This is a genomic window from Methylobacterium sp. Gmos1 (genome assembly GCF_053764715.1).
Genome location: NZ_JBSNCC010000008.1, coordinates 1 through 56,514 on the forward strand (window position 1 = coordinate 1; position 56,514 = coordinate 56,514).

The window sequence follows — 56,514 nt, forward strand, 5'->3', positions numbered from 1 at the left end:
GTCAGAGCGGGGTGTCTCAAACCCGATCCCATCTCGAACTCGGCCGTTAACCGCCCCAGCGCCTATGGTACTGTGTCTCAAGACACGGGAGAGTCGGTCACCGCCAGACCTGCCAAGCACGTCACACGTTCCCTCCTCGCGACAACACCCTGGCGCGGGGTGGAGCAGCCCGGTAGCTCGTCAGGCTCATAACCTGAAGGTCACAGGTTCAAATCCTGTCCCCGCAACCAACGATCAAAAACCCCGTGAGGCGCGAGCCTCGCGGGGTTTTTGCGTTGTACCAAATCTCGTGGTGACGGTCGATGTGCGAAGTTGCGGTGAACCGCGACGAGGTGGTGTGCGCCTGACCGGCATGAAGGCCGCACACCGCCCCGGCATCCGATCCTCGACCACCTGACGGCGGCAGCGAACACCGATCGCGGTCGCCCCAGCGCTGGAGCAAACCCGGGATCTGCAGGCATGGGGCGAAGTCGGCTCGCGGGTTCGTTGGCGGACGGGAACGCCTTCGTTCTGCGTGACCTCCGACGCATGGGTTGGCGTGACGGACGTATGGACTGGCGCCCCTAGCGCGAGGAGATCCGACCCGCGCGGCCTATCGGCGAATTTCCGCCGACGCGGCGGATCGATCGGCTGTTTCCCGCCGGAGCGGGTGCCGCCGATCCGCTCCAAGCATCGGATGATAAAGGCTTTTTTTATTTTTCGTTCCTGGCCTCGCGCTTGCCATGGCCTTCCCGCGGCCCGTCGACGCCGTCTGCAGGAAGCCGAAGGCTCCCGGACGGTCGGACCGGGCGATCGCACCCGCATTCCGCGGGGCGATTCGGAGCTTGAGGGAGAACGTCCATGAACACGGCTGCACCCGCGGTCGGGGGGCTTCCGGCCACGGTCGAGACGACCGATCGCCAGAAGATCAAGGCCATCGTCGCCGCCTCGTCCGGCAACCTCGTCGAGTGGTACGACTTCTACGCCTACGCCTTCACGTCGATCTACTTCGCCTCCGCCTTCTTCCCGAGCAGCAGCCCCACAGGCCAGCTGCTGGCCACCGCCGGCATCTTCGCCGTCGGCTTCTTCATGCGACCCCTCGGCGGATGGATCTTCGGCCGCATCGCCGACCGGCGCGGCCGCAAGTCCTCCATGGTCTTCTCCGTCCTCCTGATGTGTGCCGGCTCCCTGATGATCGGCCTCCTGCCGACCTACGAGACCATCGGCGTGCTCGCCCCCGTGCTCCTCCTCGTCGCCCGCCTCGCGCAAGGCCTCTCGGTCGGCGGCGAGTACGGCACCGCGGCCACCTACATGAGCGAGATCGCCGGCAAGGGCCGCCGCGGCTTCCTCTCATCGTTCCAGTACGTCACCCTCATCGGCGGCCAGCTGCTCGCCGTGCTCATCGTGTTCGCCCTCCAGCACATGCTCACCGGCGAGGAGATGCGCGCCTGGGGCTGGCGTATCCCCTTCCTCATCGGCGCCGCCGCCGCCATCGTCGCCATGATGCTGCGCGGCTCGCTCAAGGAGTCGGCCTCGCACGCCGCCATGACGAGCAAGGAGGCCGGCTCGCTGCGCGCCCTGATGCAGCACAAGCGGGCGCTCCTGATCACGCTCGCCTTCACCATGGGCGGCTCGCTCTACTTCTACACCATGACCACCTACATGCAGAAGTTCCTGGTCAACACCGTCAAGCTCGACCTCAAGACGGTCTCGACCGTGATGACCCTGGCGCTCGTGGTGTTCATGCTGCTCCAGCCGGTCTTCGGCGCGCTGTCGGACAGGATCGGGCGGCGCAACAACATGATCGCCTTCAGCGGGCTGGCGATGCTCGGCGCGGTGCCGCTGCTCTCCTCGCTGTCGCTGGTGACGAGCCCCTGGACCGCCTTCGCGCTGATCCTCACGGGCCTGGTGATCGGCTCGTTCTACACCTCGATCAGCGGCGTGGTGAAGGCCGAGCTGTTCCCCGCCGAGGTCCGCGCGCTCGGCGTCGGCCTGCCCTACGCCATCGCCAACGCCCTGTTCGGCGGCACGGCGGAATACGTCGCGCTCTCGTTCAAGACCTACGGCAACGAGAGCCTGTTCTTCTGGTACGTGGCCGCCATGGCCGCGGTCGCCTTCGCGGCCTCGCTGTGGATGCCCGACACCCGCAGGAACGGGTACCTCGACGGCAACGGCCGCATGAGCGGCTGACCACAGGCGAGCGTCCCCGGCCGGCGGCTTGCGGAGATCGTCGGCCCGGGGCAAGGCGTCCGGCATGAGCCGAGCCCGCCCATGAGCCTAGCCCGCCCATGAGCCTAGCCCCTTGCGCCGACCTCCCCGCGCTGCGGCGCCTGTGGGCATGGCTCGGCGGGGCCGGCGCCTGGCGGTGGGCGCTGGCAGCGGCGACGCTGGCGCTCATGCTCGCCGCCTTCCTGCTGACCCTGGAGGCTGGCCACGACCAGGCGCGGCGCGCGGCGCGCCAGCGCCTGGTGATTGCCGAGGCGGTGCTGCGCGCCGCGATCGACCGGTACCAGTACCTGCCGGCGGTGCTCGCCCTCGACACGCAGGTGCGGGATCTCCTCGCCGCACCCGCCGCACCCGGCGCCGTCAACGCCAAGTTCGAGGCGATCGCGCAGGCCTCCGGCGTCGCGGCGATCTACCTGATGGACGAGCAGGGCCTGACGCGCAGCGCCAGCAACTGGAACCAGCCGCTCAGCTTCGTCGGCTCGTCCTACGCCTACCGGCCCTACTTCCACGACGCCCTCGCGACCGGTGCCGCGCGCTACTTCGGGGTCGGCACCACCACCCAGCAGCCGGGCCTGTTCATCAGCAAGGCCGTGGTCACGCCGAGCGGGGCGGCCGCCGGCCTCGTCGTGGTCAAGGTCGACCTGGAGCCTCTGGAAGGTGAGTGGCGCCGAGCCGGCGAGCAGATCCTGGTGTCGGACGCCGCCGGCGTGGTCTTCCTGGCGAGCGAGCCCGGCTGGAAGTACCGCCCGTTCCGGCCCCTGGCGACGGCCGACCGGCAGCGGATCCAGGCCGCGCAGCAATACGGCGACAGCGACCTGCGCCCCCTCCTGGAGGACGGCCGGATCGAGCCCGGCCGACCGATCCGCCTCCCGGCTCCACGAGCCCGCGCGCGGGCTCGTGGAGCCGATCGCGATGCCGGATCTGGGCTGGACGCTGTGGTACGTCGCGCCGACCGGACCGGCCTTTCGCCAGGCGCTCCTGGTGGCGTCCGCCGCCGGGATCACCGGCCTGGCCCTCGCCCTTGCCCTCGTCGCGGCAGGGCAGCGGCGGGCGCGGCTCATGAGCGAGCAGGCGATGCGGCTCGCCCTGGAGCGGCGGGTGGCGGAACGGACCCACGATCTGAGCGGCGCCAATGCGCGCCTGCGCGCCGAGATCGCCGAGCGCGAGCGCGCCACCGCCGCCCTGCGGGCGACCCAGGACGAGCTGATCCATGCCGGCCGGCTCGCCGCGCTCGGCCAGATCTCGACGGCGATCAACCACGAGATCAACCAGCCGCTCGCGGCGCTGCGGACCTTCCTCGCCCGCACCGCGGTCTTCCTGGAGCGCGGCGACGAGGCGACGGTGCGCCGCAACCTCCAGCGCATGACCGAGGTGACGCAGCGCATCGCCAAGATCATCCGCCACCTCAAGGACTTCGCCCGCAAGACCGGGCCCGGTCGCGGCGAGCCGGTGCGCCTCGCCGCGACCGCCGAGGCAGCCCTCGACCTCCTGCGGGTCCTGCTGCGGGCGGAGAACGTCGCGGTGGCTTGCGCGATCCCGCCTGACGCGATGGTGCGGGCCGAGCCGGTGCGCCTCGAGCAGGTGCTCCTCAACCTGCTGGTCAATGCCCTCGACGCGATGCGCGACGCCCCCGAGCGGCGGCTCGCATTGACGGCGGTACCGGAACCGGCATCCTGCTGGCGGCTCACCGTCGCCGACAGCGGGAGCGGGATTTCTCCGGAGCACATGCCGCAGATCTTCGATCCCTTCTTCACCACCAAGGGCGCCGGCGAGGGCCTGGGGCTCGGCCTGTCCCTGTCGTCGCTGATCGTGCGCGACCTCGGGGGCAGCCTGTCGGCCGAGAACGGTACCCGCGGCGCCGTGCTGATCCTCGTCCTGCCGGCCGCGGAAGCGTGAGGTGCACTGACATGGCGGCACGGGTGGACCGCATTCTGTTCGTCGACGACGACGAGACGGTGCGCGAGGCGCTGCACCAGTGGCTGACGCTTGCGGACTACGCCGTCTCGACCTTCGAGGCGCCGGAGGAGGCGCTGGCCGAGATCGACGCGCGCTTTCCCGGCATCCTCGTCACCGACATGCGCATGCCGCGGATCGACGGCCTTCAGGTGCTGGAGCGGGCGCTGAGACGCGATCCCGACCTCCCGGTCCTGCTCGTCACCGGCCACGGCGACGTGCCGATGGCGGTCGAGGCGATGCGGCGGGGCGCCTACGACTTCATCGAGAAGCCCTTCGTCCCCGAGCGCCTGGTCGAGGCGATCGGGCGCGCCTGCGAGAAGCGCCAGCTCACACTGCGGCTGCGCCGGCTCGACGCGGGCCCGGACGCGCACGCCATCGAGAGCCGGCTGATCGGCACCTCGCGGGCGATGGAGACCCTGCGGCGCGAGGTGCTCGACCTCGCCACGACCCCGGTCAACGTGGTGATCAACGGCGAGACTGGCTCCGGCAAGGAGCTGGTGGCGCAGTGCCTGCACGCCTTCTCGGGCCGGCGCGACGGCCGCTTCGTCGCCGTCAATTGCGGCGCGATCCCCGACACGATGGTGGAGAGCGAGCTGTTCGGCTACGAGGCCGGCGCCTTCACGGGCGCGCTCAAGCGCCGGATCGGCAAGCTCGAATACGCCCATCGCGGCACGCTGTTCCTCGACGAGATCGAGGCGATGCCGCTCTTGGGCCAAGTGAAGCTCCTGCGCGTGCTCCAGGAGCACCGGGTCGAGCGGCTCGGCGCGAACGAGGCGGTGGCCGCCGACCTGCGCACGCTCTGCGCCAGCAAGGTCGACCTGCGCGGGCAGGCCGAGGCCGGGCTGTTCCGGGCCGACCTCTACTACCGCCTCGGCGTCGCGGAGCTGCACATCCCTCCCCTGCGCGAGCGGCGGGAGGACATCCCGCTGCTGTTCGAGCATTTCGCCGCCCAGGCCGCCGAGGCGCATGGCCGCGCGATGCGGCCGTTGAGTGCCCGGCACGTCCAGGATCTCGTCACGCAGCCCTGGCCCGGCAACGTGCGCGAGTTGCGCAACGCGGCCGAGCGCTACGCCTTCGGCCTCGACCGGCTCGGCGCCGCCCCGGACCCCGTCGAGGCCGGGCCGCAGCCGCTGGCCCTGCGCGTCGAGGCCTATGAGCGGGGCCTGATCGAGCAGGCGTTGCAGCAGGCGCAGGGCAACATCGCCGAGACGATGCGCCTCCTCGACCTGCCGCGCCGCACCCTCAACGAGAAGATGCAGCGCTACGGGCTCAGCCGCGGGGATTTCGTCGGGTAGGGAATTTTCGCAAGGGGCGGCAAGATCGACCTGTTGGGTCGGCGAGGGATGGCGTGCTTTGGTCCGCAGCGGCATCCCCCGCCGTGATCCACGATCTGACGATCACTCGCGAGCCACTCCCCCTTTCCCGGACGACTGGAGCGAAGTGGAGGGAGATCCGGGAAAGGGGGTGGCTTGCGGAGGAGTGTTCGTTCGCCACCCCGTGGATCCACCGCCGTCGCTGCCCCCTCACACGCTCAGGTGCCGCAGGATCCGCCCCCGCGCCTCGCCGTCGACGTTGGCCGCGTCGTCGATCTCGCCGAGCTTGAGCGCGGCCCAGCGGTTCGCGACCCGGAGCGCGAAGTCGAGGTTCTGCTCGACGATCAGGAGGGTGGTGCCGTAGGCGATCCGCTCGGCCGCGAGGGCGGCGGCGATGCGGTCGATGACCGAGGGCTGGAGGCCTTCGGAGATCTCGTCGATGAGGAGCAGGCGCGGGCGCAGCATCAGGGCGCGGGCGAGGATCAGCATCTTCTGCTCGCCGCCCGACAGCGTGCCGGCCCGCTGCGCCAGCCGCTCCCTCAGGAACGGGAAATGGCCGAAGACCCGCTCCAGCGCCTCCGGCAGGAGCCGGTCCGAGGCCAGCGCCAAGCGCAGGTTGTCGCGGATCGAGAGATCCTGGAACAGGGGCTGCTCCTGGGGCGCATAGCCGACGCCGAGGGCGACGAGCTTTGCCGGACTGAGCCCGGCGGTCGCATGCCCGTCGATCGCGACCGAGCCCGACCGGAGCGATACCATCCCGAGGATCGTCTTGAGGAGCGTCGTCTTGCCCATGCCGTTCTTGCCCAGCAGCGCGACGCTCTCGCCCGGCCGGATCGCGAGCGATACGCTCTTCACGATCGAGACGGCGCCGTAGCCGCTCGATACGCCGTCGAGGACGAGGCTCGCGCCCCTCAACGCTGACGCCGCCCCGGCCGTCGCCGCGTCGCTCATGACGTCACTCATGACCGCCTCCCGCGTAGATGGTCCGTACCAGCGCCGAGCCGACGACCTCCTCGACCGTGCCGTCGAGGACCAGCCGGCCCTGGTGCAGCACGACGATGCGCGAGGAGATCTCGCGCACGAAGTCGAGGTCGTGCTCGACCAGCACCACGGCGATCCCGAGATCGTGAGCGAGACCCTTGAGCACCGTGCCGATCGTGGTGCGCTCGGCCTTGGTCAGGCCGGCGGTGGGCTCGTCGAGGAGGACGAGGCGCGGCTCCAGGGCCACCACCATGGCGAGTTCGAGCGCCTGCTTCTGGCCGTGCGAGAGCAGGCGGGCGGGCTCGGCGAGGTGCGCGTCGAGCCCGGTCATGCGCAGGATGTCGAGCACCGCCTGCGGCAGGGCCAGGGTCCCGGCTCGGGCGAGCGGGCTCAATGGCGATCGCGAGGCGCGGGCGAGCCGCAGGCAATCGGCGACGATCAAGCTCTCGAACACGCTCGCGACCTGGAACTTGCGACCGACGCCGAGGGCGACGATGCGGTTCGGGGTCAGGCCGGTGGTCGGGACGCCGTCGACCGCGATGGCACCGCGGAACGGCTCGGTGCCGTCGCTGAGGCAGCGCATCAGCGTCGTCTTGCCGGCGCCGTTCGGTCCGACGAGGCTGACGAGCTCGCCCGCCCGGATGGTGAGATCGATGCTCTCCAGCACCGTCAGGCTGCCGTAGGACTTGGCGAGGCCCTGGATGGCGAGGAGCGGCGTCTCGCTGCGCGCCGCCGCGCGCGAGGGCTCGGCCTGAAGCCGCGGCGCGAAGGCCCGGCGCCGCCCGGCCGGCAGCGCGCCGAAGGCGCGGCGGGCGAGCTCGGCGAGGCCGCCCGGCAGAAGGATGATGATCGCGACGAAGGCGGTGCCGAGGAGGAGCTGCCAGAGGAAGGGCAGGTCGCCCGAGAGGTTCGCCGCCAGGTAGTCGATCGCGATCGTGCCGAGCACCGGCCCGATCAGCGTGCCGCGCCCGCCGAGCGCCACCCAGATCACCAGCTCGGTGCCGAACAGGAAACCGGCATTCTCCGGCGCCACGACGCCCGAGGCGTTGGCGAAGACGAAGCCGGCGAGGCCCGCGACGCCGGCCAGCACCGCGGTGAGGCCGATTTGCCAGCGCCGGGGATTGAGGCCGAGATAGGCGCAGCGCGCCTCGTTGTCGCGCAACGCCACCAGCATGCGCCCGGCATCCGAGCGCACCAGGATCCAGGCCGCGAGCGTCACGGCGACGAGGAGGAGGGCGGCGAGCCGGAAGAAGCCCTCGATCTCGAGCGGCAGCACGTCGAAGCCGACGAGGCCGCTGCTGGAGCCGGTGCGCTCAGCCCCGGAATAGATGCCCTGCACCACCACGATCGGCACGACGAGGGAGATCACCGAGGCGTAGAGCGCCGTCGAGCGGTGATAGAAGGACAGCCAGCCCACCGCGAGGCCGAGCAGCACCGGTGCGGCGACCGCGAGCAGCACCGCGAGCGCCATCCAGTGCGGCGCCCCGCCCTGCGCCGAGAGCAGCATCGCGGTCGCGTAGGCGCCGATGCCGAAGAACGCGGCCTGGCCGAAGGTCAGGATGCCGGCAAATCCCCACAGCAGGTCGACCGTGACGGCGAGCACCGCGTAGATCATCGAGCGGGTCAGCACGTTGACCGCGAAGGTATCGAGGGCGAGCGGGGCTGCCCACAACGCGCCGGCGGCGAGGAGCGCGACGACGAGCGGGGCGGACCGGGCGAGGCGGGGACGCTCGCCGGGAAGTGCGGACGGGGTGGCCGCGACGGTCTCAGGCACGCGAGAATCCTTTCGGGCTGATGCGCAGCACGAGAGCGGCCAGCACCGCGACCGCGATGCTGCCGAGCACCGGGCTGACGAAGGTGCTGACGAGCACCTGCGCCGCACCGAAGACGAGGCAGGCGGCGGCGAGCGCCAGGAACGAGGCGTCGGCCACCATCACCAGCATGAAGGCACCGATCAGCCAGCCGACGCCCATGGTGGGATCGACGCTGGTCAGCGGCGTGAGGAGCACCCCCGCGAGCGCCGCGAGCCCGGCCCCGATCATGAAGACGACGAGGCGCACCCGGGCGGTGTCGAGGCCGAGGCCCCGCGCCAGGGTCTCGTTCATGATGACGGCGCGCGCCGAGAGCCCCAGCCGCGTGCGCTCGATGACGAGCGCGAAGCCCGCCCCGATGACGAGCGCGGCCAGCAGCGCGACGAGGCGGTAGGCGGAATAACCGGTGCCGAAGACGTCGACGGTGCCGGATACGAGGTTCGGGGTGAGTTGGACGTCGCGCCCGAAGGCGAGGGTGATGAGCTGGCCGACGACGATGCCGAGGCCCCAGGTCGCCAGGATCGCGTCGAGGGGCCGGCGGTAGAGCGGGCGGATGATGAACAATTCGGCCAGGCCCCCGAGGGCGGCGCCGACCGCGAAGGCGAGCGGCAGCGCGGCCCAGGGGTTCAGCCCGAGCTTGGCCGTCACGACGGCGCAGTAGGCGCCGATGGTGAGCCAGGCGCCGTGGGCGAAGTTGATGATCTTCAGGACGCCGAAGACCGCGAGGAGCCCGATCGCGACCACGAACAGGATCGCGGCGGTGGTCAGGATGTCGAGGAGGAGGAGCATCGGGCTTGTCCGGGTTGGGACGCGCGGCGATCAGCCGGGCACTGGTCGCGTCGGCGGTGTCGGTCTGGAGCCTCCGGCCGGATTCACACCCTCCATCGTCATCCCGGGGCCGCGAAAGCGGAACCCGGGATCCATCACCGCCGACGATGCAGGACGACGCTGAACCCGATCTGCCTCATCTTGAAGGTCAGCGGTTATGGATCCCGGGTTCTCGCCTTTCGGCGAGCCCCGGGATGACGCCGGGAGTTGTCGATGTGGGTGCAAGATCAATCGGCTCAGTCGATCGATCAGGCTCTCAGTCCAGCTTCGGGCATTGCTCGCCCGGATCGACGTCCTTGAAGGTTCCGACGACCTTGACCGCACCGTCCTTCTGGACCTGGCCGAGATACATCGTCAGCGGCGCGTGGTGCTGCTTGCTCATGCCGATCGTGCCGCGCGGGCCGGTGGCGGTGACGGTCGGCAGGGCCGCCAGCACCTTGGCGGTCTCGGTGCCGCCGGCCTTCTCGACCGCGGCCTTGTAGAGGTAGATCGCCTCGTATTCCGGCACCGAGAGATCGTTGGGCGTGCGCAGGGACGAGCCGAACTTCTTCTCCATCGCCGCGAGGAACGCCTTGTTCTGCGGGCTGTCGATGCCGGTGACGTAGGAGGCCGAGAGGTAGATCCCTTCCGCGTCCGCCCCCATGCTCTTCGCCGTGCCCTCGTCGACCGCGAGGTTGGCGTAGGGCAGCGACACGCCCGCGCCGCGCAGCTGCTTCGTCAGCGTCACGTTCGGGGCGCCACCGGCGGTCGAGGTGACGAGCGCGTCGGGCTTGGCCTCCTTCAGCTTGGAGATGATCGCGGTCCAGTCGCTGCCGTCCATCGGCAGGTATTCCTCGCCGACCACCTTGCCCCCGGTCTTCTCGATATAGCTGCGGGTGAAGGCGAGCATGCCGCGGCCGAAGGCGTAATCGCTGCCGATCAGGAAGTAGCTCTTGGCGCCCTTGTCCTTGAAGGCGTCGATCACCGGCGGCACCTGCTGCTCGGGCACCCAGCCGTTGACGAACAGGTTCTTGTTGCAGGACCGGCCCTCGTAGAACGAGGTGTAGATGTAGGGCACGCGGCCCTTGGTGACGGCGGGCAGGCCGGCATTGCGGGCCGCACTCGTCTCCATCGCGATGATGACGTCGACCTTCTTCTGGTAGATCAGCGAATCGAACGCCTTCTGGGCGCCGGCGGCGCCCGAGGCGTCGTCCGCGACCTCGAGGGCGAGCTTGCGGCCGAGCACGCCGCCGGCGGCGTTGATCTCGTCCACCGCCAATTCCGCCGCCTGCACGACGGAAGGAGCGACGACGCTGTTGGCCCCCGACAGGCCGACGGGCACGCCGATGACGATGGGCTTTTCCGCCGCGAGGACCGGGGCGGCGGTGAGCATGAGCGCGGCGGTGAGCGAACGGTTCTGCATGGTGCGGGCTCCTTTCGGATGGGGGACGTCAGGCGTAGAGGTCGGTGCGGCGGTCGCCGAGGACGGAGTTGAACTCGTTGAGGTCCTTGGCGCCCGCCTCGGCAAGGTCGATCACCGCCGAGACGGTCTCAGGCGCCTCGCGGCTCGCCGGGCCGGCGAGGGTCCAGCCCTTCGGGCCGATGATCAGGCTCTGGCCCTCGAAGGGCTGGCCGCGCTCGACGCCGACCCGGTCGGCGCAGGCGATGAAGATCCCGTTGGAATGGGCCGCGGCCCGGTGCAGGGTGTTGGCCATCGCGGCCTCGCCCGCGGGCTGGTTCGGCATCGGCACCCAGTTCGTCGGGATGCAGACGATCTCGGCGCCGCCGAGCGCCAGCTGCCGGAAGGTCTCGGGGAACCAGCCGTCGTAGCAGATCGCGATGCCGACCTTGCCGAGCGCCGTCTCGAAGACCGGGAAGCCGAGGTCGCCCTTGCGGAAGAACAGGTTCTCCCGGTGCCAGAGATGCGCCTTGCGGTAGGTGCCGATGTAGCCGTCGGGCCCGACGATGAGCGCCGAATTGTAGAGCGCGTCCCCTCCCCTCTCGGCGATCCCCGCCACGATGTGGATGCCGAGCTCGGCGGCGAGCGCCTCCCAGGCGCGGGTGGTCGGGCCGCCGGGCACCGCCTCCGCCAGGGCGGCGGCCTCCTCCGGCGTCTCGAACACGTAGCCGGTGCTGGCGAGCTCCGGCAGCACGACGAGCCGGCTGCCCTCCCGGGCCGCGGCGCGGACGAGATCGGCGGCGCGTTCGAGGTTCTTGTCCACCGCGCCGAATTCGGGCTCGAACTGGATGCAGGAGACCCTGAGTGATGGGCGAGCGGGATCGTTCGCTTGGATCATGGTCGCTCCAAAACGCAAAAAGCCCCTGGGCGCGGAAAGACTTTCCGCAGACCAGAGGCTTCGAAGCCGGGATGTGGTGCAGCACGCGGCTGCCGGGCAACCTTGCCCTTGTCCCTACGATACGCAAGCGAGGGGCGGCCGCAAGACCATAAATCGGGCAGGCACTGCCCGGATCAGGTCTTCTCCGCCAACGCGATGCGCAAGCCCAGCCCGCTCATCGCCTCGTGCGCCGCCACCACGCTCTCGGCGACGCTCGCCATCGGCATCCGGGCGGCGGTGGCGCGGTCGCGCAGCAGGCGGTAGGCCGCGTCCTCGTCGATGCGGTTGAGATCGACGAGCAGGCGCACCGCCCGCTCGACGCTGCGGCGCCCCTTCATGGTCTCCTCGAGCCGGACGATCTTGCTCGCGAGCCGGCCCTCGTAGCCGCGCCGGTAGCGGGCGAGGGCGAACTGCGTCAGCACCCCGCGCGGCCGCAGCGGCTTCGTGAGGACGCCGTGGGCGTTGACGTCGACGATGGCCTTCAGCGAGGTCGGGCTCTCGTAGGCGACGATGGCGACGACCGCCGGCTGGGTCTCCTCGATGGCCGGCAGCAGGTGGCGGAACTCGCCGTCGTCGAGCTGGATGAACAGCGTGTCGATGTCCGGCGGCAAGGCCGTGGGCGGCGGCCAGGCGAGCGCGACCTCGCAGCCGAGGCGGCGCAGCTGGTCGACGAGCGAGGCGCCCTCCTCGTCGCGCGGATGGACCACCAGCGCCCGGGCGTGGCGCAGGTCGTCGAGGATCTTGCGGGCCGGCGCGCTCATCGGCCGAGCCCATCTTCGAGGGCGTTCAGCTCGAAGCGCGTCCAGGCGAGGTAGGGGTCGGGCCGTACCGGCCGGCGCGCGCGCCAGACCACGTCGAACTGGCCGTCGGCGCGCGCGACCCCGATGCCCGGCGTGAGCCAGATGTGGCGGGTCTCGCCGTCGAAGGCGAGCTCGCCCTCCGGCGCGAGGTAGCGGCTGCGCAACGCCGCCGCGCTCAGGCGCTCGGCGTCGAGGCTGCGGCTCTCCGCGAGCGCGCGGGCAAAGAGGTGGACCTGGGCGTAGGCCGTCTCCGACCACATGCTGGTCGGCCGCTCCGGCCCGAACCGGGCCTGGAAGGCGGCGACGAAGCGTCGGTTCTCGTCGCCTTCCAGGCTGCCGAAATAGGACGAGGCCAGCACGTGGCCGGCGCAGGCCTCGGGGCCGATCGCGCGGATCTGCCCTTCGGCCATGGTCAGGCTCGCGATCGGGCAGCGGGCGCGGTCGATCCCGGCCGCCGCGTAGGCGCGGTAGAGCCGCTCCGCGCCCCGGCCGACCACGGTGGAGAACACCGCGTCGGGCGACGCGCTCCGGATCTGCGCGACCATGCGCCCGTGCGCGTCCTCGTCGGCATCGAGGGGCGCGTAGACCTCGCCCAGGATCGTGCCGCCCTTGCTCTCGATCAGGTCGCGCATCACCCGGTTCGACTCGCGCGGATAGATGTAGTCCGAGCCGACGATGAAGATCCGCGGGCCGTATTCCTGCAACAGGAAGTCGGCCAGCGCGAAGACGTTCTGGTTCAGGGTGGCGCCGGTATAGACGACGTTCTCGGAATACTCGAACCCCTCGTAGATCGACGGGTACCAGAGCAGTCCGTTGTGGCGCTCCATGGTGGAGAGAACCGCCTTGCGGCTGGCCGAGAGCGAGCAGCCGAACACCACCTCGACACCGTCCTCGGCGAGCAGCCGCCGGGCAAGATCGCGATAGGCGTCCCGGTCGCCGGCCGGATCGTAGCAGACCGGCTCGATCGCGCGTCCGAGCACGCCGCCGGCCCGGTTGATCTCCTCGATCGCCAGCGCGGTGCCGAGGAAGTGCTCGGTCTCGGTGATACCGCTCACCCCGCTGCGGGAGAAAAGCACCCCGACGCGCCACGTCGCCTTGGCCGTGTCCACCATCCGTCGATCCGCTGCCCTGCGCCGGAACGATGTCCTAGCCGAGGGACGGTGCGCGTGGGAAGTGAGCGCCGGCTTGGCCTCGGCGGCAGCGCGCCCCGGCGCCCGTACATCGGACCGTCGCGGATCGCCGCGCGGTGGCGCTCGCGCACGCGGCGGCTTGAAAGCCCCCTCCCCTGCTCCCAGCCGCGTTCGGGCGGCGTGTCCTCGGTGTTCGAGCCGGTATCGAGGTTGCCGTCCCGGTCGGCCGAGACGGCGGCTACCAGCTTTTCGTCGATGTCAGGCCGACGAAGTAGTCTGACAACTGTCTTGTTCTGAATTTGAACGCCATAGGGACATTATCACGAGATATACGCTATATTTTTTGAGATTTTGCAAATAAACAGACGGAAAAGCAGGATATTGTGCGAGTGAGGGAGACGCCCCAAGCTGGGTGCACGCGTAGGGCCCGGTTCAGGCCGTTGCTACGTGCTGTCCGAGGCGCGCTCGTCGAACGGCCGCCGACGACCCTCGGCGTCTCGGTCCTCGCGCTCTGCCCCCTGATCGGGATGTTCCTCGGCGACCTGCGTCAGGAGAAGGCGAGTGGCGGCGGGGTCGGCATCGCCATGATGGGGCTGATCGCAGCCCGGATCCGGCGGGTGCGCCGATGGTGACGGGCGGTCCGCCACCGTTCGGCCCCCTGCCCTGCCGCCCGGCAGGCGCCGGATGCGATCATCGCCGGGATCCGGGCGATCGCACCCAGCGTTGCGGCGGAGCGCAAAGCCCGGTCGTCGGCTCTCCCGCACGCGACCTCGTCCTGAAGCGCGATCTGTCCGAACACGGATAGCGTGCGGGATCTCCGAAAGGCGCGAAACCGGGCTGCATCACCGCTGATGGTGCCGAACGAAGCGGACCGGACTCCGTTCCATCCTGAACCGCCACCGGACATAGCTCCCGGGCTCCACTTTCGCGGCCCAGGATAAGCAGGAGGGCATCAATCCGCCGAGCGGCTTACCCGGAGGCCGGATCAGCCCCTGCCTTGCCGATACGCCGCGAGCAGCTCCGGCAGGCGCCCGGCGATGTAATCGGCGAAGCCCGGCTCCGCCTTCTCGTCGAGCGTCACGCGCATGCCGTCGGCGCTGCGCTCGATGCGCGCGAATCTCACGCCCCTGGCATCCTTGACCGTCTCCGCCCGGGGCTTGGCCCTGCGCGGCGACGGGGCGGCGAGCGCGGCGAGGATCACCGCGAAGCGCTCGTCCGAGGCCTTGCCCGCGAGCCCCGGGTCGGAAAGGGCGGCCTCGACCTGCGCCGGGGTCGCGGTCTTGATCCGGTCGGCGAGCGTCAGCCAGCGCGGGCGCCCGACCTTCGGCGCCGGCCCGATCGCGGCGAGCACCGGCGCGGGGATCGCCTCGGCCACCGCCAGGTAGTTGGCGAGGTCCGGCCGGTGCACGCCCATCGCCCGGAGGATCACATCGCGAGGAATGCCGGCCTGCTCCATGTTGCGGGCGAAATGGGCCCGCTCGATGTAGGACAGGTCTTCCCGGGCCAGGTTCTCCGAGCCTTGCGCGACGACGAGCTCGGCGTCGCTGAGCTCGCGCACCACGGCGCGGACCGGCTTGCCGAGGGCCTTGGCGGCCCGCGTCCGGCGGCGCCCGTAGGCGATCTCGTAGCGGCCGCCCTCGCGGGGATGGCGTCGCACCAGGATCGGCGTATGCTGTCCCTCCTCGCCGATCTGCGCGACGAAGGCGTCGAAGGCCCGGTCGGTCACGTCGGGCACCCGGTCGGCGATGGACGAGGGCAGGCACAGGTCGGGATCGAGCTCGACCACCGCGCCGTCGGCCTCCGCCGGCGCGGGCCGGGACGCGGCCCACATCGCGGCCATCGAGCGGGCCGCCGCCGGGCGCTTCTCCGGGACGGGAGCGGGCGGCGTAGCACCTGCTACAGGGGCGTAACCCCCTGATATCTCTGACGAGGGCTGGTGCGCGGCGTCGGCCTGGACCGGCGTGCCCATGATGGCACTGAGGCGCTTCTTCTGGTTCATGTCCGGCCCCAGGCGCGGGTGATGAGCGATTCGATCTCCCCGTTGACGGCATCGAGCGCGTCGAGGGCCCGGCGGTAGGTCGATCCCGTGACCTCGTCGCGCCGCAGCGGCGTCTCGTAGACGGTCTGGCCGCGCAGGCCGGAATTCGAGATCGCCGCCGATTGCAGCATCGCCTTCGTCAGGACGCGCTCGCCGAACAGGCCGCGCAGCATCGCCACCACCTCGGTCTGGGGGGTGTCCTGGGGCTCGAAGCGGGTGACGAGGTAGCGGAACCAGTCGTGCGTCGGGGCTGCGCCCTGCTCGCGCACCGGCTCCATGATCTCGTCCATCATGGTCAGGAACTGGCGCATGCTCGACACGTCGAGCATCTGCGGGTGGATCGTGATGAGGAGCGCGGTCGCCGCGCACAAGGCCGCGATCGTCAGGTAGCCGAGGCGCGGCGGGCAATCGATCACCACGACGTCGTAGCGGTCCGCCACCTCGGTCAGGGCGAGGCCCATCCGGGCGAAGAACGGCGGCTCCGGGTCGTTGGCCTTGCGCCGCGCGGAGTGCATCGGCGCCTCGAACTCGAACACCTCCAGCTCCAGGTCGGCCGCGACCAGGTCGAGGCCGGTGAAGTAGGTCTGTCGGATCACCGCGTCGAACGGGCGGCGCTGGTCGCCGTAGCGGATCGCGTCGTAGATAGTGGGGTAGGGCTCGCGCTCGTTCTCGGGCCGGACCCCGAGGAGCGTGGAGAGGCTGGCCTGGGGATCGAGGTCGATGGCGAGCACCCGGTAGCCGCGCAGGACCAGCGACTGGGCGAGGTGGGCCGAGGTCGTCGTCTTGCCCGAGCCGCCCTTGAAGTTCACGCAGGCGATGACCTGAAGGTGCTCGCCCTTGGCGGGATCGCGGTGCGGGACGTAGCGCCGGCCGACACGGTCGATCTCGTCGAGATGGGCGCGCAGGGCGTGGATGTCGGCCAGCGTGAACAGCCGGCGTCCGCCCGGCGCGACCTCAGGCTCGGAGACCAGGAGGGACGGGGGCAGCTGCCGAATCCGGCTGTCGGTCACCCCGAGGATGCGGGCGGCCTCGCCCGAGGTGTAGCGGCGCAGCGTCTTGGCCTCCGAGGGCGAGAAGACCACGGAGGCGATCTCGCGCAGCTTGGCGCCGAGGATCTGGGCATCGTGCCCCGCGATCTGGCTCGGCGCCAGCGACCCGCCCGGCTGGACGTACTGATTCATCGACCCTGCCTCGTTCACGGTGAAACGGCGACATTCACCATAACACCGCAAGCGAGAAGACGGGACCGTTTTGGCGTGCCGCGCCGGGCCGGGCGCAAGCCCCGCGCAAGCTTCGACGCGAGGCGCCGCGGAGGTCCGGACGCGATCGCCCCGGGGATCACCGGTCGGGCGCCAGGGCCCGCGACACGATTCCGGGGGAAGGCCGGAACGAGGCCGGGTCGGGACGGGGCGGGACGGATGCGCGAGGCGATACCGTGCTATGGTAGCGCTTGAGGAACTGGTGTGCCGATGGCCAAGCTGCATCTCAAGACGCGCGAGGAGTTCGCCCAACTCTCGCTGCACGAGAAGAACGAGTACCTGCAAGGCATCGCCCAGCAGGTCGCGCATCTGCGCGGCGATGCGTTCATCCCCCTGTCGAAGGACGGGCTCAGCCGCATCCGCCGCTTCTACAGCCGGCGCTCGTTCGCGGACCTGAAGCTCGCGGAGTTCGAGGAGGGGGAGCCGCTCCGCAAGTCCCTCACGATCCTGGCCGAGGCGATCCGCTCCGAGGAGGTCGCCAAGATCATCGAGCACGAGGTGCCGCGCCAGCCGCGCGCGCTCGTCCGCCCGCCGCCGATCGACGACGCCCAGATGGCGTTCTTCGTGCCGACCGTCCACGACGCCCCGATCAAGGACGACATGAACCTGATGGACATCGCCCCCTTCGCGCTTTCGAAGACGACGGGGGAGGGGGTGATCCGCTACGAGCTGAAGGACTCGGTCATCACGGTGGAGGGCGGCGCCGAGGTCGGGCTCGCCACCGCCTACGACTACGACATCGTCATCAACATGATCTCGCACCTGGCCGACCAGACGCGCCAGTACCGCATCGACGACGCGAAGGGGTTGCGGCCGTCGCTGCCGCCCCGGACCTACCGGCCTGCCGCGTCAGAGATCCTGAAGTTCTGCCGGCGCGAGCTCGGCGGCAAGCAGTACGAGGATCTGGAGCGCGCCCTCGACCGGCTCCAGGCGACGCGGATCAAGATCACCAACCTGGCGAGCGACCGGGCCAAGACCCGCCGGCGCGAGACCGAGGCGTTCCCGCTGATCGGCCGCTACAAGGTGGTGTCGCGCACCAGCGCCGACCGCATCGACCAGGTCGAGATCGACATCCCGGACTGGGTCTACGAGGGCGTGGTCAAGCCGGACGGCAAGCCGTCGATCCTGACGCTGAACCCGGACTACTTCCTGATCACCCGGCCGATCGCCAAGTTCCTGTACCGGCTGGCGCGCAAGGCCGCGGGGCAGACCGAGGCGCGCTACGGCATGACCGAGCTGCACAAGCGCAGCGGCTCGAAGCTGCCCAAGCACAAGTTCCGCCAGGCGATCAAGGAGATCGTCGAGGCGGCGGTGCCCCTGCCGGATTACGACCTCAGCATCATCGACGGCGAGCGCGAGCCGGTGCTGCGCATGGTGAACCGCACCCATGACAAATCCGCCGTACATGGGTCCGCCGATCCGTGACAAAACCGGGCGGGCGCGGGGGAGGGGAGGGGGCTGCCAAAACCCCCGTATTTCGGTCCGCCCGGTTCTGCCAAAAACCGGCTCGGCCAAAAACCGGCTCAACCAAGAGCCGGCTCGGCCCGACAGCCGGAGCCCGAATCGGCCGGAGCGGATTTTGCCAAGCGCCGTACATCGGTCCGGCCTCCGCGTGACAAAAACCGGGCCTGTGGGCAGCTGTGGATAAGTCGGAATCCGGCGTACATCGCTCCCAAGCGCGCCGTACATCATTCTGTCAGCGGCGTAGATCGATCCGGCAGCGCCGTACTTGGGACTCCTCGACTCCGGAATTTACCTTAACGGTCATCGGCTTGAGGGGATCCCGCGGGCCTAAAACCTAGAATCAAAACTATGAAAACAGATTCTTGAAACGCCTGCGGCTGACAGATTTCTCGATTTTTTCAGAAGACGAAGGCACCAGCGTATTTCGGTCCATCACGCCTTGGATTCGCAATCCCAAGGCCAATGTGCCAGACAAGACAGGTATTCGAGAATCACGACTCGGGCTCGTGCAGAAGGTCGGTCAATGCCCGGCCGCTACGATCCTCGAGAACAGCGACAACCCAGGACGCTGCTTTGGGCCGTGGATAACGACCCTGCCGCCGGCGACGTATCCGAACCCGTGACCGCTGCCCGACGTTCATCTGCCGGAGCTGGATTCGAGCGAGGATGATGGTGAGCGTGGTCGGTGCCCGGAATCGCGCCGTGCCGTCGACGCGGCGCACTGCTCGGTCGCAGGTCGCCCCGGGTTTCCGGCATCGTCGCCGGGCCGGCCATCACGCGCGGGAACGCGCCGGCGAGGCAGGCCCGCTGTTCCCTGTGGGGGAAGCTGGATTCGATTCGTCCGCCGACGCGTCGGCGGACGGGCCGATCTCGCCCGCCTGCATCGTCGCCGCGAGGTCCGGAGGGGCGAGCACGAATCCTCCGAGCCTCACGCGCCGTCGCAGTTGCGTCCCGCGGCCGCCTTCAGCCCTTCGCCGTCCGCGCCAGCGCGCGGGCGAGCGCCTCGCGATGCTCCGCGGTGGTGTGCGCGATGGCTTGCGCCGTGGCCGAGAGCTGGAGCAACGAGGGGAGCGTCGCGAAGCGGCCCTCGCGCAACAGGCGCTTCGTCGCCCGGACCGCCTGAGGCGGGTTGACGGCGATGCGCTCGGCGAGCCGGCGGCTCGCCGCCATCAAGTCGCTCGCCGGCACCACCTGCGAGACGAGCCCGCAGGCCAACGCCTCCTCGGCCGTGACAACGTCGCCGGTGAGCGCCATCTCGCAGGCCTTCGACCAGCCCACGACCCGCGGCAGCAGCCAGGCGCCGCCGTCGCCCGGGATGATGCCGATCTTGACGAAGCTCTCGGCGAAGCGCGCCGTGTCGGCAGCGATGCGCAGGTCGCACATGCAGGCGAGGTCGGTGCCCGCGCCGATCGCCGGGCCGTTGACGGCGGCGATCACCGGCACGTCGAGGGCCTCGAAGGCGAGCGGGATGCGCTGGATGCCTTGCGTGTAGTAGGCGACCGTCGAGCCGGGCTCCCGGGCGCGCTCCTCCAGCGCGTCCTGCATCGCCCGCAGGTCGCCGCCGGACGAGAAGGCGCTGCCGGCACCGGTCAGGATCGCCACCCGCACGGAGGCGTCGGCGCCGAGCCGTCCGAGTGCGGCGACGAGGCCGTCGACCACGTCGCGCTCCGAGATCGGGTTGCGCTTTTCCGGCCGGTTGAGCGTCAGGGTGACGATCCCGCCCTCCTGCTCGTAGAGCACCGCGTCGGTCATGCCAGGTCCCTCATGGTCATCTCCCATCATCTGAGCCCGAGCCCGCGGGCGATGATGCCGCGCAGGATCTCGCGGGTGCCGCCGCGCAGCGAGAACGAGGGCGCGTGCAGCGTGGTATAGGCCAGCACCTGCGCGAAGGCGCGGGACTCCGGCGTCGGCGGCCCCTCGGCGACGAGGTCGCGGGCGATCTCGGGGATCTCCTGCTCGACGAGCGCGCCGAGATCCTTGACCATCGCGGCCTCCAGCGCCGGATCGGCCCCGGCCTGGAGCAGGCCCGCCACCGAGCGCGACATCCTTCGCAGCGTGATGAGCTGTGCTCCCAGCCGGCCGAGCGCGACCTCGGCCCGGGCGTCCGCCGCCGGCCGGAGCGCCCGCACCAGTTCGACGAGGAGCCAGAACGACGACAGGAAGCGCTCCGGCCCGCTGCGCTCGTAGGCGAGCTCGCCGGTGACCTGGGCCCAGCCCTCGCCCTCGCGGCCCAGCAGCGCGTCCTCGGGGAGGAGGACATCCTCGAACACCACCTCGTTGAAATGGTGCTCGCCGAGGAGGTTGCGGACCGGCCGGATGGTGATGCCCGGCAGGGTCAGGTCGACGATGAACTGGCTCGTGCCGGCGTGGCGCTGCTCGCGGTCGAGCGGTCCGGTGCGGCAGAACAGGATCATCAGGTGGCAATGGGTGGCGTTGGTGGTCCACAGCTTGGTGCCGTTGACCCGCCAGCCGCCGCCCTCCCGCACCGCCCGGGTGCGGACCGATGCGAGGTCTGAGCCGGAATCGGGCTCGCTCATGCCGATGCAGAAGAAGCACTCGCCGGCGGCGATCCTTGGCAGGATCGCGGCTTTTTGCGCCTCGGTGCCGTAGCGGAGCAGGCTCGGGCCGCTCTGGCGCTCGGCGATCCAGTGCGCGCCGACCGGCGCGCCGGCGGCGAGCAACTCTTCGAGGAGCACGTAGCGTTCGAGGGCCGAGCGCTCCTGCCCGCCATACCGCGTCGGCCAGGTCAGCCCGAGCCAGCCCCTGGCCCCGAGCTTGCGCGAGAAGGCGGGGTCGAGGCCGTTCCAGCTCTGGGCCCGGTCGATCGCGGCACGATCAGCGAGTTCCGCTGCCAGGAAGGCCCGGACCTCGGCCCGGAAGGCTTCCGCCGCGGGGGAGGGGGGTGGCGGCGGGAAGGTGAATTGCGACATCGCGACGATCCTTCAGGCGGCCGTGATCGCGGGCCACAGCCCGTCGGGGCCGGCGGCGATCAGGTGGCGGCCGAGGCCTTGCGCCCATTCGGCCTCGCGCCCGAAGGCGTCGCGCCAGGCCCGCAGGCGGCCGGTATGGTGGTGCAGCCGGTGCTCCGCCGTGAAGCCGATCGCGCCGTGGATCTGGTGGGCGATGGCCGCGCCCTGGCCCGCCGCCTCGCCGGTGCGGACCTTGGCGGCGGCGACCGCCGGCAGCAGCCCCGGCCCCGGTTCCCTCGCCCAGTCCGCCACCGCCTCCGCCGCGAGGTCGGCGGCGGCCGCCGCCGAGGCCGCCTGGCCGGCGAGCACCGCGAGGTTCTGCTGCACGGCCTGGAACTGGCCGATGGCGCGGCCGAATTGCCGGCGCTCGCGGGCGTAGTCCACCGTCATGGCGCTGACGGCACCGAGCGCGCCGGCGATCATCAGGGCGCGGGTCGCGGCGCCCGCCGCCCGCAACTCGGCCGCACCGAACGGAGCCGGGGCGCTGTCCGCCGCGACCGAGTCGACGCGCAGGGCGTCGCTCGGATCGCCGGCGATGTCGGTGCCGGGCTCGACCGTGAGCGCGTCCCGCGGCAGCACGACGAGGATCGGCCCGCCGGGGCCTTCCGCCAGGGCGACGACGGCCCGGGCGTGCCGGCCGAATGCGACGCCCCAGGCGTGGCCGGTCGCGCGGCCGGCCGCATCGAGATGGATCTGCGACCCTTGCGCGACCGCGAGCGGCCCGGCCGGCACCGCGATCCCGGCGCGGGCGAGCAGGAGGCCGGCCAGCATCGTGTCGGCGAGCGGCAGCGGCAGGGCGTGGCGGCCGGCCACCGTCAGGAGCGACAGGGCGTCGGCGACCGGCACCCCGAACCCGCCGGCCTCCTCCGGCAGGATCGCGGCGGGCAGGCCGACCTCGTCGAGGGCGGACCACAGCGCCGCGGGCCATGCGCCCGCGGCGGCCGTGGCGCGCGCCTGCGGGGTCAGGCGATCGGCGAGCAGGCGATCGGCGGTCTCGCGCAACATCGCGCCGGCATCGTCCGTGGGAGATTCCGTCATGTCAGCGTCCCTGGAAGGAGGGCCGGCGCTTCTCCAGGAAGGCGGTCTTGCCCTCGTGGTGGTCGGCGGTCTGGAACAGGGCGGCCTGGGCGCTGCGCTCCCAGTCGAGCACCTCGTCGATCCCGCGCGCCAGCCATTCCTTGGCCATCGCGGTCGAGAGCGGCGCCAGGCCCTCGTAGGCGCGGGCGAGCGTCACAGCCCGGTCGAGGGCGTGGCCGTCCGCCACGACCTCGTCAACGAGGCCGATTGCGAGGCCGTCCCGGGCGCCGACCGGGCTTGCCTGGAGCAGGATCTGGCGGGCGCGGCCCTGGCCGACCCGGGCCGGCAGGGTGTGGAGCAGGCCGGCATCGGCCACGAGCCCGACCTTCGGGAACGAGGCGACGAAGCGCGCGCCCTCGGCGGCCACGATCGTGTCGCACAGGAGCGCGAAGCTGAAGCCGGCGCCGGCGGCCCAGCCCTCAACGGCGGCGATGTAGGGCTTTCCCGATTTCACGATCGCCCGGACGATGGCGTGGAGCAGCCGGAATCGGTCGCGCCCGCCGGCGAGCCCATCGGCCTGCATCGCCGTGAGGTCGCCGCCGGCGCTGAACACCTGCGTCCCGCCGGTGAGCACGACCGCCCGGATGGCGGGATCGCGCTCGATGCGCTCGATCGCCTCGGCGAGCGCGACCCGGATCGCCGGGGTGAGCGCGTTGCGCTTTCCCGGCTCGTTGAGGGTCAGGATCGCCACCACGCCGTCGCGGCGCTCCAGCAGCACGGGGTGATCCGTCACGCTCATGCCTCCACCTCCTCTGTGCCCGCGAACACCGCGCGCCCGTTGTTGATCACCACCACGTCGCGCTCCGGCACGCGCGCCCGGAACGAGCCGTCGCGCCAGATCTCCACCCGCACGGTCTCGCCCGGATAGACCGGCGCGGAGAAGCGCAGGGCGAGCTCCTGGAAGCGGCCGGGCTCGTAGTCCCCGAGCACCCGCAGCAGCGCGTGGCCGACGAGCCCGAGGGTGCACAGCCCGTGCAGGATCGGGCGCGGGAAGCCGGCGCGTGCCGCCACCTCGGGATCGGCGTGGAGCGGGTTGTCGTCGCCGTTGAGGCGGTAATAGAGCGCCTGCTCGGGCCGGGTCGGCATCTCGACGATCGTGTCCGGCGGGGTCTCCGGGAGGGCGTGCGGCTCCGCCACCGGGCCGGAGGGACCGTTAAAGCCGCCGTTCCCGCGCAGGAAGGTGGTGCTGCGCGTCGTTGCGAGCAGCGTGCCGTCGGCGTCCCGCACCTCCTTCTCCGAGTAGAGCAGGGCGCCGCGTCCCGCGCCCTTGTCGACGAGCCCGGTGATGCGGGTGGTGCCGACGATCTCGCCCTCGACCGGGAGCGGCCGGTGCATGGCGATGCGCTGCTCGCCGTGGACGACCCGGACCGCGTCGATGCCGGTCGCCGGATCGGCCATCCAGAAGCCGGGGTGACCCAGCACCACCGACATCGTCGGCACGGCCTTCAAGGGCCGATGTCCGTCGACGAAGTCGAGCTGGCGGGCGTCGAGCGGGTCCTGCCCGAACCCGACCGAGAGCGCGTAGAGCACGCTGTCGCGCCGCGTGAGGTGCTGGCGCACCTCCGGGATGCGATGGCGCATCAGGGAATCGTAGATGAAGGGCATGACTTTAGCAGCTTTCGCTAGGTCTGTTCGGTAAAGACGGAGCGCGGGATCCCTTCTCCAGGCAATATTGGGCCTGCCAAGTGATACTCGCCTTGTATCACTGCAGAATGTGGGAGAGGGGTAGGGGCGATTGGAGATCGGGCAGGGGTGGAGACGATTCAGAATGAGGCTCCGAACGCCGAGCTGTGCAGCTCGGCGGTCCAGGATCATTGCGGAAGCCGAGCCACCCTCACCCCCGACCCCTCTCCCACACGGGAGAGGGGAACCGCGCTCGACTTCGATGTGTCGGAGACATTCGATTCGGCTGAGGCGGCCTCCGCCCGCCGCCGCGGCCACAGGCTCGCCAGGCCCCGCGGGCACAGGCAGAGCACCGCGACCAGCACGATCCCGAGCACCAGCTTGTCGCCATAGGCGCCGAGCGAGGCGAAGCTCTTCTGGGACAGGAGCAGCGCGGTGCCGAGGAGCGGCCCGAGCAGGATGCGCCGCCCGGCGAGGATCACCGCGGTCAGCATCAGCACGAGGAAGTAGGTGTCGAACAGGTCGGTGCCGACATAGGCGCGCTGGAAGGCGTAGAGCCAGCCCGCCGCGGCGCTGATCACCGCCGAGAGCAGGAAGACCTGGAGACGGATGCGGGTGCCGTCGAGGCCGCACATCGTGGCGAGCCGCGGGTTCATGTGCACCATCAGCGCCGCCTGGCCGAGGCGCGAGCGCCGGAAGCGGTGGACGACGTAGAGGGTGACGAGCAGCAGGGCGTAGGCGTAGGGCCAGAACTCGGCGCTGCGCCCGGCGGTCAGCTCCAGCGGGCCGATCGACAAATCGAGGGGCGGGATGCCGACGATGCCGTCCGAGCCGCCGAGGAAGTCCCAGTTCGAGGCGATGTTCATGCACACCACCGCCGCCGCGTAGGTGACGAGCGAGAACGCGAATTCCCGCGTGCGCAGCGTGATCAGCCCGAGCACCAGGGCGAGCAGGAGCGCCGCCAGCACCGCGCCGGCGAGCGCCGTCCAGGCCCCCAGCCCGTAGGTGACGGTGAGGATCGCCGCCGCGTAGGCGCCGGTGGCGAAGAAGGCGGTATGGACGAGGCTGATCTCGCCGAGATCCGACAGGATCACGTCGAGGCCGTAGGACATCGCGGAGAAGATCGCGATCGCCACCAGGGTGTCGTAGACGAGCGGCGCGCCGCCGAGCAGCCCCGGGAGCAGGAAGCCCGCGACGGCGAGCAGGCCAGCGAGGGCGAGGCGGGGGAGGGCGAGGCGGGGAAGGGAATGAGTCATCGGGCAAAGCTCCCGGAGGCCGACAGCGCGCCCGGCCGCAGCACCATCGCGGCGATGAGGAGGGCGAAGACCGCCGCCGTGGTGTAGGCCGGCGAGACGAGGGCGCCGAACAGCGCCGTGAACAGGCCGATGCCGAGGCCGGCGGCGTAGCTGCCAAGCACGCTGCCGATGCCGCCGAGCACCACCACCACGAAGGTCATCACCACCTGGTCGAAGCCCATCGAGGTCAGGATCGGGGTGCGCGGGGCGACGAGCGCCGCCGCGAAGGCGACCGCCGCGCCCTCGAAGGCGAAGATGCCCATGTAGATGCGCGAGACCCGCAGGCCTCCGAGCGCCGTCAGCCGCGGGTCCTCGGCCACCATCCGGACCGCGGCCCCGAGCCAGGACCGGTGCAGCGCGAGGTAGAGGCCGGCAAAGACCAGGATCGTCGCCCCGACCAGGATCGCGTCCTGCACGGTGAACCAGACGGCTCCGAGATGGACGCTCATCTCCTGGAACGGGCTCGCCAGGGTCTGGGGCTTGGGGCCGAAGGCGAGGCCGGCCGCGCCTTCGAGCGCCTGGCCGAAGCCCAGCGTCACGATCATCAGGCTCACCAGGTCCTGCGACAGCGTGAGCCGCAGGAACAGGCGCTGCATCACCGCGCCGAGGACGGCACCGAGCACGACCGCGGCGAGAACCGCGGCCGGGTAGGGCAGGCCGGTCGCCGCCATCACCCACCAGGCCACGAAGGCGCCGATCATGTACATCTGGCCGTGGCCGAAATTCACGAGCCGCGCCGCGCCGAGGAGCAGCGTCCAGCCGACCGCGACGAGCGCGTAGGCGTGGCCGATGATGACGCCGTTGACGAGTTGCTGGGCGACGTTCATCCGTGGCTCGCTCCGAGATAGGCCTCGACGATGCGCGGGTCGTTGCGCATCTCCGCCACCGAGCCGGTGGCGACCACGCGGCCGCGCTCCAGGAGATGCAGCACGTCGGTGACCTCGGCCGCCGCGTGCACGTTCTGCTCGACGAGAAGCACCGTCAGCCCGCCCTCGACCAGTTCGCGGATGGTGGCGAGCAGCGTCGCGACGAGGCGCGGGGCGAGCCCGATCGAGGGCTCGTCGAGGAGGAGGAGCTTCGGCGCCATGCGCAAGGCCCGGCCGACCGCCAGCATCTGACGCTCGCCGCCCGACAGCGAGCCGGCGAGGTTCGCCCGGCGCTCGCGCAGGCGCGGAAACAGCGCGTAGACGTCCGCGACCGCGTAGGTTCGCCCGCCGTGGCTGCCGCGCGGCCGGGCCACCGCCTTCAGGTTCTCCTCGACGGAGAGGCCGAGGAACACGCCGCGCCCCTCCGGCACGAGCTGGAGGCCGCGGCGCACGCGCTCCTCCGCCGAGAGCCCGGCCAGTTCCTCGCCGTCGAGGCGGACGGATCCTGTGATGCGCGGCTCGGCCCGCGACCAGTTGGCGACCGCGTTGATCAGCGTCGACTTGCCGGCGCCGTTGGCGCCGATCACCCCGGCGAGCGTGCCGGGCGCGACGACGAGATGCTCGACCGCGACCGCCTCGGCCCGGCCGTAGGCGACGTGCAGGCCGGCGATCTCGAGCCGCGCGCTCACGCCGCCCTCCCGAGATAGGCCGCGAGCACGCGCGGATCGGCCTGGATCTCGGCCGGCCGGCCAGACGCGATCGGCTCCCCGAGTTCGAGGACCACGACCTCGTCGGCGATGGCCATCACGAGGTCCATGTGATGCTCGATCAAGACCACCGCGAGACGATCGTCGCGCATCCGCTCCAGCACGCCCCGGAGCGCGATCATGTCCGGGCCGCCCAACCCCGCCGCCGGCTCGTCGAGGAGCACGACCCGCGCGCCGGGCGCGGCCGCGAGCGCGATCGAGAGCATGCGCTGCGTGCCGTAGGAGAGCTCGCCCGGCAGCCGCCCGTGGGTGGCCTCGGGCACGTGGTAGGCCAGCAGGTGGGCCCGCGCCTGCGCCTCGATCGCGCGCCGCCGCCGCGCCTCGATCCAGGGCAGAAACACCGATTGGGCGAGCGGGCTCGGGCGGCTCTCCATCAGGGCCGCCGCCATGTTCTCCAAGACGGTCATCCCGCCGAAGAACGCGTTCTGCTGGAAGGTGCGACGCAGGCCGGCCCGCGCCAGGTCGTGGGCGGGCCTGCCCGTCACGTCCGCCCCGTCGAGCCGGATTCGCCCGCCATGCGACACCATGTTGGTGGCGGCCATGAAGCAGGTGCTCTTGCCCGCGCCGTTCGGCCCGATGATGCCGAGGATCCGGCCGGCGCAGACCGACCACGACATCGCCCGCAAGGCCTGGAACCCGCCGAAGCGGACCGACAGCGCCTCGACGGCGAGAACCGGTGGGGGATCAGCTCTCGACGACAATCTTGCCATCCTTGACCGTGAACACGAAGTGCCGGTGCTGCATCTGGCCGTTGGGCTCGAAGCGCACGGTGCCGAAGATCGTGTCCGGGATCTCCTGGCCGCGGATCGCACCGGCGACCGCCTTGCGGTCGAGGGTGCCGGCCTTGGCCACCGCCTTGGCCCAGACCTGGAGCGAGGCGGCGCCGAGCGCCATGAACTTGTCCGGTTCGGTCCTGAACTGCTTCTGGACTTGCGCGACGAAGCGCTTGTTCTCCGAGTTGCTCGCGAAGGGCTCGGTCTCGGGAAAGTAGATGTCGGCGCTGTGGAGCCCGTTCGCCGCCTTGCCGGTGGTCTCGATCACGCTCGGGCCGACCGTGCCGACGGTGCAGACCACCGGCGCGCCGACCTGGCCTTGCGCGTATTGCTGCAGGAAGGCCGGCAGCCCGGCGCCCTCGTTGGCGTTGATGCTGATGACGTAATCGGGCTTGGCGTCCCGGATGCTGGTGATCTCGACCCGGAAATCGGTCTGCGGGAACGGAAACTTGAGCGTCTGGGCGATGGTGTAGTCGAGGCCAGCCTTCTTGAACTCGGCCTCGATGCCCTGCTGGGCGCCGTTGCCGTAGGCGTCGTTCTCGGTGACGAAGACGATGCGGGCCTTTTTGGTCTTGCTGCCGAGATACTGCGCGATGATCGCCGCATCCTGCACGTTGGCGCTGTTGAGGCGGATCGCCAGCGGGTTCGAGGCGCTGGCCAGGATCGCGTCGGCCTTCGAGATCATCGTGATGTCGAGGATGCCGGCCCGCGCCAGCACCGATTGCATCGCCAGCGTCACCGGGCTGTTCCAGCCCTCCAGCACCACCGCGACCCCGGCCGCCGCAAGCTCGTTGGCCTTGGCGACGCCGATTGCCGGCGTGCTCTCGTCGTCGCGCACCAGGATCTCGACCGGCCGGCCGAGCACGCCGCCGCCCTCGTTGACGAGCGCCGCCATCGCCTGGACCGCGTGGGCGACGTCCTGCCCCTGCCGGCCGGCGCCGCCGCTGAGCGGGATGATGAGCCCGACCTTGATCGGATCCGCCGCCCGCGCGAGGCCCGGCACGAGCGGGGCCGCGGCGAGCCCGGCCAGAACGCTGCGTCTCGATAGCACGTTCGTTCCTCCCATATTTGAGCAAGTATTTTTTGACGTTTCTTGCTCGTTTTATAAGTTATAACATTGTTTTTTGACGCCGTCTATCTGTATATATGCACATTCGCGACGCGGAGAACATCATGGCTCAAGCGGGAACAGTGCTGGTTGCGGGCGCCGGCGGGCTGGTCGGGCGGGCGGTGATCGACCATTACTTGAGCGCAGGCTGGGAGGTGATCGCCCTGTCGCGCCGCCCGCCCGAGCCGGCGACGGGGGCGGCGCATCTCGCGGTCGATCTGTCGGATGCCGCGCAGTGCCGGGCGCGGCTCTCCGAGATCCGCAACCTCACCCATGTGGTCTACGCGGCGCTCTACGAGAAACCGGACCTCACCGGCGGCTGGCTCGACGACGACCAGATCGCCACCAACCTGGCGATGCTGACGAACCTCCTCGACGCGGTCGAGCCGCGGAATCCGGGGCTCTCCCACATCGCCCTGCTCCAGGGCGCCAAGGCCTACGGGGTCCATCTCGGCCAGATCCCGGTCCCGGCCCGCGAGAGCGCGCCCCGCCACATCCACCCGAACTTCTACTGGGCGCAGGAGGACCTTCTGGCCGACAGGCAGGCCGGAAAGGATTGGAGCTTCACGATCTTCCGGCCGCAGGTGGTGTTCGGCTTTGCGGAAGGCAGCGCCATGAACATGGTCGCGGCGGTGGGCGCCTATGCGGCGATCAGCCGGGAGCTCGGACTTCCGCTGGTCTATCCGGGCACCGGCACCCGCGTCACCGAGGCGACGGATGCGCGCCTGCTCGCCCGGGCCATCGCCTGGGCCGGCCGCACGGCGGCGGCGGCGAACCAGACCTTCAACGTCACCAACGGCGACGTCTTCACCTGGGAGAATCTCTGGCCGGTGATCGCCCGCGCGTTCCGGATGGAGGTCGGCCTGCCGCACCCGATGCCGCTCGCCCGCATCCTGCCGGGCCGGGCCGCCACCTGGCGGGACATCGTGGCGCGCCACGGCCTGCGGCCCCTGTCGCTCGACAGGCTGGTCGGCGCCTCGTGGCAATTCGCCGACTTCGCCTTCTCGCGCACCCACTCGACCGCCTCGCTGCTCAGCACGATCAAGATCCGGCAGGCGGGGTTCGGCGAGTGCATCGATACGGAAGCGTCGCTGGCCTGGTGGCTGGCGGATCTCCAGGAGCGGCTGGTGCTGCCGGCTTGATGCGACCGGCGCCGGTCCGAAAGAGGGGAGGGGATCAGTCACGGATCACCCCCTTCTCCCGCAACCTCGTGCGCTCCGCCTCGTCCACGCCCAGCGCGGCCAGTACCTCGCCGGTGGCCTCGCCGAGGGTCTGCGGGGCGATGCGGTAGGTCGCGGGCGTGCGCGACAGCCGGCTCGGATAGCCGATCACCGTGACGGGGGTGCCGTCCGAGCGCTCCATCCGCTTGAGCAGGCCGCGGGCCGCGACCTGCGGGTCGGCGAGGATCTGGTCGATGCGGTTGATCGGACCGCCGGGCACGCCGCCCGCCTCCATGGCGGCGAAGAAGTCGGCCGAGGTCCATTGCCGGATCGCCGCGCCCAGGGTCGCCTCCAGCTCCCGGCGGTCGCGCAGGCGCCCGACATTGTCGCGAAAGCGCGGATCGGCGGCGAGTTCGGGGAGATTGAGGAGCCCGCACAGGCTGCGGAACTGCCCGTCATTGCCGCAGGCGACGAGCACGTAGCCGTCCGCGGTCTGAAACTCGCGGTAGGGCACCACGTTCGGGTGCGAGTTGCCGAGCCGGCCGGGGGTCAGCCCGCCGACGATGTGGTTCATGCCCTGGTTGACCAGGACCGCGACCTGGCTGTCGAGAAGGGCGCAGTCGATGTGCTGGCCCTCGCCGGTCGCGGTGCGGTGGTGGAGCGCGGCGAGGATCGCGGTCGCGGCGTAGAGGCCGGTGAACAGGTCGCTCACCGGCAGCCCGACCTTGATCGGCCCGGCGCCCGGCTCGTCGTCGGGCCGCCCGGTGACGCTCATCAGGCCGCTCATGCCCTGGATCAGGAAGTCGTAGCCGCCCCGCCCGGCATAGGGCCCGGTCTGACCGAAGCCGGTCACCGAGCAGTAGATCAGACCCGGATTGGCCCTTGAGAGCGACGCGTAGTCGAGGCCGTAGCGGGCGAGCGCCCCGGTCTTGAAGTTCTCGACCACGATGTCCGCCCGCTCGGCGAGCCGCCGCACCAGGGCGGCACCCTCCGGGTCGCCGAAATCGATCGCGACGCTGCGCTTGTTGCGGTTGGCGCAGAGATAGTAGGCGGCGTCCGACGGCCCGTCCGGCCCCTGCACGAAGGGCGGGCCCCACAGCCGCGTGTCGTCGCCCGTCTCCGGCCGCTCGATCTTCCAGACCTCGGCCCCGAGATCGCCGAGGATCTGCGATGCCCAGGGTCCGGCGAGCACGCGGGAGAGGTCGAGGACCGTCAGCCCGTGCAGCGGGCCGTGTGGTGCGCCCGCCTCCGGTCCGTCCGCCGCGCGTGTTGGATCCGCGTCCGCCAAAGCCGCGCTCCTCCCGTTGGTCTTCTTCGTTTCATGTGTTGAAACGTGTGTTCAAAACAGTGTAGACCGATCGCCGGCGGATGCAACGCCGTCCTCGCGTGCCGCTGCGCCGACCGGGAGAGTGATCGCGGATGCCGTCCTTCGAGCCCGTCACGGCGGCCCTGCGGGTGCTGGAGGTCCTGCGCGCGCTCAACCGCCTGCGCGAGGCGAGCGTCGGTGACCTTTATCGCGAGACCGGCCTCAACCGGCCGACCATCGTCCGGATGCTGGAGACGCTGATCCATGCCGGGCTGGTGGCGCGCCACCCGACGAAGGCCGTCTACGTCACCACCGGGCGCACGCTCGAACTCAGCAGCGGCTACCAGACGCACGAGGAGATGGCGCTCGCCGCCGCCCCGATCCTGGCGCGGCTGCATGCCGGCCTGCAATGGCCCTCCGACGTCTCGGTCTTCGACGGCGACGCGATGGTGGTGGCGCGCACTAGCCGCAGCGAGGGCGTGCTGCACTTCAACCGCCGGCCGGGCTACCGGGCGCCGCTGCTCGGCACCTCCCTCGGCCTGGCGTTCCTGGCCTTCTGCGACCCGCAGACCCGCGCCCGGGCGCTCGCGGCGCTCGGCGGGTCGGACGACCCGTGGAACGCCGTCATCCACCATCCCGAGACGCTCGACCGGCTGCTCGCAAGGGTGCGGGAGCGGGGATACGCCAGCATGAACCCGGACTACTCGCGCACCTCCTACAACGGCATCGCCTCGGCGATCGGCGTGCCGGTGCTGATCGGCGGGGTCGCGGTCGGGAGCCTCAACCTGATGTACCTGCGCAACTCCCTCGACGAGGCCGACGTGGTCGCCCGCTTCGTCGCGCCGCTGCGGGAGGCGGCGGCGCAGATCGCGGAGGCGCTCGCCGCAATGCGCGGCAGCTAGACGGCGCCCAAGCACGTTGCGCCACGGCGTTGGAGGCCCGTGGTGACGTTTATCATGAGCTGCCCCCTTTCCCGGATCTCCTTCCGCTGACGCCTCAGCCGTCCGGGAAAGGGCGAGCGTCACGAGCGATAGTGCCGACCGGTCACGGTGCGAAGTTGAGCCTCAGACCCGGTCGCCGCCACGGCATCCGCACCAGCTGCCCGGTTCCCGACAGCGTCACGTAGGCGGTCCGAAGATCCGGCCCGCCGAAGCAGATGTTGGTGGTGTAGACGTCCGGCATCGGTACGCTCTCCACCAGTTCCCCCTCCGGCGAGATCACGGTGATCGCACCCGTCATCAGGGTCGCGACGCAGATGTTGCCCGAGGCCTCGACCGCGAGGCTGTCGTAGCGCTCGTAGCCGGCCTGGTTGAACAGGAAGCGGCCGCCCTGCGGCGACGGGAACGGGTGACGCCGGATCCTGCCCGGCTCGGCGAGGTCGAAGCCCCAGAGCCGCCCGCCCTCGGTCTCGGCGACGTAGAGCACCGTCTCGTCGGGCGAGAGCCCGATGCCGTTCGGGGTCAGGATCGGGTGCACCACCTCGGTGATGAACGAGCCGTCGGCCTTGGCGTAGTAGACGCTGCCCTGGTCGCGGTCGCGGTGGCGCGCCTTGCCGAGGTCGGTGAAGTAGAAGCCGCCGGCGCGGTCGAAGACGATGTCGTTGGGCCCCTTGAGCCGATGGTCGCCGCACCGGTCGTAGAGCAAGGTGCAGGTGCCGGTGCGGGGATCGACCCGCTCGATCCGCCCGCCGGAATAATCGTCCGGCGTGCCGACCGGCCGGATCATGCCGGGCTCCTCGTGCCAGGCAAAGCCGCCGTTGTTGCAGACATAGAGCATCCCGTCCGGCCCGAGGGCGAGGCCGTTCGGCCCGCCGCCGGGCTCGGCGATGACTGAGACCGTGCCGTCCGTCGCCACCCGCGAGACCGTCCCGCGGGCGATCTCGACCAGCGCGATCGACCCGTCCTCCAGGACGACCGGCCCTTCCGGGAAGCGCAGGCCCGTCGCCATCACGGTGATGTCGGTCATTGGGTTCCTCCGTGTTGTGTTCGACAGGGCTGTGCCTCAGTTCCCGCCGTAGGGACGCTCGCGCCACCACGGATAGGCCTCCGGCATGTCGGCCGAGACCCGCCCCGAGAAATCCGGTGCCCGCTTCTCGAAGAACGAGGTCACGCCCTCCTTGACGTCCGGGCTGCGGCCGCGCTCGGCCAGAAGCCGGCTCTCGATCCGGTGCGCCTCCATCGGATGGTCGGCCCCGAGCATCCGCCACATCATCTGCCGGGCGAGCGCCACCGAGACCGGTGCGGCGCTCGCCGCGATCTCGCGGGCCAGCGCCCGGGCCGCCGGCAGGAGGTCGTCGGGCGCGTGCAGGCTGCGCACGAGGCCGCTCGCCAGCGCCTCCTCGGCGGGGATCATCCGGCCGGTGGCGACCCATTCCATCGCCCGCTGCATCCCCACGGCGCGAGGCAGGAACCAGGACGAGCACGCCTCCGGCACCAGCCCGCGCCGGGTGAACGGGAAGGCGAAACGGGCATTCGTCGCGGCGAGCCGGATGTCCATCGGCAGCAGCATGGTGGCGCCGACCCCGACCGCCGCCCCGTTCACCGCCGCGATCACGGGCTTGACGGATTCGTAGAGGCGCAAAGCCAGGCGCCCGCCGGAATCGCGCAGGGCCTCGCCGTCGCCACCGGCCCGGCCGGCGACGTCGAAGCGCGAGGCCCCGGCCGACATGTCGGCGCCGGCGCAGAAGCCGCGGCCGCCTCCGGTCACGATCACCGCGCGCACGGCGTCGTCGCGGTCCGCCCGGTCGAGGCAGGCGACCACGCCCTCGCGCATCGTGGCCGTGAAGGCGTTCAGCTTGTCCGGCCGGTTCAGCGTGATCGTCAGGACCCCGTCGTCGAGGTCGGACAGGACTTCCGGGCCCGTATCAGCGGCCATAGGCGATCTCCTCCCCGCGGCGGGCGAGCCGGCGGAACTTCTCGCCCGCGACGTCGACGGCGCGGGCGTCCGCGGCGTTGCCGTCGAGCGCGCGCCGGTAGACGCCGGCGACGATCGCCGCCCAGCGAAACAGCGAGAACACCACGAAGACGTCGAGGTCGGCCGGCACCGGGCGCCCGGCCGCCTCGCTGTAGGCGGCGACGAACTCGGCCTCGTCCGGGAGGCCCGGCACGTCGAGCCCGGCGAGCCCCTGCTCGGCCGGCGTGGTGCGCCAGGGCAGCAGGCAATAGGCGAGGTCGGCGAGGGGATGGCCGAGCGTCGAGAGCTCCCAGTCGAGGACCGCGATCACCCGCGGCTCCTCCGGGTGGAGCATTAGGTTGCCGAGGCGGTAGTCGCCGTGGGCGATGGCCGTCTCGTCGGGGACGTCGCCATGCGCCGCGAGCCAGGCGATCAGCCTGTCCATCGCCGGCTCCGGCGCGAGGTCGGCGGCCCGGTACTGCTTCGTCCAGCGCGCGACCTGGCGCCCGACGTAGTTGCCGGGGCGACCGTAATCGCCGAGGCCGATCGCACTCGGATCGAGCCGGTGCAGGCGCCCGAGCACCCGCGCCGCGTCGAGGAAGGCCGCCCGGCGATGGCCAGGATCGACCCCCGGCATGTCGCGCTCGGCAAAGACCCGGCCGTCGAGATGGTCCATCACGTAGAACGGAGTGCCGATGACGCTGGAATCGTCGCAATAGAGCCGGACCTTGGGAACCGGCACGTCGGTCGCGGCCAGCGCGCCGAGCACCCGGTACTCGCGGTCGACCGCGTGGGCGGAGGGCAGGAGGAGGCCGCCCGGCTTCTTGCGCAGCACGTAGGCGCCGGCGGGTGTGGCGAGGTGGAAGGTCGGGTTCGACTGCCCGCCCTGGAACTGGCGCACCACGAGCCCGTCCGCCGCGCCGGGCAGGAGCGGGGCGAGGTGGCGCCGCAGCGCCGCCTCGTCGAAGCGATGGTTCGGCAGCACCGGGACCAGGGCCGGCGCACCGGTCGCCGGCGCCTCAGCCCTCGGCATGGGGTGGGCGTCCATCGCGTGTCCTCGCGGGATCGGGGCGCAGGCGGGGCATCAGCGCGGCCCGCCCTTCACGATGAGCGCATCGGCGGCGACGATCCGGTCCCTCGCGCCGATGAGCGGGTTGATCTCCATCTCGGCGACCGCCCCGCCCGCATCGGCGGCGAGTTCGGAGAAGCGGCACACGATCTCGGCGAGACGCGGCACGTCCACCGCCGGCGCGCCGCGAAAGCCGTCGAGCAGGGCCGCCCCTTTCAGGCCGCGCAAGCTCGCCTCGGCCTCCGCGCGGCTCACCGGCGCGAGCAGGAGCGCGGTGTCGCGCAGCACCTCGACGAGGATCCCGCCGAGGCCGACGACGACGAGCGGGCCGAATTGCGGGTCGTGCCGGGCGCCGACCATGATCTCGACGCCCCGCGGGATCATCGGCTGGACGACCACTCCCCGGAAATCCGGCCTCGGCACCACGGCTTCGACCGCGCCCAGGATCTCCGTATAGGCGCGCTCGACCTCAGCCGCGCTTCCGAGGTCGAGCTTGACCAGCCCGGCCTCGGTCTTGTGCAGGATGTCCGGGCTCTCGCCCTTGAGCACCACCGGAAAGCCGAGGGCTCGCGCGGCGGCTTGCGCCTCCGCCGCGGACGAGACCAGCCGGTCCTCCACCACCGGGATGCAGTAGAGCGCCATGACGGCCTTGGCTTCCCGCTCGGTCAGCGAGGTGCCCCTCGCCTCCCGGAGCAGGGCCTCCATCCGCGCCTTGGCGCCCGGGTCCGAGATCCGGTCCGCGCGGGTCGGGCCGGCCCGCCGCAGGGCGTCGCGCCGGTGCCAGGCACGGATCGCGGCAAAGCAGCGGTCCATCGAGTGGAACAGCGCGAGGTGCGGATCGCTCTCGGTCTCGTGCGCGCCGGGACCGCCGAGCCATTCCGGCGCCCAGACGTTGCACACGAGCTTCTGGTTGGCCGCGGCCGCGCGGCTGAACACCGGCAGCCGGACCGTCGCCGAGTCGTAGGCGTAGGCGTGCGAGGTCACCATGACGCCGTAGAGCGGGTCGGCGAGCAGCGCCCCGGCGCAGGCCGCGAGGCTGTCCGCCGAGCCGATGACCTGGGCGGTCACGTCGCACGGGTTGCGGGTCGAGCCGTATTCCGGCACCTGCGCGGCGAGCACGGCGGCGGCCTCCGGGCCGGGCTGCGGCAGGCTCACGCCGTGCGCCTCGGCCTTGTCGGCGGCGATGATGGTGGCGCCGCCCGACGTCGCGATCACCGCGACGCCCGGCGCCCGCGGCCGGCCCGCCTTGGCGAAGAACGCCGCCGCCTCGACCAGGGCCTCGAGCCGGTCGACCTGGATCACGCCGGCCCGCGCGAAGCCCGCCGCGTAGGCCGCGTCCGATCCGGCGAGCGAGCCCGTATGCGACAGGGCCGCCCGCGCGCCCTCCTGGCCGGTCGCGATCTTGTAGAGGACGAGCGGCTTGTCGGCCTCCCAGGCGAGGGAGGCTGCCCGCAGCATCCGGCCCGGATCGGCCATGCCCTCGAACAGGCAGGCGATCGCCCGGCAATGCGGATCCCGCGCCAGGTAGGCGACGTGGTCCGCCACGTCGACGTCGCAGGAATTGCCGGCGGTGAGGACGTGGCTGACCGAGACGCCGCGCTCGATCCCCTGCGCCATCGAGAAGCCGAGCGAGCCCGACTGGCTCACGATCCCGATCGCGTGCGGCTGGAGCGGCCGGCGCCCGGGCATCGCCGAGAAGGTGAGGCCGGCCCCCGTGGCGTAGTTGACGAGACCGATCGTGTTCGGCCCGACGAGGCGCATGTCCGCGTCCCGGGCGATGTCGACGAGGCGCTGCTGGAGCGCGACGGGCTCGGGCTTGCCCGTCTCCGCAAAGCCGGCCGCCAGCACCAGGACCGCGCCGACGCCGTTCTGCGCGCATTCGCGCACGACCGGCTCGACCGCCTCGCGCGGCGTCGCGATCACGACGCAGTCCGGGACCTCGGGCAGGGCCGCGACGCTCGGGTAGCAGGGCCGGCCGGCGAGCTCGGCGTGCCTGGCGCTGATCTGGTAGACCCGGCCGTCGAAGGCCTTGAGGTTGGCGACCGTGCGGCTGCCGAAGGCGTTCGGCCGCTCGGATACCCCTACGACCGCGACGCTCTCGGGCGCGATGAGCCGCCTCATCGCCTCCGGCGCGTAGGGATCGCGCCGGGCGCTCCCGCTCGCCGTCATCGGAAGGCGGCCGGGCAACGGGCGGAGCAAGCCTGCCCATCGCCGGGGCGGCGGGCGGGCGCGGGCGTTTCCCTCATGATTGATTTCATTCTATGAAATGCTCTTTCATTCATTGTCGAGCATGTCAGAGCCTCTGTAAAGCCACCAATCCGCCGGCCGGGCTCGGGCGGCGAGGGTGAGCGGGTCGGCCTGACACGCTGTCCGGAGGGAAGTCTTCCGGACCGCGTATCAGATCACGTCCTGCACCCGCACCCAGGTCGCCTCGAGGTGGCGGGCGATCACCGCGGCGAGGCGCTCGGCGTCGCGCGCCTCGAGGGCCGACACCATCTCCTCGTGCTCGGCGACGGCGCCGGCCCATTTCTCCGGCGCGTCGCTGCCGACGAAGCGGATGCGGCGCAGCCGCGACTGGATGCCCTCGTGGGTGGCGGCGAGGAACGCGTTGCCCGACAGGGTCGCCAAGCCGGCATGGAAGGCCTGGTTTCGCTTGAAGTATTCGAGCCGGGTGCGGGTTGCGTAGTAGCCCATCATCTCGTCGTGCAGCCGGCGCAGGGACGCGATCTCCGCGTCGCTCGCACGCTGGCAGGCGAGGCGGCCCGCCGTCGTCTCCAGGGCTGCCAGCACGTCGAGCATGTCGCGCACGTCGCCGGGCGTCAGGCGGCGCACCACCGCGCCGCGCCCGGGCACCAGCTCGATCAGGCCCTCGCTCGCCAGGAACTTCAGCGCCTCGCGCAGCGGCGTGCGCGAGACCCCGAGCGCCTGCCCGAGCTGGCCCTCGTGGATGCGGCTCCCGGGCGCCAGATGGCCCTCGATGACGAGGTCGCGGATGCGCCCGACCAGCTCGTCGTGCAGCGTCCGCCGGCTGACCGGCACCAGCTGGTCGAGGGCCGGTGCCCCCTCGTTGCTCACGTCCATCCCCCGCCTCGCCGCCGCGCCTCCTCCTAGCATGGGGCCTCGTCCTCCTGCCACTCGCGCCCCGCCCACGGCCACCGCAGGCGCCACGCATCCTGTCTTCCTGCATACAGCATTCTTGCGTGCAGGTGAGCCCGGGTCTATACGGTGGTCAATCCGAGGAAACGCCAGGACTCCGCCATGCCCGACAGGTCCGCCGACCCGCTGCGCCCCGTGCTCGCCGTCGCCATCGGCGACCCGGCGGGGATCGGGCCCGAACTCGCCGCCAAGGTCGCGGCCGATCCGGAGATCCGCGCCGCCGCCCGCCTGCTGATCGTCGGCGATGCCCGTGTCCTCGAGTGCGGCGCCGCGCAGGCCGGCCTGTCACTCGACGTCGAGGTACGGCGCCCGGGCCAGGACCCGACCCCGGGCGAGCGCCCGGTGCTGCTCGACCTCGGCCATCTCGACCCGGATTCCATCACGCTCGGCGAGGTGCAGCCGGAGGGCGGCGCTTTCGCGCTGCGCAACTTCCGCGAGGCGATCGGGCTCGCGGCCTCGGGTGTCGCGGGCGCGGTCTGCTTCACGCCGTTCAACAAGGCGGCGATGCGCCTCGCCCACCCGCCCTACGACGACGAGATCGGCTTCACCGCCGAGGTGCTGGGCCTGAAGGACGTGCCGGCCAAGGAGTTCAACATCCTCGAAGGGCTGTGGAACGCCCGCATCACCTCGCACGTGCCGCTCTCGGCGGTGGCCTCGCTCATCACCTACGACGCGGTGCTGGAGGGGCTGCGGCTGACGAACCGCTCGCTCAAGGACAGCGGTTTTCCCGCGCCCCGCATCGCGGTGGCCGGGCTCAACCCGCATGCCGGCGACGGCGGCAATTTCGGCCACGAGGACGACGCGATCATCGCACCCGCGGTCGCGGCCGGCCGGCAGGAGGGCATCGACGCCCAGGGGCCGTTCCCGCCCGACACCGTCTTCCTGCGCGCGACCAAGGGCGCCTTCGACGCGGTGCTGACGATGTACCACGACCAGGGCCAGATCGCCATGAAGCTCATCGGCTTCGACCGCGGCGTGACCCTGCTCGGCGGCTTCCCGTTCCCGATCTGCACCCCGGCCCACGGCTCGGCCTACGACATCGCCGGCCAGGGCATCGCCAATCCGGGCGCCAGCCGGGCCGCCCTGCTCCTCGCCGCCCGGATGGCGGGCAGGGGAGCGGTGCGGCAGGCGGCGTGAGCGCCTGATCGGCGCAATCCGCGCGACGACGTCACCGGCATCCCCCCGCGACCTCATTATGGTGTCGCGGGTTAGGGCGAAGCGGACAATGAGAAAACCAAAGCAAGAAACCGCACGATCATGACCAGCCATGGCGACGGGAGGAAACCATGTTCGGGTATCGCCGCGGAGGCGCGCCGCTCAACGTCCTGATCCTGCTCTCGGTGATGTCGTTCCTGCTCTACGTCGACCGAGTCAACCTGTCGACGGCGGCCTCCTCGATCCAGGCCGAACTCGGGATGACAAACACCCAGCTCGGCATCGCCTTCTCGGCCTTCGCCTATTCCTACGCGGTGTTCCAGGTCGTCGGCGGCTGGATCGCCGACCGGATCGGCTCGCGGGTCACGCTGCTCGTCTGCGGCCTGATCTGGGTGCTGACCACGATCGGCACCGGGCTCGTCGGCAGCTTCGCGGCGCTGCTCGCCGTGCGCTTCGTCCTCGGCATCGGCGAGGGCGCGACGCTGCCGGCCGCCGGCCGGGCGCTCACCAGCTGGACGCCGCGCGCCAAGCGCGGCTTCGCGCAAGGCGTCACCCATTCCTGCTCGCGCTTCGGCAACGCGGTCACGCCGCCGCTCGTCGCCTTCCTGATCCTCACCCTGTCGTGGCGGATGTCGTTCATCGTGCTCGGCGCGGTCACGGCGGTCTGGGTCGTCGTGTGGTGGTTCTACTTCCGGGACGATCCGCGCACCCATCGCGGGGTGGTGGCGGGCGACCTCGCCGACGTGCCGGCCTACTCCCTGAGCAAGGGCAAGGCCGACGCGGTGCCGTGGGGGCCGCTCCTGCGCCGCATGGCCCCGACCATGATGGTATATTTCTGCTACGGCTGGACCGGCTGGCTGTTCTTCACCTGGCTGCCGGTGTTCTTCAAGCACGGCTACAACCTCGACATCAAGAACTCGGCGATCCTGTCCTCCGGCGTGTTCTTCGCCGGCGTCGTCGGCGACACCGTCGGCGGGGTGATCTGCGACTGGGTCTATCGCCGCACCGGCAGCCTGGAGGCGGCGCGCGCCCGGGTCATCCTGGTGAGCTTCCTGGGGGCGGCCGCCTTCCTGGTCCCGGTCCTGTTCGTGCGCGACCTCGCGGGAATCGCGCTCCTGCTGAGCGGCGCCTTCTTCATGATCGAGCTGACGATCGGGCCGATCTGGGCCGTGCCGATGGACGTGGCGCCGCGCCACGCCGGCACCGCGAGCGGGCTGATGAATGCCGGCTCGGCGGTGGCCGGCATCATCTCGCCGATCCTGTTCGGCCTCATCATCGACGCGACGCAGAACTGGACCCTGCCGTTCGCCGGCTCGATCGGCCTGCTCCTCGTCGGTGCCGCCGCGACCTTCTGGATCAAGCCGCAGGTGCAGGTGGCGGGCTCGGCGCAACCCGTCCCGCACGCGGTCCCGGCCGCGTGAGCGCCGCGATGGCCGATCCCCTCGCCCTCCTGAACGAGGTCCTGCCCGGGGGGATCGTCGACGCCCACCACCACCTGTGGGCGCTGGGGGAGGGGCACTACCCCTGGCTCCAGGAGGGCTATGCCGGCGCGGCGTTCTTCCTCGGCCCCTACGAACCTCTCCGCCACGACTACGCGGTCGCCGACCTGCGGCGGGATTGCCTCCCCTTGCGCCTCGCCGCCACCGTTCACGTCGAGGCCGAGCGCGCCCGGAACGAGCAGGTTGCGGAGACCCGCTGGATCGACGCCGTGCGCGCCCGCGATCACCTGCCGGGCGTCACGGTCGGCCACGTCTCGTTCCTCCAGCCCGATCTCGACGCGGTGCTGGCCGCGCACCGCGAGAGCCCCGCCTTCCGCGGCGTGCGCTCGAAGCCGGTCACCGCCGCGGCGCCCGGCCTGTCGGTCGCCGGCGAGCCGGGCTCGCTCCAGGACGAGGCGTGGCGGGCGGGCCTCGCGCGCCTGGCCGCGCACGGCCTGTCCTGGGACCTGCGGGTGCCGTTCTGGCATCTCGCGGAGGCCGCCGAGGTCGTGGCCGGGCTGCCCGGCCTCACCGTCGTGCTCAACCATTGCGGCCTGCCGCTCGACCGCTCGGCGGAGGGGCTGTCCGCCTGGCGCCGGGGCATGGAGGCCCTGGCGGCCCTGCCGCAGGTCAGCGTCAAGCTGTCGGAATTCGGCCTGCGCGGCGGGCGCTTCGACGAGGACAGCACCGTGCGGGTGGTCGCCGAGACGGTCGCGCTCTTCGGTGACGACCGGGTGATGTTTGCCAGCAACCTGCCGGTCAGCGGCCTCTCGGCCGATATCCCGCGGATCGTCGGCGCGGTGCTGCGCGGGCTCGCAACGCGTGATCCGGCGCGCCTGCGCAAGGTGTTTTCGGAGACCGCGCGGCGGGTCTACCGGATGACGCACGATATTGCAGAGAGGCGGGCAAGTTGACCGGAGCCCGTTCCTCCACCCTCGGCCCAGGAATGACGAGGTGATTGTCATGTCTGCCTGAGAACAGGCATCGATCGCGTCTCACAAGAACAACAATCGGCCCCGCAACGCCAGACAAACCGTGGGAGGAACCATCATGTCCACCATCGCCCTTCCGGCCGCGAGCGCCGGTCTCCCGGTCCGGGACGCGGCCTACAGGAAGGCGACGGCGCGGATCGTGCCGCTGCTGATCCTGGCCTTCCTCGCCGCCTATCTCGACCGGGTCAATGTCGGCTTCGCCAAGCTGCAGATGGCTTCCGACCTGCAATTCAGCGACGCGGTCTACGGCGCCGGTGCCGGGATCTTCTTCCTCGGCTACTTCCTGTTCGAGTTGCCGAGCAACCTGATCCTGCACCGGGTCGGCGCGCGCACCTGGCTCGCCCGGATCATGGTGACCTGGGGCCTGATCTCGGCCGCCACGATGCTGGTGCAGACCGCCTGGCAGTTCTACGCCGTCCGCTTCGCCCTCGGGCTCGCCGAGGCCGGGTTCATGCCGGGCGTGATCTACTATCTCAGCGCCTGGTTTCCGGCCGAGCGCCGCGGTCGCGTGGTGGGCCTGTTCTTCATCGGGCTCGGCGTCGCCGGGCTGATCGGCGGGCCGCTCTCGGGCCTGATCCTCGGCCACATGTCGGGCGTGCTCGGCTATGCCGGCTGGCAGTGGCTGTTCCTGCTCGAATCCCTGCCGAGCGTCGCCATCGGCGTCGCGCTGCTCGTCCTCCTCGAGGACCGTGTCGAGCAGGCGCGCTGGCTCGACGCCGACGAGAAGGCCGCGATCCTCGAGGACATCGCCGCGGAGCGCCAGGCGAAGCCGGCGCTGACGCTGAGGGCGGCGCTGACCAACCGCTACCTGATCCTGATGACCGGGATCTTCTTCATCTGCAACCTGTGCCTCTACGGCCTGAACTTCTGGCTGCCGACGCTGATCACCAACATGGGCGTCAAGGACCCGGCGATGGTCGGCCTCGTCTCGGCCCTGCCGAGCCTGTGCGCCATCGCCTCGATGGTGCTGGTCAGCCGCAGCTCCGACCGGTTCCGCGAGCGCCGCTGGCACCTCGCCGGGCTCTACCTGATGGGCGCGGTCGGGCTCGGGCTCTCGGTGCTGTGGCAGAGCCAGCCGGTGCTCGGCGTCCTCGCGCTCTGCATCGCCACCGCCGGCATCCTCGCCATCCCGCCGCTGTTCTGGAACCTGCCGACCGCGATGCTCTCGGGCGTCGCCGCGGCGGGCGGGCTCGCGGTGCTCAACTCCTTCGCCAACCTCTCGGGCTTCTTCGGCCCGGCCATCGTCGGCTGGACCTCGCAGGCGACCGGCAAGACCGAGCTGTCGATCCTGTTCCTCGCCGCCACCCTGGTGCTCGCCGCCGGCCTGATCTTCCTGATCCCGGCCCGGCTGGTGAACCGCTGACAGAAACCGCCGCCCAACGGGCCGGGAGAGCCCCGGGCGGATCCTCGGAGGAGACACCATGGACGCCACCATCGCCGGATCCGGCGCCGCCGCCGGCACGGCCGCCACGCGGGTGCGCTGGCGCATCTTCGGGATCGTGTTCGTGCTCGTCGTCATCAACCTGATCGACCGCACCGCCCTGTCGATCGCGATGCCGACCATCGCCCGCGAGTTCGACCTCTCGCCGACGATGCAGGGCGTGATCCTCTCGGCCTTCTTCTGGACCTACGCGGTGCTCCAGGTACCGGGCGGCTGGCTCATCGACCGCTACGGCCCGCGCCGCCTGATGGCGGGCGCCACCATCGCCTGGGGGCTGTTCCAGTCGCTGGCCGCCCTCGCGACCGGCGGGCTGTCGCTCCTCCTGACCCGGCTCGGCCTCGGCGCGGCGGAAGCTCCCCTGTTTCCCGCCGGCGCCAAGCTCAACGCGATCTGGCTGTCGCCGCAGGAGCGAGGCCGCGGCGCGGTGCTGATGGATTCGGGCTCGCCGCTCGGCGCCGCCTTCGGCGGCGTCATCATCTCGTTCCTGATCCTCGCCTTCGATTCCTGGCGCCTCGCCTTCCTCGCCGCCGGCCTCGGCACGATCGTCCTCGGGGGCCTCGCGTGGCGCACCCTGCGCGACGATCCAGCCCTGCACCCGCAGGTCAACGCCGCCGAGCTGTCCGCCATCCGGGCGGTGCCGGAGGGCCGGCGCGCCGCGGTCCCGGCGCCCCGGATCGCCGCCCGCTCGCTCGCCGGCCTGATGCTCGGCCGGATGGCCTGGGCGATGATCAATTTCGGCCTGCTCACCTGGGGCCCGAGCTACCTCGCCCAGGCCCGCGGCTTCGACCTGAAGCAGATGGGTTCCGCGACCTTCGTGATCTTCCTCGCCGGCATGACCGGCTCGCTGTTCGCGGGCTTTGCCGCCGACGCGCTGTTTTCCCGCGGCTGGTCGCGCGCGGTCGTCTATCGCGGCATGCTGGGATTCTCCGGGATCGCCATCTTCGCGACCTTCGTGGCCCTGCCGCAGGTCGCCGACCCCGTCGGCGCGGTGGCGCTGCTCTCGGTGACGCTGTTCTTCCTCTACTGGGGCAGCCTGTACTGGAGCCTGCCGCCGCTGCTCGCGCCCACGGACAAGGTCGGCCTCGTCGGCGGGATCATGAACTTCGCCGGCTCGGCCAGCGGCATCGCGGTGCCGATCGTCACCGGGATGATCCTGCAAGCGACCGGCGCCTACCTCGCCGTGCTGCTGTTCTTTGCCGCCTGCGCGCTTGTCTACGTCGCCGGCACGATGCTGATCGCCTATCCGAGGGCCTGACGCCGATGTCCCGCTACGACGGCCCGATCCTCGACGCCCACCAGCATTTCTGGGAGCCCGACCGCAACCCGCATCCCTGGCTGAAGCCCGGCGTGCGGATCCCGTTCCGCTACGGTGACTACGAGGCGATCAAGCGGCGCTACCTGCCGGACGACTACCGCCGCGACGCCGCCCCGCACGACATCGTCGCCAGCGTCTACGTCGAGACCGAGTGGGATCCGGGCGACCCCCTCGGCGAGACCGCCTACGCCGCGGGCCTGTCCGCCGAGTGGGGCCTGCCGAACGCGATCGTGGCGCAGGCCTGGCTCGACCGCGACGACGTCGCGGCCGTGCTCGCCGGGCAGGCGGCCTGCCCGCTGGTGCGCAGCGTGCGCCACAAGCCGGGTGGACCGGATTCCCCCGACGCGGTCGGGCGGAGCCGGACCCTGATGTCGGACGAGACCTGGCGGGCCGGCTACGCGCTCCTCGGCCGTCACGGCCTGCGCTTCGACCTGCAGACGCCGTGGTGGAACCTCGACGAGGCGGTCGATCTCGCCCGCGACTTCCCCGCCACCACGATCGTCCTCAACCACGCCGGCCTGCCCTCGCGCCGCGACTCCGACAGCCTCGGGCTCTGGCGCGCCGCGCTGGCCCGCTTCGCCGCCTGTCCGAACGTCGCCGTCAAGGTCTCGGGCCTCGGCCAGCCCGGGCAGGCCTGGACGCCGGCGCTGAACGGGCCGGTGGTGCGGACGCTGATCGACCTGTTCGGGGCCGACCGGACGATGTTCGGCTCGAACTTCCCGGTCGACAGCCTGTGCGCCGACCTCTCCCCGATGATCGACGGCTTCAAGACCATCGTCGCGCCCCTCGCCCCGGCCGAGCAGGAAGCGTTCTTCGTCGGCACGGCGCGGCGGGTGTACGGCGTCGCGGCGGCTGCGGGCTGAGCCCCGGGGCGGCCTCGCGTCTTCCCTGCCGCGCGGCGACGCTCACCGCGCCGTCCGGCGCTGGAACAGGCGCAGCACCGCGTTCCCGCGTGCCACCGCGTCGTCGAGGGCGTGGCGCGGCGTCTTGGTGCCGGCGAGCGCCGCCTCGATCTCCTCGGCCCAGAGGTCGCGGATCTGCAGCATGTTGCCGAGCCGCAGGCCCGCGGTGTCGCGGGTCGGCGGGCGCCGCGTGATCGCGTCGACGGCCACCTCCAGCATCGGATGGCGCCGGTAGAAGCCGGCCGCCTCGGCCTCGTCGCGGGCCGCCCGGGTCACCGGCACGTAGCCGGTGTTCCGGTAGAGCAGCGCCTGCACGGGCAGGCTCAGCACGAAGTCGAGGAACGCCGCGACGCCGGCGTACTCCTCCTCGCTCTTGCCCTGCATGACGTAGAGCGAGCCGCCCCCCAGGACGGCGTTCCGCGGCGCGTCGGCCACGTCGGGATAGTACGGCATCGGCCGGATCGTCCAGCGGAAGCGGTCCTGGGCGGAGATCGTGCCGTACAGGCTCGAGGAGGTGAGGAAGATCGCGCACTCGCCCGAGACGAACTGCGCCTCGCCGCGGTTGGTCCGGCCCGCGTAGGTGAACACGCCCTCCCGCGACAGCTCGACGATGCTCTGGAGGTGGCGGACCACGAACGGCGTGTTGAAGACGAGCTCGGCGTCGAAGCCGTCGAGCCCGTTCGACCGGGTGGCGATCGGCCGGCCGTGCCAGGCCGACAACTGCTCGATATGCGCCCAGGTCGGCCAGGCGGTGGAGAGCGCGCAGCGCGACGGCTCCGCCCGCTTCAAGGCCCGGGCGGCCTCGAACACCTGCGGCCAGGTCTCGGGCGGGTGTGCGGGGTCGAGGCCGGCGCGGGCGAATCGGTCGAGGTTGATCCACATCACCATCGCCGAGATGTTGAACGGCAGGGACAGCATGCCGCCGTCGTCGGCGAGGTAGTTGGTGGCGATCACCGGCAGGAAGGCCTCCGGGGCGATCGGCCGCCCGGCCGCGCGCATCACCTCCGAGACCGGCTTCACCGCCCCGATCGCCGCCGCCATCGTGCCGTTGCCGACCTCGAAGACTTGCAGGATGTGCGGCGCGGCGCCCGCCCGGTAGGCCGCGATGCCGCCGTTGATCGTCTCGGCGTAGGGGCCCTTGTAGATCGTGATCAGGCGGTAGCCGCCCTGCGAGGCGTTGAACTCCTCGGCGATACGGGCCACCAGGGCCCCGTTCGCCCCGTCGAGCGAGTGCCAGAGCTGAAGCTCGGTCGCGGCGTGGGCGACGATGGTCGACAGGGCCGCCGCCACGGCGATCACGAGGCCGGCGAGGGCGCGCAGGAGAGGGGTTGCCGGCCGCCCGGCCCTCCTGCCGCCGTGCCGGGGTGATGAAATGCCCATCGGGCTGCCCTCGTTCTGCAATGGCTTCGGCGCGATCACGGGGAGGGGCGTGGGTGTGCGTGCCGGATCACCGCCGCGACCGATCAAGCGGGCTCCGGAAGCGTCCATCTCTCGCTCACCCGACCTGCCGCGGCAGCTGCACGCACAGGCGGGTTCCCTCTCCGACCGCGCTGTGGATCTCCACGCTGCCGCCGAGCCGGTGGGTGACGAGGTTGTGGATGATGTGCAGGCCAAGACCCGTGCCGCCGCGGGCACGGGCGGTGGTGAAGAACGGGTCGAAGACGCGGTCGAGGTACGTCTGCTCGATGCCGGCGCCGTCGTCGCCGATGGTGAGGACGACCCGCGCTGGCTCGGGCCTCGCCGTGATGACGATCCGCAGCAGCTGGCCCTCGCGGGTCCCGTGGTCGATCGCGTTCTTGACCGCGTTGGTCAGCACCTGGGCGAGGATGCCCGGATAGGTGTCGAGGGACAGATCGTCCGGGCAATCGGCCCGGATCTCGTGCCGGCCCGGCCGCGCCAGGGCCCGCAGGCCCGTCAGCAACTCGTCGATCCAGGTCTTGAGATCGAGGACGCGGCGCTCCTCGAACACCTGGTCGGAGGCGACCTGCTTGAAGCTGTAGAGCAGGTCGGAGGCGCGCATCAGGTTCGTGGTCATGATCCGGGCGCCGTCGCGCATCCGCGCGGCGTGCTGGACGAGGCGCGAGCGCGACAGCCGGTTCTCCGCCACCAGCGCCTCGAAGGCCGCCGCCTCGCCCTGGACCTGGGTCGAGGTGGTGAGCGCGATCCCGAGCGGGGTGCTGATCTCGTGCGAGACGCCGGCCACCATCTGCCCGAGCGAGGCGAGCTTCTCCGAGCGCACGAGGTCGTCCTGCGCCTGCTGCAGGGTGACGAGCGCCGCGTCGGCCCGGCACGCGGCCTCGCGCCAGCCCGCCTCGCGCCGCCGCAGCTCGGCGAGGAAGGTGTCGGAGGCCCGCGCGATGTCGCCGAGCTCGTCGCGCCGGTGACCGAGCCCGACGCTGGCGACGCCGGGATCCGTCGTCGCCCGCAGCACGTTGCCGGTGAGGAGGCGCAAGGGCCGGGTGATCGAGCGGGCGACGGCGACGACCGCCGCCGTGCCGAGCAGCAGCGCCCCCGCCGCGCCGGCGAGGAGCAGCCGGCGGATCGAGGTGCCGAAGCGGTCGGCATCGTCGATGAAGGTGCGGTTGAGCCCTTGAGCGTTGGCGGCGATCACCGTGTCGCGGCGGTCCATCTCGGCGATCACGGCGTCCTGCTCGCGGAGCTTGTCGAGCGTGGCAGCGAGCTGCGCGCGCCAGCCGGCGATCGCCGTCGTCAGCTCGCCCGAGGGCAGCGCGAGGCGGCCGGCCCGGGCGGCGAGCTCGGCCCCCTCGGCGACGACCGCCTCCGCCGCCGCGGCCTTGCGCCGGTCGAGGGCGGCGGCCGATTGCTGCGCGAGCCGCAACGCGGCGAGCGCGATGCCCTGCGTCGTCAGCTCCGCCTCGTTCGACGACACCGAGTGCCGGATCAGCCCGGCGACCTCGGCCTGGAGGCGGTTCTGCGCCTCGACGCTCTCGCGGATCAGGTTGTCGCACCAGGCGATCAGGGCGTGGCCCGACTGGGTGGCGCGGGTGAGCTCGAACCCTTCCGCGATGACCCGGCTCAGGCCGGCGTCGCCGCTTCGGCTCCGGTTGCGGTACGAGCGCAGCAGCGTGGCGAACTGGCCGGCCTCGACCCGGCGCTCCGCCCCGGCGAGCACCGCGTGCAGCTGCGTCCCGGTGCGGTCGAGGAGCGCGATATCCGCCGCCAGCTCGTCGAACTCGACCTGGAAGACCGGGCGGCCGATCCGGGTCTTGTCGAGTTCGACCGCCGAGATCGCCTCGCGCACGTCGCGCAGCGCGCTGACGACCCGCTGGTTGACCGCCAGGGCGGCGTCCCGGGCGGTGAGGTCGGCGACGAGGCGCGCATTCTCGTCCTGCTGGCGCCGGCGCTCGGCGTCGGTCTGGGCGACGAGGAGGTCCGCTCGCCGCGCCATCCCGGCCGCGGCGATCCCGAGATCGCCCGACAGGCGCGAGAGGCGGTGCATCCGCTCGACCTGCGCGGCGAGGTCGCGCTGCACGGTCGCGACCCGCGCCGCCTGCTCCTCCGTGCGGGCCGCCCGCGCCAGTTGCGCGAGCTGGGCCTCCGCCTTGTCGGCCAGTGCGGCGAAGTGCAGGCGCGCGTCGTCCTCTGTCTCATCGCGCCGTCCGAGGTCGTCGCGAGCCTTGTTGAGTAGCGTGAAGGTGTGGACCGTCTCGCTCGACAGGACGGCCCCGTCGCGCGCACGCTCGGCCTCGATCAGGAGCGCCCAGGCCGCCCCGGCGATGGACATCGCGACGACGACCGGGATGGCGCCGACGATGAACACGCGGCGCGCGACGCCGGACGATTGAAGGAAGCGCACCCTGGACCGAAGCTCATCGCGGGACGAAGGGACGAAATCTTGCAAAACTGCCGATCCGCTGTCCAGCAGGCGCGCGAGGATGTCGGGTGCAGGGACGTCGGCTCCCGCGGGGCGCCTGCCGGACTCACCGGACCAGGGCGTCGGTCGCGGCCGCGAAGGCGATGCGCGGGGTCGCGAGCGCGAAGGTCGCGACCCGCTGCCCGGAATGGCTGACGAGCCGCAGGGTGACGGGCACGCCCCGGACGGCCGCCCCCGCCGCTTGGCTGATCTCGGGCTGCTCCGCCAGGGCCTGGAACGCCCCGCTGACCATGCCCGGCCGGCTGAACCCGGCCCGGGTCATGACCTCCCACCGGACCGTCTCCACGGCGGCGTCCCGCTGGCGCCGCGGCGGCGAGAACAGGGCGACGTAGGATTGCGTGTAGCCGCCGCGGCTCGACACGAAGGTGCAATCGGCCACCGGCGTGCGCCCGAAGACCAGGCCGGCCGTCGCCCGGGTGGTGCAGGTCAGGGTGCCGGCGGGCTGAAGCGGGTCTTGCGGCCGGGCGCCGTGGGCGTAGGTGGCGGTCGCGGCGAGAATCGCGGCGGTGGAGGCGACGACGATGGCGTTCATGGCCTGAAATCCCTGTCGGATCGTTGGTCTCGGCGCGGGCCTTCTCGCCTCGCGCCCTCGGACCGGGCCTCAAGGCTGCCTCGGCGGTCCCTGCCGCCGCTCGCCTGTGCTCGGAGCGTGGCGTTAACTACGTCGGCCCGGTTGCACGAATATGCCGTCGAGTGTTGCTTGTTCGCCTACGAACGAAAACCAGCGACCGGACCGGGTCGAGGGACGCAACAGTCGAGGTCGCGCACGACATATGGCGGCAGGCCGACGACGAGAAATCCGGGCCCGGCGGCCGGGCGTCGTGTAAGACCATGGACCGAGGCCGATTCGAGGAGGCACGATTGCGGATCGTCGACATCCAGTCCCAGATCGTCTCGCTGCCCTTCGACATGGGCGGTCCGCCCGCCACCTTCGCCGGCAAGGCCTGGACCCATCTCGACATCCTGCTCGTGCGGGTCGAGACCGACGAGGGGCTGGTCGGCTGGGGCGAGGCCTTCGGGCATGCCGGCATCGCGGCGACCCGCGCCGCCCTCGACGGGATCGTGGCGCCGCTCGTGCTCGGGCGCTCGTCCGGCGACGTCGCGGCGCTGACCCGCAGCGTGCTCCACGCCACGCATCTGCTCGGCCGCAACGGCCCGTTCGTCTTCGCCTTCTCCGGCATCGAGACGGCGCTCTGGGACCTCGCCGGCAAGCGGGCGGGCCAGCCGGTCGCCCGGCTCCTCGGGGGAGTTCGCGATCGGCTGCCGGCCTACGCCTCGCTGCTCGCCTACCACGATCCCGCGCTGGTGCGCCGCAACGTCGAGGCGGCGTGCGCCGCCGGCTACCGCCACATCAAGCTGCACGAGGTGACCGAAGAGGCGGTCGCCGCCGGCGCCGAGGTGGCGCGGGCGCACGGCGCCGCTCTGATGGTCGACGTCAACTGCGCCTGGAGCGTCCAGGCGGCGCTCAAGATGGCCGACGCCTTCGCGCTCCACGACCTCTATTGGTTCGAGGAGCCGGTCTGGCCGCCGGAGGACGTGCACGGGCTGGCCCGGGTGCGGGCCCGCGGCATCCCGATCGCCGCGGGCGAGAACACCGCCGGGCTGTTCGGCTTCAAGGCGCTGATCGAGGCCGGCGCGATCGACGTCGCGCAGCCGAGCGTGACCAAGATCGGCGGCATCGGTGAGATGCTGCGGGTGATCACGCTGTGCGAGGCCCACGGGGTTCGGGCGGCGCCCCACAGCCCGTATTTCGGCCCCGGCCTCATCGCCACGATGCACGTCGTCGCGGCCCGCATCGAGGACCCGCTCGTCGAGGTGCTGTGGCTCGACATGGAGGCCAACCCGTTCGATCCTTGGGTGCGGGCCGAGAACGGCCACGTGCGGCTGCCCCCCGGCCCCGGCCTCGGCTGCGACCCGAGCCCAAGCGTGCTCGACCGCTACCGGGTCGGACCGGTCGTCCGCACCGCATAAGAACGGTACAGGGAAGGAAACGCCATGAAGGTCGACCGCGTCGAGACGCGTCCCATCACCTTGCGGCCTGAGCGGCCGATCGGCTCGGCGCTGGGCCAGCTGCACGCCTTCGGCTGCATCCTGGTCACTGTGCGGGCCGACGGGCTCACCGGCGAGAACATCGTCTTCACGCTGAACGACCGGCGCACCAAGGTCCTGCGCGCGCTCATCGACGAGATGGCCGACCTCGTGGTCGGCCAGGATCCCGGCCACATCGCGGGCTTCTGGTCGCGGGCCTGGCGCGACGTGAACTTCATGGGCCACAAGGGGATGCCGGTCATGGGCATCTCGGCCCTCGACGGGGCGCTGTGGGACCTCGCGGGGAAGCGCGCCGGGCTGCCGCTCTACCGCATGCTCGGCGGCGCCAGCGCCCGGGTGCCGGCCTACCATTCCGGCGGGTTGTGGCTCGACCGCTCGACCGACGAGCTCGTCGCGGAGGCCGAGAGCTTCAAGGCGTCAGGCTTCACCGCGATGAAGATGCGGCTCTCGGCCGGCGACCCGGACTGGAACATCGCCCGGGTGCGGGCGGTGCGCGAGGCGATCGGCCCGAAGATCCGCCTGATGGCCGATGCCAACCAGGGGCTCACCGAGAACGACGCCATCCGCCTCGGCCGACGGCTGGAGGAGTTCGACCTGACCTGGTTCGAGGAGCCGCTGCCGGCCTGGGACGTCGAGGGGCTGGCCCGGGTCGCCGCCGCCCTCGACACGCCGATCGCCAGCGGCGAGACCGACTACACCCGCTACGGCTTTCGCCGGATGATCGAGCTGCGCTCGGCCGACATCCTGATGCCGGACCTCCAGCGGGTCGGCGGCGTCACCGAGTTCATGCGCGTCGGCCACCTCGCCGAGGCGCACGACCTGCCGGTGTCGAGCCACCTCTTCCCGGAGCAGAGCCTGAGCGTGCTGGGGGCGCTGGCGAACGCCCACTCGCTCGAAGTCATGCCGTGGTTCTCCGAACTGTACTGCGAGAGACTGGACTTCGCCGACGGATCCGCCATCGTACCGGAGCGGCCAGGCTTCGGCTTCACCTTCGACGAGGACCGGATCCGGCACCTGGAGCGGCAAGGCGCTTAAACAACCAAACGCGCCGGCCGGGACGACAACGGGAGGAGGACGCCATGGTGACGACGAACCGTCGTGCGCTCGTGATGAATGCTGCCGGCCTCGCGGGGGCGGCGGCCCTCGGGTTTCCCCGGCCGGCCCTGGCGCAGGGCGAGCCCCTCCGCATCGGCTGGCTCGCGGCGATGACCGGGCCGAGCTCGGCCCCGACGGTCGGGTTCAACCGCGGCGTGGTCTTCGCCACCGAGGCGATCAACGGCGCCGGCGGGGTCAAGGGCCGCAAGATCGAGCTCGTCACCCGCGACACGCAGGGCGATCCGACGAAGGCGGTCAACGCCACCCAGGAGATGATCAGCCAGGCCAAGGTCCACGCAATCTGGGGACCGACCAATTCGGGCGAGTCGCTCGCCGTCACCCCGATCATGGCGCGGGCGAAGATGCCGAACATCCACCCCTGCGTGGTCGACAGCCTGATCGATCCGGCGAAGTACCCCAACGCCTTCCGCATCGCCCCGTCGAACACCCAGTGGGACGATGCGGTGCGGGGCTACTGCCTGAAGGTCCTGAAGGTGAAGCGCGTCGCGGTGATCGGCGACACCACCGGCTACGGCGTCACCGCCGCCAAGGCCTCGGCCGCGGCGTTCAAGCAGGACGGGGCCGAGGTGGTCTATCTCGGCAACATTGATTCGACCCAGCCCGACATGACCCCCGACTTGCTTCGCGCCCGCAACGCCGGCGCCGAGGCGCTGGTGGTGTGGAGCGTGTCGACCGGCATGGATGCGCGCCTGTTCAACACCCGCGCCCGGATGGGCTGGGATGTCCCGATCGTCGGCCACCCCTCGATGGCCTCGGGCGAGATCGGCGGGCTCCTGGAGAAGCCGGCGAACTGGGACAAGGTCTACGCCGTCGGCTACCGCAGCTGCTCCTACGGCGAAGACGGCAAGCTTCCGCCCCGCAGCGAGGAGTTCGTCGCTCGGCTGAAAGGCAAGGTCGCGCTCTCCGACACGCTGCTGTGGTGGGTGGCGGCCGGCTACGACGCGGTGAGCCTGATCGCCAAGGCGGTAGAGGAGACGGGTTCGAGCGCGCCCGACGCGATCGTCAAGCACTGGAACGGGTTGACGAGGTACCCGGGCATCTTCGGCGACTACACCTACACGCCAAAGGAGCATAACGGCTACCCGACCGAGGAGGTGGTGATGTCGGCGGCCAATTCCGGCCGCGACGGCAGCTTCCGGCTCGCCCCGGGCTATTCCTGACGCGGGGAGGGGAGGGCGCCGCCATGCTCGCCTCGATTCTGGCCTCGGGCCTCGCCGTCGGCGCGATCTACGCGCTGATCGGCATCACCTACAACACGATGTTCTCGACCTCGCGGGTGATGAGCTTCACCGCGGGCCAGCTCGGGATGCTCGGCGGCGTGCTCGGCTCGCTGTTCACGCTTCGTCTCGGGCTGCCCTGGCCGCTCGGGCTCGTCATGACGCTCGCCGGCAGTGCCCTCGTCGGCGTGGTCACCGAGTTCGTGGCGGTGCGCCCGGTGCTGAAGAGCCTCGACCAGCACCTCTACGTGCTCTCGACCCTGGCGCTCGCCCTGATGATCCAGCAGGTCACGGCGATCGGCTGGAGCACCGAGCCGCAACCGTTCCCGCGCCTTCTCGGCGGCTTCGGGGAGAACGTGCTCGACGAGAAATTCTGGCTGCCGGTCGCCGCCTGCCTCGCCGTCGTGGTGGGCCTCGAACTGCTCTACCGGCGCACGCTGCTCGGCCACGCCTTCCTGGCCGTGGCGGAGGACAACTTCGCCGCCCGCGCGCTCGGTCTGCCCGAACGGCGCCTGCGGGTGATGAGCTACGCGCTCGCCGGCGGCATCGGGGCGCTTGCGGGCTATGCCGGGGGCGAGTTGCTGCTCGCCTTCTTCGCCAACGGGCCGCATCTCAACTTCTACGGCTTCATCCCGGTGGCGCTCGGGGGCCTCGGCAACAACCGCGGCGCCCTCGTCGGCGGCCTCGTCCTCGGGCTGTTCCAGCAGACCGCGAACTTCGTCGTCGGCGGCATCTTCGCCTCGGTCGCGGTCTTCACCCTGTTCATCGTCGTGCTGCTCGCCGCGCCCCAGGGGCTCCTCGGCTCCGCCCAGGCGAGGCGCGTATGAGTGCACCATCTGCCCTCGCGGCCCCCAAACCGGCCGCCCGCGCCGGGCTCGGTGGGCGCCTCGCCGCGGCTGCGCCCTTCCTCATCATCCTCGGCCTCGCGCTCGTCGTGCCGGTCTTCGGCAACGATTACTGGACGCTGATCGCCACGAGGGCGGCGATCTACTGGATCCTGGTGTCGGGCCTCAACCTCGTCGTCGGCTTTGCCGGCCAGCTCGCCATCGGCTACGTCGCATTGCTGCTGGTGGGCGCCTACACCACTAGTGTGCTCGCCGCCGGCACGGTGCTTCCGGCCTTTCCCGTCGTCGCGGCGCTCGCCTGCGCGGGGATCGTCGGCGCCGTGGTCGGGGTGATCGTCGGCCTGCCGGCGCTCCGGCTGCGCACCTTCTACTTCGCCATGACGACGCTCGGCTTTGCCACCATCGTCACGCAGATCGCACTGGCCTGGCAGGACGTGACCGGCGGCGGCATCGGCATCACCGGGCCGGAGATGCCGAGCCCGTTCGACTCGCGCCTCGGCTTCTACAGCCTGTGCCTCGCGGGCGCCGTTTTGTGCACCTGGATGACGCTCAACGTCGCCGGCAGCCGCTACGGCCGTGCGCTCGTCGCGGTCCGCGACGCCGAGGTGGCGGCGGAGGCCGTCGGCATCTCGAAACCCCGCCTCCTCGTCGCGGTGTTCCTGTTCGCCGGCGGCGTCGCGGCCATCGCCGGGGGGCTGTTCGCCTCGCTCCAGACCTACATCACGCCGGACGCCTTCACCTTCGACCTCTCGCTCCTGTTCTTCATCGCGGTGCTGATCGGCGGGCGCGGCTCGGTGCTGGGGCCGCTGATCGGCACGGTTCTGCTCACCATCCTGCCGGAGGTGGCGGCCCCGCTCGCGGCGTGGTCGACCTTCCTCTACGCCTTCCTCCTCCTCGTCATCGTCGTGGCGCTGCCGGGCGGCATCGCCGACCTCCTCGATCGCGGCAAGCGCCGTCCGCTCCCGGCCGAGCGCAGCATCGCCCCGCGCGCCGCCGTCCTCAAGGAGTTCGCGGCGGGCGGCTCGACGCCCGAGCCGATCACGCTTTCCGGCGTGCGCCTGAGCTTCGGCGCCGTGAAGGCGATCGACGGGCTCGACCTGGCCTTACGCCCCGGCGGCGTCCACGGCCTGATCGGCCCGAACGGGTCGGGCAAGACCACGACGCTCAACGTCATCTCAGGGTATTACCGGCCGCAAGCCGGGCGGGTCAGCCTGGGCACCCGCTCGCTCCTCTCCGAGTCGCGGGAGGCGCGCGCCGCCTTGCGCATCGCCCGCACCTTCCAGACCCCGCGGATCGTCGGGGAGGCGAGCGTGATCGAGAACGTCATGCTCGGCGGCAGCGTCGACGGGCGCGCCACCCTGGCGGAGGCCTTGCTCGCGCTGAAGCGCCACCGCGAGGACGAGCGCGTCTTGCGCGAGTCAGCCCGCCTCGCGCTGCGGGCGGTCGGGCTCGACGGGCTCGACGACGTCCGGGCCGGACGGCTCCAGCACAGCGAATTGCGCTTCCTCGAGATCGCCCGCGCCTTGATGCTGCGCCCGGCCTTCCTGCTCCTCGACGAGCCGGCGGCCGGCCTCTCGGCGACCGAGATCCAGCGCCTCGGCGGGCTGATCCGGGCGGTGGCGGATGCCGGCGTCGGCGTGCTCCTCGTCGAGCACCACGCCGACCTGATCTTCGCGATCTGCGACGAGGTCACGGTACTCAACCTCGGCCGGGTGCTCGCCGCGGGCACGCCGGTAGAGATCCGCAGCCACAGGGAGGTGGTCAGTGCCTATCTCGGCGCATGATCCCGGACATCTGCCCCTGCTCCAGGTCCAGGGGCTGGAGGCGGGCTACGGCAAGATCCGGGTGCTGCACGGCGTCGACCTCGTGGTGCGGGAAGGCGAGGTCGTGACGCTGCTCGGCCCCAACGGCGCCGGCAAGTCGACGCTGCTGCGGGCGCTCTCGGGGC

General features: G+C 71.3%; 49 protein-coding genes, 1 tRNA gene and 1 rRNA gene (1 of these 51 only partly in view). 22 read left to right on the forward strand and 29 right to left on the reverse strand.

Features of this window, described 5'->3' with window-relative positions; genetic code table 11:
• From rrf to ACS5PV_RS16855, 3 genes are all read left to right on the forward strand, one after another.
• Window positions 1–109, forward strand: a 5S ribosomal RNA gene (gene rrf / locus ACS5PV_RS16845); the annotation flags it as partial.
• 44 nt (window positions 110–153) lie between these two features.
• Window positions 154–230, forward strand: a tRNA-Met gene (locus ACS5PV_RS16850).
• Window positions 231–840: 610 nt separating this feature from the next.
• Window positions 841–2,169: an MFS family transporter gene (locus ACS5PV_RS16855; protein WP_455396490.1), complete on the forward strand. Its 1,329-nt coding sequence runs from the start codon at window positions 841–843 to the stop codon at window positions 2,167–2,169.
• Between the two features lie 104 nt (window positions 2,170–2,273).
• Here the strand turns inward: ACS5PV_RS16855 and ACS5PV_RS16860 are convergent, their stop codons facing one another.
• A complete protein-coding gene (locus tag ACS5PV_RS16860; protein WP_455396491.1) occupies window positions 2,274–3,005 on the reverse strand; it encodes a hypothetical protein in 732 nt (243 codons plus the stop codon).
• 112 nt (window positions 3,006–3,117) lie between these two features.
• On the opposite strand from ACS5PV_RS16860, the gene ACS5PV_RS16865 reads away from it, so the two are divergent.
• Both ACS5PV_RS16865 and ACS5PV_RS16870 read left to right on the forward strand, forming a co-directional pair.
• The gene (locus tag ACS5PV_RS16865) at window positions 3,118–4,101 is read left to right on the forward strand and encodes a sensor histidine kinase (RefSeq protein WP_455396492.1); all 984 of its coding nucleotides are present in this window, start codon (window positions 3,118–3,120) and stop codon (window positions 4,099–4,101) included.
• Between the two features lie 11 nt (window positions 4,102–4,112).
• Entirely contained in the window at window positions 4,113–5,456 is a 1,344-nt protein-coding gene (locus ACS5PV_RS16870; RefSeq protein ID WP_455396493.1) for a sigma-54-dependent transcriptional regulator, read from the forward strand.
• Window positions 5,457–5,684: 228 nt separating this feature from the next.
• Here the strand turns inward: ACS5PV_RS16870 and ACS5PV_RS16875 are convergent, their stop codons facing one another.
• From ACS5PV_RS16875 to ACS5PV_RS16905, 7 genes are all read right to left on the reverse strand, one after another.
• Window positions 5,685–6,425: an ABC transporter ATP-binding protein gene (locus tag ACS5PV_RS16875; protein WP_455396713.1), complete on the reverse strand. Its 741-nt coding sequence runs from the start codon at window positions 6,423–6,425 to the stop codon at window positions 5,685–5,687.
• 4 nt (window positions 6,426–6,429) lie between these two features.
• A complete protein-coding gene (locus tag ACS5PV_RS16880; protein WP_455396494.1) occupies window positions 6,430–8,229 on the reverse strand; it encodes a branched-chain amino acid ABC transporter ATP-binding protein/permease in 1,800 nt (599 codons plus the stop codon).
• A complete protein-coding gene (locus tag ACS5PV_RS16885) occupies window positions 8,222–9,055 on the reverse strand; it encodes a branched-chain amino acid ABC transporter permease (protein ID WP_455396495.1) in 834 nt (277 codons plus the stop codon). Before ACS5PV_RS16885 ends, ACS5PV_RS16880 begins: the two co-directional genes overlap by 8 nt.
• A gap of 295 nt (window positions 9,056–9,350) precedes the next feature.
• Window positions 9,351–10,496, reverse strand: a complete 1,146-nt coding sequence (locus tag ACS5PV_RS16890; protein WP_455396496.1) for a substrate-binding protein — start codon at window positions 10,494–10,496, stop codon at window positions 9,351–9,353.
• 28 nt (window positions 10,497–10,524) lie between these two features.
• A complete protein-coding gene (locus tag ACS5PV_RS16895) occupies window positions 10,525–11,370 on the reverse strand; it encodes a nitrilase family protein (RefSeq protein ID WP_455396497.1) in 846 nt (281 codons plus the stop codon).
• Window positions 11,371–11,543: 173 nt separating this feature from the next.
• Complete coding sequence (locus ACS5PV_RS16900) at window positions 11,544–12,170, reverse strand: ANTAR domain-containing response regulator (protein WP_455396498.1); 627 nt, start codon at window positions 12,168–12,170, stop codon at window positions 11,544–11,546.
• Window positions 12,167–13,321, reverse strand: coding sequence for a transporter substrate-binding domain-containing protein (locus ACS5PV_RS16905; protein ID WP_455396499.1), 1,155 nt, complete (start codon window positions 13,319–13,321; stop codon window positions 12,167–12,169). The genes ACS5PV_RS16900 and ACS5PV_RS16905 overlap by 4 nt, the downstream gene beginning before the upstream one ends.
• A gap of 458 nt (window positions 13,322–13,779) precedes the next feature.
• Here ACS5PV_RS16905 and ACS5PV_RS16910 point away from each other — a divergent pair, with 458 nt between their 5' ends.
• Window positions 13,780–13,971: a malonate transporter subunit MadL gene (locus ACS5PV_RS16910; protein ID WP_455396500.1), complete on the forward strand. Its 192-nt coding sequence runs from the start codon at window positions 13,780–13,782 to the stop codon at window positions 13,969–13,971.
• A 353-nt stretch (window positions 13,972–14,324) separates the two neighbouring features.
• On the opposite strand, the gene repB is transcribed toward ACS5PV_RS16910, so the two are convergent.
• Both repB and repA read right to left on the reverse strand, forming a co-directional pair.
• Window positions 14,325–15,338 carry a plasmid partitioning protein RepB gene (repB, locus tag ACS5PV_RS16915; protein WP_455396501.1) on the reverse strand — a complete coding sequence of 338 codons (1,014 nt, stop codon included), beginning with the start codon at window positions 15,336–15,338 and terminating at the stop codon, window positions 14,325–14,327.
• On the reverse strand, window positions 15,335–16,558 hold the full coding sequence (gene repA / locus ACS5PV_RS16920; protein ID WP_455396502.1) for a plasmid partitioning protein RepA: 1,224 nt from the start codon (window positions 16,556–16,558) through the stop codon (window positions 15,335–15,337). Before repA ends, repB begins: the two co-directional genes overlap by 4 nt.
• A 282-nt stretch (window positions 16,559–16,840) precedes the next feature.
• Between repA and ACS5PV_RS16925 the strand changes: the two genes are divergently transcribed.
• Window positions 16,841–18,061, forward strand: a complete 1,221-nt coding sequence (locus ACS5PV_RS16925; protein ID WP_455396503.1) for a replication initiator protein A — start codon at window positions 16,841–16,843, stop codon at window positions 18,059–18,061.
• A gap of 401 nt (window positions 18,062–18,462) precedes the next feature.
• Window positions 18,463–18,723, forward strand: a complete 261-nt coding sequence (locus ACS5PV_RS16930; RefSeq protein ID WP_455396504.1) for a hypothetical protein — start codon at window positions 18,463–18,465, stop codon at window positions 18,721–18,723.
• Window positions 18,724–19,063: 340 nt separating this feature from the next.
• Here the strand turns inward: ACS5PV_RS16930 and ACS5PV_RS16935 are convergent, their stop codons facing one another.
• The 10 genes from ACS5PV_RS16935 to ACS5PV_RS16980 form a co-directional block, all read right to left on the reverse strand.
• Window positions 19,064–19,852, reverse strand: a complete 789-nt coding sequence (locus tag ACS5PV_RS16935) for a crotonase/enoyl-CoA hydratase family protein (RefSeq protein WP_455396505.1) — start codon at window positions 19,850–19,852, stop codon at window positions 19,064–19,066.
• Window positions 19,853–19,878: 26 nt separating this feature from the next.
• Complete coding sequence (locus tag ACS5PV_RS16940) at window positions 19,879–21,030, reverse strand: acyl-CoA dehydrogenase family protein (RefSeq protein ID WP_455396506.1); 1,152 nt, start codon at window positions 21,028–21,030, stop codon at window positions 19,879–19,881.
• A gap of 12 nt (window positions 21,031–21,042) precedes the next feature.
• On the reverse strand, window positions 21,043–22,107 hold the full coding sequence (locus ACS5PV_RS16945) for an acyl-CoA dehydrogenase family protein (protein ID WP_455396507.1): 1,065 nt from the start codon (window positions 22,105–22,107) through the stop codon (window positions 21,043–21,045).
• Between the two features lies 1 nt (window position 22,108).
• A complete protein-coding gene (locus ACS5PV_RS16950; protein ID WP_455396508.1) occupies window positions 22,109–22,885 on the reverse strand; it encodes an enoyl-CoA hydratase/isomerase family protein in 777 nt (258 codons plus the stop codon).
• Window positions 22,882–23,751 (reverse strand): MaoC/PaaZ C-terminal domain-containing protein, encoded by an 870-nt coding sequence (locus ACS5PV_RS16955; protein ID WP_455396509.1) that lies wholly within the window; start codon window positions 23,749–23,751, stop codon window positions 22,882–22,884. Before ACS5PV_RS16955 ends, ACS5PV_RS16950 begins: the two co-directional genes overlap by 4 nt.
• Before the next feature lie 206 nt (window positions 23,752–23,957).
• Window positions 23,958–25,025, reverse strand: coding sequence for a branched-chain amino acid ABC transporter permease (locus tag ACS5PV_RS16960; RefSeq protein WP_455396510.1), 1,068 nt, complete (start codon window positions 25,023–25,025; stop codon window positions 23,958–23,960).
• Complete coding sequence (locus ACS5PV_RS16965) at window positions 25,022–25,891, reverse strand: branched-chain amino acid ABC transporter permease (protein WP_455396511.1); 870 nt, start codon at window positions 25,889–25,891, stop codon at window positions 25,022–25,024. Before ACS5PV_RS16965 ends, ACS5PV_RS16960 begins: the two co-directional genes overlap by 4 nt.
• Window positions 25,888–26,619, reverse strand: a complete 732-nt coding sequence (locus ACS5PV_RS16970; RefSeq protein WP_455396512.1) for an ABC transporter ATP-binding protein — start codon at window positions 26,617–26,619, stop codon at window positions 25,888–25,890. The genes ACS5PV_RS16965 and ACS5PV_RS16970 overlap by 4 nt, the downstream gene beginning before the upstream one ends.
• Window positions 26,616–27,398 carry an ABC transporter ATP-binding protein gene (locus tag ACS5PV_RS16975; protein WP_455396513.1) on the reverse strand — a complete coding sequence of 261 codons (783 nt, stop codon included), beginning with the start codon at window positions 27,396–27,398 and terminating at the stop codon, window positions 26,616–26,618. The genes ACS5PV_RS16970 and ACS5PV_RS16975 overlap by 4 nt, the downstream gene beginning before the upstream one ends.
• On the reverse strand, window positions 27,382–28,521 hold the full coding sequence (locus ACS5PV_RS16980; protein WP_455396514.1) for an ABC transporter substrate-binding protein: 1,140 nt from the start codon (window positions 28,519–28,521) through the stop codon (window positions 27,382–27,384). The genes ACS5PV_RS16975 and ACS5PV_RS16980 overlap by 17 nt, the downstream gene beginning before the upstream one ends.
• Window positions 28,522–28,643: 122 nt before the next feature.
• On the opposite strand from ACS5PV_RS16980, the gene ACS5PV_RS16985 reads away from it, so the two are divergent.
• On the forward strand, window positions 28,644–29,720 hold the full coding sequence (locus tag ACS5PV_RS16985; protein WP_455396515.1) for an SDR family oxidoreductase: 1,077 nt from the start codon (window positions 28,644–28,646) through the stop codon (window positions 29,718–29,720).
• Between the two features lie 34 nt (window positions 29,721–29,754).
• Here ACS5PV_RS16985 and ACS5PV_RS16990 read toward each other — a convergent pair whose 3' ends face one another.
• Entirely contained in the window at window positions 29,755–31,026 is a 1,272-nt protein-coding gene (locus tag ACS5PV_RS16990; protein WP_455396516.1) for a CaiB/BaiF CoA transferase family protein, read from the reverse strand.
• A 131-nt stretch (window positions 31,027–31,157) separates the two neighbouring features.
• On the opposite strand from ACS5PV_RS16990, the gene ACS5PV_RS16995 reads away from it, so the two are divergent.
• A complete protein-coding gene (locus ACS5PV_RS16995; protein WP_455396517.1) occupies window positions 31,158–31,946 on the forward strand; it encodes an IclR family transcriptional regulator domain-containing protein in 789 nt (262 codons plus the stop codon).
• Window positions 31,947–32,088: 142 nt separating this feature from the next.
• Here ACS5PV_RS16995 and ACS5PV_RS17000 read toward each other — a convergent pair whose 3' ends face one another.
• From ACS5PV_RS17000 to ACS5PV_RS17020, 5 genes are all read right to left on the reverse strand, one after another.
• A complete protein-coding gene (locus tag ACS5PV_RS17000) occupies window positions 32,089–33,009 on the reverse strand; it encodes an SMP-30/gluconolactonase/LRE family protein (RefSeq protein WP_455396518.1) in 921 nt (306 codons plus the stop codon).
• Between the two features lie 36 nt (window positions 33,010–33,045).
• The gene (locus ACS5PV_RS17005; RefSeq protein WP_455396519.1) at window positions 33,046–33,918 is read right to left on the reverse strand and encodes a crotonase/enoyl-CoA hydratase family protein; all 873 of its coding nucleotides are present in this window, start codon (window positions 33,916–33,918) and stop codon (window positions 33,046–33,048) included.
• Window positions 33,908–34,984 carry a phosphotransferase gene (locus ACS5PV_RS17010; RefSeq protein ID WP_455396520.1) on the reverse strand — a complete coding sequence of 359 codons (1,077 nt, stop codon included), beginning with the start codon at window positions 34,982–34,984 and terminating at the stop codon, window positions 33,908–33,910. Before ACS5PV_RS17010 ends, ACS5PV_RS17005 begins: the two co-directional genes overlap by 11 nt.
• A 36-nt stretch (window positions 34,985–35,020) precedes the next feature.
• Window positions 35,021–37,126 (reverse strand): acetate--CoA ligase family protein, encoded by a 2,106-nt coding sequence (locus tag ACS5PV_RS17015; protein WP_455396521.1) that lies wholly within the window; start codon window positions 37,124–37,126, stop codon window positions 35,021–35,023.
• Window positions 37,127–37,402: 276 nt separating this feature from the next.
• On the reverse strand, window positions 37,403–38,086 hold the full coding sequence (locus ACS5PV_RS17020) for a GntR family transcriptional regulator (RefSeq protein ID WP_455396522.1): 684 nt from the start codon (window positions 38,084–38,086) through the stop codon (window positions 37,403–37,405).
• A 177-nt stretch (window positions 38,087–38,263) separates the two neighbouring features.
• Here ACS5PV_RS17020 and ACS5PV_RS17025 point away from each other — a divergent pair, with 177 nt between their 5' ends.
• The 6 genes from ACS5PV_RS17025 to ACS5PV_RS17050 all read left to right on the forward strand — a co-directional run bounded on the left by ACS5PV_RS17025 (window position 38,264) and on the right by ACS5PV_RS17050 (window position 45,405).
• Window positions 38,264–39,298 (forward strand): 4-hydroxythreonine-4-phosphate dehydrogenase PdxA, encoded by a 1,035-nt coding sequence (locus ACS5PV_RS17025; RefSeq protein WP_455396523.1) that lies wholly within the window; start codon window positions 38,264–38,266, stop codon window positions 39,296–39,298.
• Between the two features lie 149 nt (window positions 39,299–39,447).
• Window positions 39,448–40,737 carry an MFS transporter gene (locus tag ACS5PV_RS17030; protein ID WP_455396524.1) on the forward strand — a complete coding sequence of 430 codons (1,290 nt, stop codon included), beginning with the start codon at window positions 39,448–39,450 and terminating at the stop codon, window positions 40,735–40,737.
• Between the two features lie 8 nt (window positions 40,738–40,745).
• Window positions 40,746–41,708 (forward strand): amidohydrolase family protein, encoded by a 963-nt coding sequence (locus tag ACS5PV_RS17035; RefSeq protein WP_455396525.1) that lies wholly within the window; start codon window positions 40,746–40,748, stop codon window positions 41,706–41,708.
• Window positions 41,709–41,844: 136 nt separating this feature from the next.
• Complete coding sequence (locus tag ACS5PV_RS17040; RefSeq protein ID WP_455396526.1) at window positions 41,845–43,149, forward strand: MFS transporter; 1,305 nt, start codon at window positions 41,845–41,847, stop codon at window positions 43,147–43,149.
• A gap of 58 nt (window positions 43,150–43,207) precedes the next feature.
• The gene (locus ACS5PV_RS17045; protein WP_455396527.1) at window positions 43,208–44,482 is read left to right on the forward strand and encodes an MFS transporter; all 1,275 of its coding nucleotides are present in this window, start codon (window positions 43,208–43,210) and stop codon (window positions 44,480–44,482) included.
• 5 nt (window positions 44,483–44,487) lie between these two features.
• Window positions 44,488–45,405 (forward strand): amidohydrolase family protein, encoded by a 918-nt coding sequence (locus ACS5PV_RS17050; protein ID WP_455396528.1) that lies wholly within the window; start codon window positions 44,488–44,490, stop codon window positions 45,403–45,405.
• A 42-nt stretch (window positions 45,406–45,447) separates the two neighbouring features.
• On the opposite strand, the gene ugpB is transcribed toward ACS5PV_RS17050, so the two are convergent.
• The 3 genes from ugpB to ACS5PV_RS17065 form a co-directional block, all read right to left on the reverse strand.
• Window positions 45,448–46,824: a sn-glycerol-3-phosphate ABC transporter substrate-binding protein UgpB gene (ugpB, locus tag ACS5PV_RS17055; protein WP_455396529.1), complete on the reverse strand. Its 1,377-nt coding sequence runs from the start codon at window positions 46,822–46,824 to the stop codon at window positions 45,448–45,450.
• A gap of 115 nt (window positions 46,825–46,939) precedes the next feature.
• Window positions 46,940–49,261: an ATP-binding protein gene (locus ACS5PV_RS17060; protein ID WP_455396530.1), complete on the reverse strand. Its 2,322-nt coding sequence runs from the start codon at window positions 49,259–49,261 to the stop codon at window positions 46,940–46,942.
• A gap of 124 nt (window positions 49,262–49,385) precedes the next feature.
• Window positions 49,386–49,871 carry a DUF992 domain-containing protein gene (locus ACS5PV_RS17065; RefSeq protein WP_455396531.1) on the reverse strand — a complete coding sequence of 162 codons (486 nt, stop codon included), beginning with the start codon at window positions 49,869–49,871 and terminating at the stop codon, window positions 49,386–49,388.
• A 329-nt stretch (window positions 49,872–50,200) separates the two neighbouring features.
• Between ACS5PV_RS17065 and ACS5PV_RS17070 the strand changes: the two genes are divergently transcribed.
• The 6 genes in view from ACS5PV_RS17070 to ACS5PV_RS17095 are tightly spaced (at most 44 nt apart) and all read left to right on the forward strand, a layout consistent with a single transcriptional unit that may run on beyond the window.
• Window positions 50,201–51,310 (forward strand): mandelate racemase/muconate lactonizing enzyme family protein, encoded by a 1,110-nt coding sequence (locus ACS5PV_RS17070; RefSeq protein WP_455396532.1) that lies wholly within the window; start codon window positions 50,201–50,203, stop codon window positions 51,308–51,310.
• 24 nt (window positions 51,311–51,334) lie between these two features.
• Complete coding sequence (locus tag ACS5PV_RS17075) at window positions 51,335–52,423, forward strand: mandelate racemase/muconate lactonizing enzyme family protein (protein ID WP_455396533.1); 1,089 nt, start codon at window positions 51,335–51,337, stop codon at window positions 52,421–52,423.
• A gap of 44 nt (window positions 52,424–52,467) precedes the next feature.
• A complete protein-coding gene (locus ACS5PV_RS17080; protein ID WP_455396534.1) occupies window positions 52,468–53,664 on the forward strand; it encodes an ABC transporter substrate-binding protein in 1,197 nt (398 codons plus the stop codon).
• Window positions 53,665–53,687: 23 nt separating this feature from the next.
• Window positions 53,688–54,548, forward strand: coding sequence for a branched-chain amino acid ABC transporter permease (locus ACS5PV_RS17085; protein WP_455396535.1), 861 nt, complete (start codon window positions 53,688–53,690; stop codon window positions 54,546–54,548).
• A complete protein-coding gene (locus ACS5PV_RS17090) occupies window positions 54,545–56,350 on the forward strand; it encodes a branched-chain amino acid ABC transporter ATP-binding protein/permease (protein ID WP_455396536.1) in 1,806 nt (601 codons plus the stop codon). Before ACS5PV_RS17085 ends, ACS5PV_RS17090 begins: the two co-directional genes overlap by 4 nt.
• Window positions 56,331–56,514 carry the start of an ABC transporter ATP-binding protein gene (locus ACS5PV_RS17095; protein ID WP_455396537.1) on the forward strand. It continues 572 nt past the right edge of the window, so the window shows 184 of its 756 coding nt (coding positions 1–184); its start codon is at window positions 56,331–56,333; the stop codon falls past the right edge of the window. The genes ACS5PV_RS17090 and ACS5PV_RS17095 overlap by 20 nt, the downstream gene beginning before the upstream one ends.

Coding starts and splice junctions, on each gene's coding strand:
- ACS5PV_RS17075 (WP_455396533.1), top strand. CDS start 51,335: ATGAAGGTCGACCGCGTCGAGACGCGTCCCATCACCTTGCGGCCTGAG.
- ACS5PV_RS17035 (WP_455396525.1), top strand. CDS start 40,746: ATGGCCGATCCCCTCGCCCTCCTGAACGAGGTCCTGCCCGGGGGGATC.
- ACS5PV_RS16905 (WP_455396499.1), bottom strand. CDS start 13,321: ATGGTGGACACGGCCAAGGCGACGTGGCGCGTCGGGGTGCTTTTCTCC.
- ACS5PV_RS17005 (WP_455396519.1), bottom strand. CDS start 33,918: ATGGCCGCTGATACGGGCCCGGAAGTCCTGTCCGACCTCGACGACGGG.
- ACS5PV_RS17080 (WP_455396534.1), top strand. CDS start 52,468: ATGGTGACGACGAACCGTCGTGCGCTCGTGATGAATGCTGCCGGCCTC.
- ACS5PV_RS17015 (WP_455396521.1), bottom strand. CDS start 37,126: ATGAGGCGGCTCATCGCGCCCGAGAGCGTCGCGGTCGTAGGGGTATCC.
- repA (WP_455396502.1), bottom strand. CDS start 16,558: ATGAATCAGTACGTCCAGCCGGGCGGGTCGCTGGCGCCGAGCCAGATC.
- ACS5PV_RS17025 (WP_455396523.1), top strand. CDS start 38,264: ATGCCCGACAGGTCCGCCGACCCGCTGCGCCCCGTGCTCGCCGTCGCC.
- ACS5PV_RS16865 (WP_455396492.1), top strand. CDS start 3,118: ATGCCGGATCTGGGCTGGACGCTGTGGTACGTCGCGCCGACCGGACCG.
- ACS5PV_RS16870 (WP_455396493.1), top strand. CDS start 4,113: ATGGCGGCACGGGTGGACCGCATTCTGTTCGTCGACGACGACGAGACG.
- ACS5PV_RS17020 (WP_455396522.1), bottom strand. CDS start 38,086: ATGGACGTGAGCAACGAGGGGGCACCGGCCCTCGACCAGCTGGTGCCG.
- ACS5PV_RS17065 (WP_455396531.1), bottom strand. CDS start 49,871: ATGAACGCCATCGTCGTCGCCTCCACCGCCGCGATTCTCGCCGCGACC.
- ACS5PV_RS17050 (WP_455396528.1), top strand. CDS start 44,488: ATGTCCCGCTACGACGGCCCGATCCTCGACGCCCACCAGCATTTCTGG.
- ACS5PV_RS16965 (WP_455396511.1), bottom strand. CDS start 25,891: ATGAACGTCGCCCAGCAACTCGTCAACGGCGTCATCATCGGCCACGCC.
- ACS5PV_RS17040 (WP_455396526.1), top strand. CDS start 41,845: ATGTCCACCATCGCCCTTCCGGCCGCGAGCGCCGGTCTCCCGGTCCGG.
- ACS5PV_RS16855 (WP_455396490.1), top strand. CDS start 841: ATGAACACGGCTGCACCCGCGGTCGGGGGGCTTCCGGCCACGGTCGAG.
- ACS5PV_RS16995 (WP_455396517.1), top strand. CDS start 31,158: ATGCCGTCCTTCGAGCCCGTCACGGCGGCCCTGCGGGTGCTGGAGGTC.
- ACS5PV_RS16885 (WP_455396495.1), bottom strand. CDS start 9,055: ATGCTCCTCCTCCTCGACATCCTGACCACCGCCGCGATCCTGTTCGTG.
- ACS5PV_RS16960 (WP_455396510.1), bottom strand. CDS start 25,025: ATGACTCATTCCCTTCCCCGCCTCGCCCTCCCCCGCCTCGCCCTCGCT.
- ACS5PV_RS16935 (WP_455396505.1), bottom strand. CDS start 19,852: ATGACCGACGCGGTGCTCTACGAGCAGGAGGGCGGGATCGTCACCCTG.
- ACS5PV_RS16895 (WP_455396497.1), bottom strand. CDS start 11,370: ATGATCCAAGCGAACGATCCCGCTCGCCCATCACTCAGGGTCTCCTGC.
- ACS5PV_RS17045 (WP_455396527.1), top strand. CDS start 43,208: ATGGACGCCACCATCGCCGGATCCGGCGCCGCCGCCGGCACGGCCGCC.
- ACS5PV_RS16940 (WP_455396506.1), bottom strand. CDS start 21,030: ATGTCGCAATTCACCTTCCCGCCGCCACCCCCCTCCCCCGCGGCGGAA.
- ACS5PV_RS17030 (WP_455396524.1), top strand. CDS start 39,448: ATGTTCGGGTATCGCCGCGGAGGCGCGCCGCTCAACGTCCTGATCCTG.
- ACS5PV_RS16950 (WP_455396508.1), bottom strand. CDS start 22,885: ATGAGCGTGACGGATCACCCCGTGCTGCTGGAGCGCCGCGACGGCGTG.
- ACS5PV_RS16890 (WP_455396496.1), bottom strand. CDS start 10,496: ATGCAGAACCGTTCGCTCACCGCCGCGCTCATGCTCACCGCCGCCCCG.
- ACS5PV_RS17085 (WP_455396535.1), top strand. CDS start 53,688: ATGCTCGCCTCGATTCTGGCCTCGGGCCTCGCCGTCGGCGCGATCTAC.
- ugpB (WP_455396529.1), bottom strand. CDS start 46,824: ATGGGCATTTCATCACCCCGGCACGGCGGCAGGAGGGCCGGGCGGCCG.
- repB (WP_455396501.1), bottom strand. CDS start 15,338: ATGAACCAGAAGAAGCGCCTCAGTGCCATCATGGGCACGCCGGTCCAG.
- ACS5PV_RS16875 (WP_455396713.1), bottom strand. CDS start 6,425: ATGAGCGACGCGGCGACGGCCGGGGCGGCGTCAGCGTTGAGGGGCGCG.
- ACS5PV_RS17090 (WP_455396536.1), top strand. CDS start 54,545: ATGAGTGCACCATCTGCCCTCGCGGCCCCCAAACCGGCCGCCCGCGCC.
- ACS5PV_RS17010 (WP_455396520.1), bottom strand. CDS start 34,984: ATGGACGCCCACCCCATGCCGAGGGCTGAGGCGCCGGCGACCGGTGCG.
- ACS5PV_RS16955 (WP_455396509.1), bottom strand. CDS start 23,751: ATGCCCTTCATCTACGATTCCCTGATGCGCCATCGCATCCCGGAGGTG.
- ACS5PV_RS16985 (WP_455396515.1), top strand. CDS start 28,644: ATGGCTCAAGCGGGAACAGTGCTGGTTGCGGGCGCCGGCGGGCTGGTC.
- ACS5PV_RS17000 (WP_455396518.1), bottom strand. CDS start 33,009: ATGACCGACATCACCGTGATGGCGACGGGCCTGCGCTTCCCGGAAGGG.
- ACS5PV_RS16900 (WP_455396498.1), bottom strand. CDS start 12,170: ATGAGCGCGCCGGCCCGCAAGATCCTCGACGACCTGCGCCACGCCCGG.
- ACS5PV_RS16945 (WP_455396507.1), bottom strand. CDS start 22,107: ATGACGGAATCTCCCACGGACGATGCCGGCGCGATGTTGCGCGAGACC.